56 protein-coding genes, 1 tRNA gene, 2 pseudogenes and 1 riboswitch are annotated in these 56,758 nt (G+C 67.8%); of the genes and pseudogenes, 36 read left to right on the forward strand and 23 right to left on the reverse strand.

The genetic code is table 11. The features are described from left to right. From Y710_RS19160 to Y710_RS13555, 10 genes and pseudogenes are all read left to right on the forward strand, one after another. Window positions 1-152: pseudogene (locus tag Y710_RS19160) on the forward strand (HNH endonuclease); the annotation flags it as partial. A gap of 247 nt (window positions 153-399) precedes the next feature. Beyond that, window positions 400-1,302, forward strand: a complete 903-nt coding sequence (locus tag Y710_RS13515) for a ParA family protein (protein WP_006898309.1) — start codon at window positions 400-402, stop codon at window positions 1,300-1,302. Next, the gene (locus Y710_RS13520) at window positions 1,299-2,174 is read left to right on the forward strand and encodes a segregation and condensation protein A (protein ID WP_045537992.1); all 876 of its coding nucleotides are present in this window, start codon (window positions 1,299-1,301) and stop codon (window positions 2,172-2,174) included. The genes Y710_RS13515 and Y710_RS13520 overlap by 4 nt, the downstream gene beginning before the upstream one ends. A 50-nt stretch (window positions 2,175-2,224) precedes the next feature. Next, a complete protein-coding gene (gene scpB / locus Y710_RS13525; RefSeq protein WP_231875748.1) occupies window positions 2,225-2,899 on the forward strand; it encodes an SMC-Scp complex subunit ScpB in 675 nt (224 codons plus the stop codon). A 53-nt stretch (window positions 2,900-2,952) separates the two neighbouring features. After that, a complete protein-coding gene (locus Y710_RS13530; protein ID WP_062367681.1) occupies window positions 2,953-3,987 on the forward strand; it encodes a pseudouridine synthase in 1,035 nt (344 codons plus the stop codon). A 32-nt stretch (window positions 3,988-4,019) separates the two neighbouring features. Then, entirely contained in the window at window positions 4,020-4,700 is a 681-nt protein-coding gene (cmk, locus tag Y710_RS13535; RefSeq protein ID WP_039868219.1) for a (d)CMP kinase, read from the forward strand. Beyond that, window positions 4,697-6,136, forward strand: coding sequence for a ribosome biogenesis GTPase Der (der, locus tag Y710_RS13540; RefSeq protein WP_006898304.1), 1,440 nt, complete (start codon window positions 4,697-4,699; stop codon window positions 6,134-6,136). The genes cmk and der overlap by 4 nt, the downstream gene beginning before the upstream one ends. 59 nt (window positions 6,137-6,195) lie before the next feature. Then, window positions 6,196-6,459, forward strand: coding sequence for a hypothetical protein (locus tag Y710_RS13545; protein ID WP_045537997.1), 264 nt, complete (start codon window positions 6,196-6,198; stop codon window positions 6,457-6,459). A gap of 71 nt (window positions 6,460-6,530) precedes the next feature. Continuing rightward, window positions 6,531-6,604 (forward strand) — tRNA-Pro (locus tag Y710_RS13550). 102 nt (window positions 6,605-6,706) lie between these two features. Next, a complete protein-coding gene (locus Y710_RS13555) occupies window positions 6,707-8,059 on the forward strand; it encodes an ApeA N-terminal domain 1-containing protein (protein WP_062367682.1) in 1,353 nt (450 codons plus the stop codon). A gap of 43 nt (window positions 8,060-8,102) precedes the next feature. Here Y710_RS13555 and Y710_RS13560 read toward each other — a convergent pair whose 3' ends face one another. Then, window positions 8,103-8,639: a hypothetical protein gene (locus Y710_RS13560; protein WP_006895126.1), complete on the reverse strand. Its 537-nt coding sequence runs from the start codon at window positions 8,637-8,639 to the stop codon at window positions 8,103-8,105. A 91-nt stretch (window positions 8,640-8,730) separates the two neighbouring features. Next, entirely contained in the window at window positions 8,731-9,291 is a 561-nt protein-coding gene (locus tag Y710_RS18550; RefSeq protein WP_231875744.1) for a phage major capsid protein, read from the reverse strand. On the opposite strand from Y710_RS18550, the gene Y710_RS13570 reads away from it, so the two are divergent. The 3 genes from Y710_RS13570 (at window position 9,284) to Y710_RS13580 (ending at window position 11,624) form a co-directional block, all read left to right on the forward strand. Then, window positions 9,284-10,168, forward strand: a complete 885-nt coding sequence (locus Y710_RS13570) for an AMP-binding protein (protein ID WP_082781320.1) — start codon at window positions 9,284-9,286, stop codon at window positions 10,166-10,168. The genes Y710_RS18550 and Y710_RS13570 overlap by 8 nt on opposite strands. 92 nt (window positions 10,169-10,260) lie before the next feature. Next, complete coding sequence (locus Y710_RS13575) at window positions 10,261-11,103, forward strand: 3-hydroxyacyl-CoA dehydrogenase family protein (RefSeq protein ID WP_062367720.1); 843 nt, start codon at window positions 10,261-10,263, stop codon at window positions 11,101-11,103. Window positions 11,104-11,177: 74 nt separating this feature from the next. Further along, complete coding sequence (locus tag Y710_RS13580; protein ID WP_045538898.1) at window positions 11,178-11,624, forward strand: nitroreductase/quinone reductase family protein; 447 nt, start codon at window positions 11,178-11,180, stop codon at window positions 11,622-11,624. Window positions 11,625-11,640: 16 nt separating this feature from the next. Here Y710_RS13580 and Y710_RS13585 read toward each other — a convergent pair whose 3' ends face one another. The 3 genes from Y710_RS13585 to Y710_RS13595 all read right to left on the reverse strand — a co-directional run bounded on the left by Y710_RS13585 (window position 11,641) and on the right by Y710_RS13595 (window position 13,966). Next, the gene (locus tag Y710_RS13585) at window positions 11,641-11,940 is read right to left on the reverse strand and encodes a hypothetical protein (protein WP_045538890.1); all 300 of its coding nucleotides are present in this window, start codon (window positions 11,938-11,940) and stop codon (window positions 11,641-11,643) included. Next, the gene (locus Y710_RS13590) at window positions 11,937-12,539 is read right to left on the reverse strand and encodes a recombinase family protein (protein ID WP_062367683.1); all 603 of its coding nucleotides are present in this window, start codon (window positions 12,537-12,539) and stop codon (window positions 11,937-11,939) included. The genes Y710_RS13585 and Y710_RS13590 overlap by 4 nt, the downstream gene beginning before the upstream one ends. A gap of 392 nt (window positions 12,540-12,931) precedes the next feature. Continuing rightward, window positions 12,932-13,966 carry an NAD-dependent epimerase/dehydratase family protein gene (locus Y710_RS13595; protein WP_062367684.1) on the reverse strand — a complete coding sequence of 345 codons (1,035 nt, stop codon included), beginning with the start codon at window positions 13,964-13,966 and terminating at the stop codon, window positions 12,932-12,934. 208 nt (window positions 13,967-14,174) lie between these two features. On the opposite strand from Y710_RS13595, the gene Y710_RS13600 reads away from it, so the two are divergent. Further along, window positions 14,175-16,085 (forward strand): potassium transporter Kup, encoded by a 1,911-nt coding sequence (locus Y710_RS13600; RefSeq protein WP_231875745.1) that lies wholly within the window; start codon window positions 14,175-14,177, stop codon window positions 16,083-16,085. Between the two features lie 19 nt (window positions 16,086-16,104). Here the strand turns inward: Y710_RS13600 and Y710_RS13605 are convergent, their stop codons facing one another. Beyond that, window positions 16,105-16,698: a hypothetical protein gene (locus tag Y710_RS13605; protein ID WP_231875746.1), complete on the reverse strand. Its 594-nt coding sequence runs from the start codon at window positions 16,696-16,698 to the stop codon at window positions 16,105-16,107. Window positions 16,699-16,877: 179 nt separating this feature from the next. Between Y710_RS13605 and Y710_RS13610 the strand changes: the two genes are divergently transcribed. Next, window positions 16,878-17,315 (forward strand): hypothetical protein, encoded by a 438-nt coding sequence (locus Y710_RS13610; protein WP_062367685.1) that lies wholly within the window; start codon window positions 16,878-16,880, stop codon window positions 17,313-17,315. Between the two features lie 5 nt (window positions 17,316-17,320). On the opposite strand, the gene Y710_RS13615 is transcribed toward Y710_RS13610, so the two are convergent. Continuing rightward, entirely contained in the window at window positions 17,321-18,178 is an 858-nt protein-coding gene (locus Y710_RS13615) for an EamA family transporter (RefSeq protein WP_062367686.1), read from the reverse strand. A gap of 43 nt (window positions 18,179-18,221) precedes the next feature. Between Y710_RS13615 and fdhD the strand changes: the two genes are divergently transcribed. Further along, window positions 18,222-19,058 (forward strand): formate dehydrogenase accessory sulfurtransferase FdhD, encoded by an 837-nt coding sequence (gene fdhD, locus Y710_RS13620; RefSeq protein WP_062367687.1) that lies wholly within the window; start codon window positions 18,222-18,224, stop codon window positions 19,056-19,058. A 12-nt stretch (window positions 19,059-19,070) separates the two neighbouring features. On the opposite strand, the gene Y710_RS13625 is transcribed toward fdhD, so the two are convergent. From Y710_RS13625 to Y710_RS13640, 3 genes are read right to left on the reverse strand one after another with little or no spacing between them, the layout of a single operon-like run. Further along, window positions 19,071-19,823 carry an amino acid ABC transporter ATP-binding protein gene (locus Y710_RS13625; protein WP_062367688.1) on the reverse strand — a complete coding sequence of 251 codons (753 nt, stop codon included), beginning with the start codon at window positions 19,821-19,823 and terminating at the stop codon, window positions 19,071-19,073. Then, window positions 19,820-21,109, reverse strand: coding sequence for an ABC transporter substrate-binding protein/permease (locus tag Y710_RS18555; protein ID WP_082781321.1), 1,290 nt, complete (start codon window positions 21,107-21,109; stop codon window positions 19,820-19,822). The genes Y710_RS13625 and Y710_RS18555 overlap by 4 nt, the downstream gene beginning before the upstream one ends. A 25-nt stretch (window positions 21,110-21,134) precedes the next feature. Beyond that, window positions 21,135-21,560 carry an NUDIX hydrolase gene (locus Y710_RS13640; RefSeq protein ID WP_062367723.1) on the reverse strand — a complete coding sequence of 142 codons (426 nt, stop codon included), beginning with the start codon at window positions 21,558-21,560 and terminating at the stop codon, window positions 21,135-21,137. Between the two features lie 135 nt (window positions 21,561-21,695). Here Y710_RS13640 and Y710_RS13645 point away from each other — a divergent pair, with 135 nt between their 5' ends. Continuing rightward, window positions 21,696-23,270, forward strand: coding sequence for an ATP-dependent DNA ligase (locus Y710_RS13645; protein WP_062367689.1), 1,575 nt, complete (start codon window positions 21,696-21,698; stop codon window positions 23,268-23,270). A 3-nt stretch (window positions 23,271-23,273) separates the two neighbouring features. Here the strand turns inward: Y710_RS13645 and Y710_RS18560 are convergent, their stop codons facing one another. Both Y710_RS18560 and Y710_RS13655 read right to left on the reverse strand, forming a co-directional pair. After that, window positions 23,274-23,585 carry a hypothetical protein gene (locus Y710_RS18560; protein WP_039866854.1) on the reverse strand — a complete coding sequence of 104 codons (312 nt, stop codon included), beginning with the start codon at window positions 23,583-23,585 and terminating at the stop codon, window positions 23,274-23,276. Then, entirely contained in the window at window positions 23,582-24,355 is a 774-nt protein-coding gene (locus Y710_RS13655) for a uracil-DNA glycosylase (RefSeq protein ID WP_062367690.1), read from the reverse strand. The genes Y710_RS18560 and Y710_RS13655 overlap by 4 nt, the downstream gene beginning before the upstream one ends. Window positions 24,356-24,399: 44 nt before the next feature. On the opposite strand from Y710_RS13655, the gene Y710_RS13660 reads away from it, so the two are divergent. Continuing rightward, a complete protein-coding gene (locus Y710_RS13660) occupies window positions 24,400-25,530 on the forward strand; it encodes an alkaline phosphatase family protein (protein WP_062367691.1) in 1,131 nt (376 codons plus the stop codon). A gap of 2 nt (window positions 25,531-25,532) precedes the next feature. Here the strand turns inward: Y710_RS13660 and Y710_RS13665 are convergent, their stop codons facing one another. After that, the gene (locus tag Y710_RS13665; protein ID WP_062367692.1) at window positions 25,533-26,066 is read right to left on the reverse strand and encodes a hypothetical protein; all 534 of its coding nucleotides are present in this window, start codon (window positions 26,064-26,066) and stop codon (window positions 25,533-25,535) included. A 127-nt stretch (window positions 26,067-26,193) separates the two neighbouring features. On the opposite strand from Y710_RS13665, the gene Y710_RS13670 reads away from it, so the two are divergent. The 3 genes from Y710_RS13670 (at window position 26,194) to Y710_RS13680 (ending at window position 28,537) form a co-directional block, all read left to right on the forward strand. Continuing rightward, window positions 26,194-26,700, forward strand: a complete 507-nt coding sequence (locus tag Y710_RS13670; RefSeq protein WP_082781327.1) for a M15 family metallopeptidase — start codon at window positions 26,194-26,196, stop codon at window positions 26,698-26,700. Between the two features lie 203 nt (window positions 26,701-26,903). Beyond that, window positions 26,904-27,515, forward strand: coding sequence for a hypothetical protein (locus Y710_RS13675; RefSeq protein WP_045539458.1), 612 nt, complete (start codon window positions 26,904-26,906; stop codon window positions 27,513-27,515). 26 nt (window positions 27,516-27,541) lie between these two features. Then, entirely contained in the window at window positions 27,542-28,537 is a 996-nt protein-coding gene (locus Y710_RS13680) for a glutathione S-transferase family protein (protein ID WP_006895103.1), read from the forward strand. Window positions 28,538-28,577: 40 nt separating this feature from the next. Here Y710_RS13680 and Y710_RS13685 read toward each other — a convergent pair whose 3' ends face one another. Beyond that, window positions 28,578-30,080 carry an MFS transporter gene (locus tag Y710_RS13685; protein WP_062367693.1) on the reverse strand — a complete coding sequence of 501 codons (1,503 nt, stop codon included), beginning with the start codon at window positions 30,078-30,080 and terminating at the stop codon, window positions 28,578-28,580. Window positions 30,081-30,135: 55 nt separating this feature from the next. Here Y710_RS13685 and Y710_RS13690 point away from each other — a divergent pair, with 55 nt between their 5' ends. Further along, a complete protein-coding gene (locus Y710_RS13690) occupies window positions 30,136-30,651 on the forward strand; it encodes a MarR family winged helix-turn-helix transcriptional regulator (protein ID WP_082781323.1) in 516 nt (171 codons plus the stop codon). A gap of 11 nt (window positions 30,652-30,662) precedes the next feature. Here the strand turns inward: Y710_RS13690 and Y710_RS13695 are convergent, their stop codons facing one another. After that, the gene (locus tag Y710_RS13695) at window positions 30,663-32,324 is read right to left on the reverse strand and encodes a 2-isopropylmalate synthase (RefSeq protein WP_045539445.1); all 1,662 of its coding nucleotides are present in this window, start codon (window positions 32,322-32,324) and stop codon (window positions 30,663-30,665) included. 168 nt (window positions 32,325-32,492) lie between these two features. Between Y710_RS13695 and Y710_RS13700 the strand changes: the two genes are divergently transcribed. Both Y710_RS13700 and Y710_RS13705 read left to right on the forward strand, forming a co-directional pair. Next, window positions 32,493-33,164, forward strand: a complete 672-nt coding sequence (locus Y710_RS13700; RefSeq protein ID WP_062367694.1) for a FadR/GntR family transcriptional regulator — start codon at window positions 32,493-32,495, stop codon at window positions 33,162-33,164. Next, on the forward strand, window positions 33,161-33,958 hold the full coding sequence (locus Y710_RS13705) for an ABC transporter ATP-binding protein (protein WP_062367695.1): 798 nt from the start codon (window positions 33,161-33,163) through the stop codon (window positions 33,956-33,958). Before Y710_RS13700 ends, Y710_RS13705 begins: the two co-directional genes overlap by 4 nt. 9 nt (window positions 33,959-33,967) lie before the next feature. Here Y710_RS13705 and Y710_RS13710 read toward each other — a convergent pair whose 3' ends face one another. After that, window positions 33,968-34,987: a zinc-dependent alcohol dehydrogenase family protein gene (locus Y710_RS13710; protein ID WP_062367726.1), complete on the reverse strand. Its 1,020-nt coding sequence runs from the start codon at window positions 34,985-34,987 to the stop codon at window positions 33,968-33,970. 92 nt (window positions 34,988-35,079) lie between these two features. On the opposite strand from Y710_RS13710, the gene Y710_RS13715 reads away from it, so the two are divergent. After that, window positions 35,080-36,393 (forward strand): MFS transporter, encoded by a 1,314-nt coding sequence (locus Y710_RS13715; RefSeq protein WP_062367696.1) that lies wholly within the window; start codon window positions 35,080-35,082, stop codon window positions 36,391-36,393. Between the two features lie 7 nt (window positions 36,394-36,400). Here Y710_RS13715 and Y710_RS13720 read toward each other — a convergent pair whose 3' ends face one another. Continuing rightward, a complete protein-coding gene (locus Y710_RS13720) occupies window positions 36,401-36,736 on the reverse strand; it encodes a hypothetical protein (RefSeq protein WP_006895089.1) in 336 nt (111 codons plus the stop codon). 64 nt (window positions 36,737-36,800) lie between these two features. Here Y710_RS13720 and Y710_RS13725 point away from each other — a divergent pair, with 64 nt between their 5' ends. Both Y710_RS13725 and Y710_RS13730 read left to right on the forward strand, forming a co-directional pair. Continuing rightward, a complete protein-coding gene (locus Y710_RS13725; RefSeq protein ID WP_197462940.1) occupies window positions 36,801-39,197 on the forward strand; it encodes a Tex family protein in 2,397 nt (798 codons plus the stop codon). A gap of 6 nt (window positions 39,198-39,203) precedes the next feature. Continuing rightward, window positions 39,204-39,488 (forward strand): annotated as a pseudogene (locus Y710_RS13730) (VOC family protein); the annotation flags it as partial. A 43-nt stretch (window positions 39,489-39,531) separates the two neighbouring features. On the opposite strand, the gene Y710_RS13735 reads toward Y710_RS13730, so the two are convergent. From Y710_RS13735 to Y710_RS13750, 4 genes are read right to left on the reverse strand one after another with little or no spacing between them, the layout of a single operon-like run. Continuing rightward, window positions 39,532-39,828 carry a DUF503 domain-containing protein gene (locus Y710_RS13735; protein ID WP_045537865.1) on the reverse strand — a complete coding sequence of 99 codons (297 nt, stop codon included), beginning with the start codon at window positions 39,826-39,828 and terminating at the stop codon, window positions 39,532-39,534. 29 nt (window positions 39,829-39,857) lie between these two features. Next, a complete protein-coding gene (locus Y710_RS13740; RefSeq protein WP_062367698.1) occupies window positions 39,858-41,045 on the reverse strand; it encodes a polysaccharide pyruvyl transferase family protein in 1,188 nt (395 codons plus the stop codon). A 7-nt stretch (window positions 41,046-41,052) separates the two neighbouring features. Beyond that, the gene (gene ppk2 / locus Y710_RS13745; protein WP_006895084.1) at window positions 41,053-41,883 is read right to left on the reverse strand and encodes a polyphosphate kinase 2; all 831 of its coding nucleotides are present in this window, start codon (window positions 41,881-41,883) and stop codon (window positions 41,053-41,055) included. A gap of 45 nt (window positions 41,884-41,928) precedes the next feature. Further along, window positions 41,929-42,735 carry an META domain-containing protein gene (locus Y710_RS13750; RefSeq protein WP_039866891.1) on the reverse strand — a complete coding sequence of 269 codons (807 nt, stop codon included), beginning with the start codon at window positions 42,733-42,735 and terminating at the stop codon, window positions 41,929-41,931. A gap of 106 nt (window positions 42,736-42,841) precedes the next feature. Here Y710_RS13750 and secA2 point away from each other — a divergent pair, with 106 nt between their 5' ends. The 9 genes from secA2 to Y710_RS13795 all read left to right on the forward strand — a co-directional run bounded on the left by secA2 (window position 42,842) and on the right by Y710_RS13795 (window position 53,159). Next, on the forward strand, window positions 42,842-45,136 hold the full coding sequence (gene secA2 / locus Y710_RS13755) for an accessory Sec system translocase SecA2 (protein WP_062367699.1): 2,295 nt from the start codon (window positions 42,842-42,844) through the stop codon (window positions 45,134-45,136). Further along, window positions 45,133-45,759, forward strand: coding sequence for a CDP-alcohol phosphatidyltransferase family protein (locus tag Y710_RS13760; protein WP_039866852.1), 627 nt, complete (start codon window positions 45,133-45,135; stop codon window positions 45,757-45,759). The genes secA2 and Y710_RS13760 overlap by 4 nt, the downstream gene beginning before the upstream one ends. A gap of 141 nt (window positions 45,760-45,900) precedes the next feature. After that, the gene (gene gcvH / locus Y710_RS13765; protein ID WP_006895080.1) at window positions 45,901-46,305 is read left to right on the forward strand and encodes a glycine cleavage system protein GcvH; all 405 of its coding nucleotides are present in this window, start codon (window positions 45,901-45,903) and stop codon (window positions 46,303-46,305) included. A 327-nt stretch (window positions 46,306-46,632) separates the two neighbouring features. Next, window positions 46,633-47,094 carry a glycogen accumulation regulator GarA gene (garA, locus tag Y710_RS13770; protein WP_006895079.1) on the forward strand — a complete coding sequence of 154 codons (462 nt, stop codon included), beginning with the start codon at window positions 46,633-46,635 and terminating at the stop codon, window positions 47,092-47,094. A gap of 41 nt (window positions 47,095-47,135) precedes the next feature. Next, complete coding sequence (locus Y710_RS13775; protein ID WP_039866887.1) at window positions 47,136-47,813, forward strand: transcriptional regulator FtsR; 678 nt, start codon at window positions 47,136-47,138, stop codon at window positions 47,811-47,813. A 46-nt stretch (window positions 47,814-47,859) separates the two neighbouring features. Then, window positions 47,860-48,375: a bifunctional nuclease family protein gene (locus Y710_RS13780; protein ID WP_006895077.1), complete on the forward strand. Its 516-nt coding sequence runs from the start codon at window positions 47,860-47,862 to the stop codon at window positions 48,373-48,375. Between the two features lie 274 nt (window positions 48,376-48,649). Continuing rightward, window positions 48,650-49,282 carry a MerR family transcriptional regulator gene (locus Y710_RS13785; protein WP_156479450.1) on the forward strand — a complete coding sequence of 211 codons (633 nt, stop codon included), beginning with the start codon at window positions 48,650-48,652 and terminating at the stop codon, window positions 49,280-49,282. Between the two features lie 79 nt (window positions 49,283-49,361). Next, window positions 49,362-49,462, forward strand: a riboswitch (glycine riboswitch). A 159-nt stretch (window positions 49,463-49,621) separates the two neighbouring features. After that, window positions 49,622-52,495, forward strand: coding sequence for an aminomethyl-transferring glycine dehydrogenase (gene gcvP, locus Y710_RS13790; RefSeq protein ID WP_006895075.1), 2,874 nt, complete (start codon window positions 49,622-49,624; stop codon window positions 52,493-52,495). A gap of 28 nt (window positions 52,496-52,523) precedes the next feature. Next, the gene (locus Y710_RS13795) at window positions 52,524-53,159 is read left to right on the forward strand and encodes a dihydrofolate reductase family protein (protein WP_062367700.1); all 636 of its coding nucleotides are present in this window, start codon (window positions 52,524-52,526) and stop codon (window positions 53,157-53,159) included. A 23-nt stretch (window positions 53,160-53,182) separates the two neighbouring features. On the opposite strand, the gene Y710_RS13800 is transcribed toward Y710_RS13795, so the two are convergent. Both Y710_RS13800 and Y710_RS13805 read right to left on the reverse strand, forming a co-directional pair. Next, complete coding sequence (locus tag Y710_RS13800; protein ID WP_082781324.1) at window positions 53,183-54,361, reverse strand: substrate-binding domain-containing protein; 1,179 nt, start codon at window positions 54,359-54,361, stop codon at window positions 53,183-53,185. Window positions 54,362-54,481: 120 nt separating this feature from the next. Then, a complete protein-coding gene (locus tag Y710_RS13805) occupies window positions 54,482-56,647 on the reverse strand; it encodes a malate synthase G (RefSeq protein WP_062367701.1) in 2,166 nt (721 codons plus the stop codon). Window positions 56,648-56,758 lie beyond the last annotated feature (111 nt).

Here is a 56,758-nt window from a genome sequence, read left to right on the forward strand (position 1 = left end):
TCCTGATCGACGGACCCCACGCCGGGCGCATCGCCTGGCGACCGAGCGACAACCGCACCGCCCGACGGTGGCGGATCAACCAGATCCACCACGCCGAACTCCTCCCGGACCACCAACCCCAGCCGCCGCCGTTGCCGCAACCGAGGCTGTGAATCGCGCTGTCGCGACGGCTATCCCGTTCGGCCGCCGACGGGCGGTCGGCTTCAGTCTCAAGGCGAGGTTGAGGACTCGGCCGATACTCCGACGCCGCCGATTGCGGCTGCGACGTCGGGCGATCATGGACGGACCGGCCAGGTGCAGCAGGTCTGCGGAGCGCCTGCCGTGGACGTCCGTCTCGACACATTAGGATCGAGACGACCAGTTTCGCAGCGTGCACAACCGGGGAGGAGCATCGAACAGGTGAGTGCATCCAACCCCCGCGGCAAAGCACAGCAGGGTCAACTCGACGTGCCGGCGGACAAGCTCGGGCCGACGGGACGTCCCTACCGCGACATTCCAGACCCCGCGCCCCGCGAGAAGCACGGCCCGGCGGTCATCGTCGCGATGTGCAACCAGAAGGGCGGCGTCGGCAAAACCACCTCGACGATCAATCTCGGTGCCGCACTTGCCGAATGCGGTCGACGCGTACTGCTCGTCGACCTCGACCCGCAGGGGGCGCTGTCCGCCGGTCTCGGGGTGGCGCACCATGAACTCGAAGAGACGGTCCACAACCTCCTGGTCCCGCCGTACGCGGCGACCGACGACGTCCTCATGCGCACCCGCGTCGACGGACTCGATCTGCTCCCGTCGAACATCGATCTGTCGGCGGCCGAGATCCAGCTCGTCACCGAGGTCGGGCGCGAACAGGCGCTCGCCCGTGCGCTGCACCCGGTGGCCGACCGCTACGACTACATCCTCATCGACTGTCAGCCGTCGCTCGGCCTGCTCACCGTGAATGCGCTGGCGTGCGCCGACAACGTCGTGATTCCCATGGAGTGCGAGTACTTCAGCCTTCGCGGGCTCGCACTTCTCACCGACACCATCGAGAAGGTTCACGATCGACTCAACCCCAAGCTGGAACTCGGGGGCATTTTGGTCACCATGTTCGACCAGCGCACTCTGCACTCGCGGGAAGTGATGGCCCGCGTGGTCGAGGTGTTCGGCGACGCCGTGTACGACACCGTCATCAACCGAACCGTGCGGTTCCCGGAGACGTCGGTCGCCGGTGAGCCGATCACGTCATGGGCGCCGAAGTCGTCGGGGGCGAAAGCGTATCGCGACCTCGCACGTGAGGTGATCGCCCGCAACGAGACTCAGGCGTGACCGGGACCGAGGAGACTCTGACCCCCGTCGGCGACGGGCCCGCGACCTCCGGCCCGGAGACGGCAGACGCCGAGGCGGGCGGGCGGAGCGACGGCTTCCAGGTCCGCCTCGCCAACTTCTCCGGGCCGTTCGACCTACTGCTCAACCTGATCAGCCAGCACCGCCTCGACGTCACAGAGGTGGCGCTCCACGTGGTGACCGACGATTTCATCGCATACACCAAGGCGCTGGGCGCCGAGGCCGACCTCGAACAGACCACTGAGTTCCTGGTGATCGCCGCAACCCTGCTCGATCTCAAAGCCGCGCGGTTGCTGCCCTCCGGCGAGGTGGAGGACCCCGAAGACCTGGCGCTGCTCGAAGCCCGCGACCTCCTGTTCGCGAGGCTTCTGCAGTACCGTGCCTACAAGCAGGTCGCCGTCCTGTTCGGCGAACTGGAGGCGGCAGCGCTGCAACGGTATCCGCGCGCTGTTTCGCTGGAGGCGAGGTTCGAAGATCTCCTGCCCGAGGTGGATCTGGGAGTGAATCCGCAGCGATTCGCGGAGATCGCTGCGGCGGCCGTCGTACCGAAGCCGAAGCCGACCGTCGGGCTCGACCACCTGCACGGATCCACGGTGTCGGTGCCCGAACAGGCCAAACGGCTCACCGAACTGCTCACCGCGGCGGATGGTCAGTGGTTGACGTTCGGGGCATTGGTGGCAGAGTGCGCGAACGGGCTCGAGGTGGTGGCCCGGTTCCTGGGATTGCTCGAGCTGTATCGGGAGCGCGCGGTGCAGTTCGAGCAGCCGGAGCCGCTCGGTGAGCTCAAAGTCTGTTGGACCGGCGACCGCGAAGCACAGGAGATCGACATCGAGAAGTCGGAGGACTACGGATGACGACAGAACCGGGGATGACGAGCGATCATGGGCGGACGGACGAACCCGACATGGACGCCGGCATCGACGAGGGCGATCACCTGGAAGACGACGAGTTGCGGGCCGCTCTGGAAGCGGTGCTCCTCGTCGTCGACACGCCGGCCACGGTGGACGAACTCGCGTCCGCTGTCGGTCAGGACCGCACACGCGTCCGGCAGATGCTTCGGCGGATGAGCGCCGACCTCACCGCGGCAGGCAGTGGGATCGACCTTCGCTTCGCCGGCGACGGATGGCGCTTCTACACCCGTTCCGACTACGCGCCCTACGTCGAGAAGCTGCTGCTCGACGGCACGCGGAGCAAGCTGACGCGAGCGGCGCTCGAAACGCTCGCCGTGGTCGCCTACCGGCAACCCGTCACCCGTGCTCGCGTGAGCGCGATCCGCGGAGTCAACGTCGACGGAGTGGTGCGGACACTGCTCGCACGCGGGCTCATCAGCGAGGCCGGGACCGACGAGACGACGAACGGCACGCTGTATGTCACCACCGAGCTCTTTCTCGAGCGGCTCGGTCTCGCGTCCTTGAGTGATCTGCCCGACATCGCACCCCTGCTTCCGGGCGTCGACGTGATCGACGACCTCGGCGAGGAACTCCTCGACGATCCGCGATTCGCCAAACTGGGCGGTGGCCAGGCACAATCGAATGTTGATGTCTCGGCGCAGGCATTGGCGGAGGCCGATGAGGGCTGAGCCGCCTCGGGCCGTGACACCACCTGAAAATCAATACAGTCGAAGGACACTTCATGGCATCCGCTAGCCGAGACGGCACACCGGGAAAGCGACGAGGGAGCGGGACCAACCGCTCGTCGTCGGACAAACAGAATGCACGCGGCAAGAACGCGGCAGGCAAGAAGGGCGCTCCCTCGGGCAAGCGCGGCGCGCCGGCCAAACGGGGTGGTCCGGGACAGCAGCCGTCGAGCCGCAAGCCGCATCGCAAAGGCAGCTCCCGCGTCGACGTCGAGTCGGGCAAGATCCGCCTCAACAACTCCAAACCCGCCCGCCACCAGGTGGCTGAGGTGGAGGGCGACGGCGTCACCTACGTCTCCGACGGGATGCGACTGCAGAAGGTCCTCGCGGCGGCGGGCGTCGCCTCCCGTCGAGGCGCCGAGGAACTGATCGCCGCCGGACGTGTCGAGGTCGACGGCGAAGTGGTCGTCGAGCAGGGACTGCGGATCGACCCGAACACCGCGATCATCAAGGTCGACGGCGCCCGCGTCGTCATCGACGAGTCCAAGCAGTACCTGGCGCTGAACAAGCCCAAGGGCTGGCACTCCACGATGAGCGACGAGCACGGCCGACCCTGCATCGGTGACATCGTCGCCGAGCGTGTGATGGCCGGTCAGCGCCTCTTCCACGTCGGGCGGCTCGACGCCGACACCGAAGGACTGCTCCTGCTCACCAACGACGGCGAGCTCGCGCATCGCCTGATGCACCCGTCGTACGAGGTGCCGAAGACGTACCTGGCGACGGTGCGCGGCGAGGTCAACCGCGGGCTCGGTCGAGAGCTGCGTCGGGGAGTGGAGCTCGAGGACGGCCCGGTGAGCGTCGACTCGTTCGCACTCCTGGAGGTGAATCAGGGCAAGTCGTTGATCCGGTTGACCCTGCACGAAGGCCGCAAGCGAGTCGTGCGTCGCCTGCTCGCCGAGGTCGGTTTCCCCGTGACACGACTGGTCCGTACCGACATCGGTCCGGTGGCGCTCGGCAAGCAGCGTCCCGGCAGCCTGCGCGTCCTCGACAACAAGGAGATCGGCGCGCTGTACAAGGCGGTGGGAATGTGACCGGCGTCAGCGAACCGAGTGCTGCTGAGTCGATGAGGGTCGTCGCGATCGACGGCCCCGCGGGAACCGGCAAATCGACGGTCTCGGGCAAGCTGGCGTCCCGCATCGGGGCCCACATGCTCGACACCGGCGCGATGTACCGTGCCGCGACGCTCGCCGTCCTGCGGGCGGGAGTTCGGCCCGACGGTGACGAGGTCGGCGACATCGTCGACGCCGCCGACATCCGGCTGACGGTCGGCGGCGACGACGCGGGGGACACCCAGGTGTTCCTCGACGGTGAAGACGTCTCCCGAGAGATCCGCACCGACGAGGTCACCGCGGCGGTGTCCGCGGTGTCGGCGAACCCGCGGGTGCGCGAGAAGCTCGTCGAACTGCAGCGCGCGCACGCCGACGACGCGTACCTGGTCGTCGAAGGACGTGACATCGGCACCGTGGTGTTCCCGGACGCCGCACTCAAAGTGTTCCTGACCGCGACGCCCGAGGCCCGGGCCGAGCGGCGTCACCGGCAGAATCTCGCTGCCGGCCGCGAGAGCATTCTCTCCGAGGTCCTCGACAGCGTGAACCGTCGCGACCATCTGGATTCGACCCGAGCGGTGTCGCCGCTGCGCGCGGCCGACGACGCGGTGCTGGTCGACACCAGCGACATGACCCTTGAGCAAGTGATCGACCGGCTCGCCGAGCTGGTCGCCGAGCGGATCGGAGTCCGCCCATGAGTGACGATTTCTCCACCGAGTTCGCCGACCCCAACCTGGCCGGCGACGGCACATGGTCGGACGAGGGCGATTGGGACCTGTCCGATTTCGTGACCGACGACGCCGCGGGAGAGAGCGCCGCACTGCCGGTGGTCGCGATCGTGGGACGGCCCAACGTCGGCAAGTCGACCTTGGTGAACCGCATTCTCGGTCGTCGTGAGGCGGTCGTCGAAGACGTCCCGGGTGTCACGCGCGACCGTGTGTCGTACAAGGCCGACTGGATCGGCCGCCAGTTCATGGTCACCGACACCGGTGGCTGGGAGCCGGATGCCAAGGGGATGGGCCTGGCGATCGCCGCCCAGGCCGAGTACGCGATGCGCACGGCTGATGCGATCGTCCTCGTCGTGGACGCCACCGTCGGCGCCACTGCCACCGATGAGGCCGTCGCCCGTGTGCTGAGGCGGTCGAAGACCCCGGTGCTGCTGGCGGCGAACAAGGTCGACTCTGAGCGGATGGAAGCCGAGGCTGCATCGCTGTGGTCGCTCGGGCTGGGGGAGCCGCACACCATTTCGGCTGCTCACGGCCGCGGTACCGGAGATCTCCTGGACAAGATCCTCGAGGTTCTGCCGGAGTCGCCGCGCGAACGATTCGCCGTCGGCGGTCCGCGGCGTGTCGCGCTCGTCGGAAAGCCGAACGTCGGTAAGAGCTCGCTGCTGAACAAGTTGGCCGGTGAGGAACGCGCTGTGGTCGACAACGTCGCGGGCACCACCGTCGACCCCGTCGACGAGTTGATCGAACTGGGCGGCAAGCCCTGGCAGTTCGTCGACACCGCCGGATTGCGCCGCAAGGTGCGGAACGCCACCGGGCACGAGTACTACGCGTCGCTGCGGACCCGTGCGGCACTGGACTCGGCCGAGGTGGCTCTGCTGCTGATCGATGCCAGTCAGACGATCACCGAGCAGGACCTGCGCGTGCTGTCGATGATCGTCGACAGCGGTCGTGCGCTCGTCGTCGTGTTCAACAAGTGGGACCTCGTCGACGAGGACCGCCGCTACGAACTCGACAACGAGATCGACCGTGAGTTGGCGCGCGTTCCATGGGCACGGCGGGTGAACATCTCGGCGATGACCGGGCGGAGCGTCCAGAAGCTGGTTCCCGCGCTCGAGGGCGCGCTGGAGTCGTGGGACAAGCGCATCTCCACCGGTCAGCTCAACTCGTGGCTCAAGGAGATCATCGCCGCCACGCCGCCGCCGGTGCGCGGAGGGCGACAGCCGCGTGTCATGTTCGCCACGCAGGCCGCGACCAGACCTCCGACCTTCGTGTTGTTCACCACCGGCTTCCTGGAGGCGGGGTACCGCCGCTTCCTGGAGCGGAAACTGCGCGAGCGGTTCGGCTTCGACGGTTCGCCCGTGCGGATCAACGTCCGTGTGCGCGACAAGCGCGACCGAAAGAAGTAACTACGTGCCCACAGCGCCTGAGTACGAGTAGTGCTCGGGCGCTGTGGCACAATTCCGGCATGTTGATCATCGGAATCGTCCTCTGGGGCATGCTCATCGGTGCTGCCGCCCAACTGATCCTCGGAACCGGCCGCAAGGGGCTCAACTGGGGCATGGCTCTGGCCTCGGGCCTCATCGGCTCATTCGTGGGCGGACTCTTGATCAGCCTGATCGCCGGTGACGGTATCGAGTTCCGTCCCAGCGGCATCATCGGCTCCATCATCGGGGCTCTGATCGTCTCCGCGATCTGGATCGCGGTCGACCGTCAGCGCGCCGAAAAGTAGCCGTACGCAGGCGATTAGCAGTCTGGCCGTCGGGTGAGCTAAGGTGAATTCGCTTCGCCAGGCGGAGCAGACGGGCTGTGGCGCAGTTTGGTAGCGCACTTGACTGGGGGTCAAGTGGTCGCAGGTTCAAATCCTGTCAGCCCGACGTCGTGACCAGCACTTATGTGCTGGTCACAGTCGTGTGTGCCCTCTACGTGCCCACTCTTGCGCGTCAATCCGCAATCTTCGTCCGTGCTTTGATTACGCGGTGGACAAGAAGGTAGATGAGACTCTCGGTGGAACTATGGGTCATTTTTGGGTAGACCTGGCGACCTACAACCGAGCCGACACCTCCTGGCAAGGGCATGCCGAGCAACAGGACGACTACCTCGCCATTCGGACTATCAAACGACCCGACGAGGGACTCCCACAGCCGGGGAGTACTCCCATGCCAGACGCCGTTTATGGCGCTACTGAGGTCGGCGGGACGGTTGCCTACGACATTCGAAGTGTCCCCGAGAACAGCGTAATGGGGGGTAACAAGATCTCTGTACGCTCCTACCTCGCGCGCGGATTCGTTGTCGGTGTTGACCCGAGCGAGCTAGCCAGTGCGAAGGTTGTCTCGATCACCGCGAACTTCTATGGACTTGTCATGTGGAGCGGAGCGAAGGGCGCTCACATCGACTACGACCGGCAGCCAGACGGCCGGGTCAACACAATGACCTACACGGTTCGCCGGGTGACTCCGATCACTGCGGAGATCAGCGACCGGCGGACCCTGGAGATTGGTGTCAGTTGGGAAGCTAGCGAGCGCCAGTTCGATCAGTTCGCGGCGTCGACACCACTGACATTCACCATCACCAGATCTAGGCCCGGTACATGGTATGAACTCATTCGCCCGGTGATTGCCTTCCAGGATCTAATCAACTTGGCCTACGACGCTTTCGTCCCGTGCGTCGGCGGTTCGCTAGTCCCTCACTACCGGAAGGACGTTGAGCCGAGCAAGGGTGCGCTGTGGAGCAATTCGCTCATGGACGTTCCCGAGGGGGTAAAGCGTGCCTCGGAGAAGTCCGAGCGGCCGGCCTTCTCACTCGGGGCAATTGGTGGTGCGCCAGGCGTGCGGCGATGGCTGTTGTTGGCTGAGACGCATCCCCGCGCGGTGGGGCCGTTGACCAGCGCTCGCCGATTCGGCATGACGACGGTCGAGGTCGAGCTAATGAACATCGCCGTCGCTATCGAGTACTGGGTCGGAGCGTGCAAGAAGGAGTCGACTACGAGGCCGAAGTGGACCAAGGTCAAGAACAAGGGGTACGCCGAATTGCTGGCTATGCACGTTGGTTCAGCGTTCCGGAAGTTCGTCGGTGGTGATGAGTGCAAGTGGGCGCGTCTGTTCTGGGACCGATACACAGCTCTGAAACACGACCCATTGGTTTCGTATGACTCGTACGAGGTTTCGACCCTGATGAGGAGCGGACGGATACTCCTGATGTGTGCTCTACTCAACCGGGTAGCAGGTTCTAAAGCGCCCACGAGGTGGATCTGTCAGTCCACCCAGTTCTATCACTTGGGCGAGCGCACGCGGGACCTCATGGCGAGTAATCCGAAGCTCTTTCGGCGGTAGCGCGTTACCTCACAGGCGTGGTGATCCCGGCCGCGCATGACGGTCAGGCCACGCCGGGACAGAACTCGTGTTTCTGGCGCCGCGCGCCGGTGACGGCGTGGAGTCCGACGGGTCCGCCTCCGCTGAGTCCGGCCGATGCCGGAGTGAGGGCGGCCATGTCGGCGCCGATGCCGGTGTGCTGGCCGGCGGAGTGCCGTGGAGCTCGTGGTGGGTTCGGCCGGCGTCGGGTCGGTGCCGACGCCCCGCCCTGGCGCCGGCGGGCGGCCATGTTGGCCTCCGTGGCCTGGGCGCGGTTGGTCGGGAGTGCTCCGCCGGCTCGCTGCGCAGACGTCGCGCGCTCTCCGCTGGTGCCGTGTTGGCGGTGGAGACGGGCTAGTGAGACTTGGGGCCGGGCGGCTCGGTCGTCGGGGATCTGGCCCCCGTTGCGGAAGTTCGGAATCTGGCCGCCATCGCGGAACGGGGAGATGCCAGCGGAACTGAGATCGACGTCCCCAACGAACGGTAGGTTCTTCGCCAGCCAGGTGACTCGTGATCCGCTCCACTCCATGCCGAAGTGCGGGATATGGTCCATGATGCCCACGGCGTGAATCTCCTTGTGTTGAAACGGAACCGAGGCCCAGGCGCCGCGCGGCGGAGTGCGGAACCTGGGCCTCGGAGTCAGAGGGTCATTGTCAGGCGGCGGTGCCGACCTTGACGATGGCCTCGGGGCGGTAGACGCTCACGCCGAACCGGCCCTCGACACGGACGCGGGTCTGGTTGCGCTCGAACAGTTCGCCCGAGGTGTCCCACTCGATATCGACGGCCGCGCCCACGACGTCCACGCTCACTGCCGACGGGTCCAGGACCACGGCTGTCTTTGCCGGGAGCGCGGTGGTCAGGACCGCGCGGAGTCCCCACAGCTCACGTTCCATGAGGTCAATCGGGACGACTCGGAATGCGATGGCGTCGTCCGAGGTGGCCAGGAGTTCCACGGCCTCCCAATCGGCCGGGGAGATGAACAGGACGCTCGGCTCGTAGCCGAGGGTTTCCTGGGCCGTGATGGCCTTACGGATGGACGTCAGGGCGTTGGTGGCGAACGCCTGGATCTGCACGCCGCTGGTGTTGAGGAGTCCGGTCAGGTGGGCGCCGGTGCCGTCTCCGCCGATCACCTCGACCTCCAGGGCCTTGTCCAGGCCGTAGACGAGAACTGTACAAGACCGGCGGCGAGCTCGTGGCGCCGGCCGAGTGTTCACCGTCGTTCTCGGCGGTACCGCCGTGCACGTCGACCGATGGGACCCGGACTGGGGCGTGCAGGTGATCCGGGAGGAAGGGGTGACCACCTTCTTCGGCGCACCCACGTTCCTGCAGGACATGATGCGCACCGATCTCGCAGGCGATGCGGACAACCCGCTCTCGTGCCTGGTGATCGCGGGATCGTCGGTACCGCGGAATCTGCCGGTCCAAGCCGCGGAGGCTCTCGGCGCCTACGAGGCTCCCGCCTGGGGGATGACCGAGTGCAGCATCCTCGTCTCGTGTACGCCGAAGGAGTCGGACGCCATTCTGCGCACCGACGGGTCGGTCTTCGAGGGCTCGGAGATGCGCGTGGTCGATGTCGACGGCAACGAGTGCCCGACCGGAGTGGTCGGCGACCTCCTGATGCGGAGCCCAGGTGTGGTCTACGGTTACTTCGACAGACCCGATGCCACATCGCGAGACTATCGCCCGGGACTGTGGTTCTCGACCGGCGACCGAGCCGGCATCGACGAACACGGCTGGATCTCCCTGTCGGGACGGAGCAAGGACATCGTCATCCGGGGCGGCGAGAACGTCCCGGTGACCGACATCGAGTCGTTGATCTTCGACCACCCCGACGTGTTGAACACGGCCGTCGTCGGCATTCCCGACGAACGGCTCGGCGAACGTGTCTGCGCGGTGCTCGTGATGAAGGACGGCCGGCCCGCGCTCACGCTCGCAGGGCTGTCGGAATACCTTCTCGCGCAAGGGCTCTCCAAGCATTACCTCCCCGAACGTATTGTCACGCGCGGTGAATTGCCGATCACGCCCAGCGGCAAGATTCAGAAGTTCCGACTGCGGGAATCGCTGACTGACGGAGTCGGTGGCGCGGGCTGAATCGACGCGCCATGTCATGTATCGACGACTACATCGAGGTGCTGCGGAATTCCCGCAGGCCGGACCAGACCATGCAAGAGACGGAGACGAAGATGAGCTTGCCCACCAGGGTCGGGGTGTACGGAGGCGGACGGATGGGAGCCGGGATCGCGCACGCCTTCCTGCGTTCCGGCACCGCGGTCACGGTGATCGAAGCGGACGACTCCGCCGCCGACCGCGCTCGCGATCGGATCGCTTCGAGTCTGACCAAAGCGGCGGAGAGGGGTGTGCTCGCCAATTCTGTCGACGACGCACTTCGCCGAGCCGACGTCACGACCGGCGCTGAGAACCTCGCCGAATGCGGACTGGTCATCGAGGCGGTGCCGGAGATCGTCGAGGTCAAAGCGGAGGTCCTGGCGCGCATAGAGAAGACCGCTCCGCTCGCCGTCGTGGCGACCAACACCAGTTCGCTGTCGATCGACGGTCTGGCCGATTCACTCACCTCACCGGAGAAGTTCATCGGTCTGCACTTCTTCAACCCGGTGCCGGCCAGCGACCTCGTCGAGATCGTCGTCGGCACGAAGACGTCCGAGACACTGGTCGCCGATGCTCAGCAGTGGGTGCGCGACATCGGGAAGACCGGTATCACCGTCACGGACTCGCCGGGGTTCGCTTCGTCGCGGCTTGGAGTGGCGATCGCACTCGAGGCGATGCGGATGGTGGAGGAAGGTGTCGCCTCCGCGGCGGACATCGACACGGCGATGACCCTCGGCTACAAGCATCCCACCGGACCCTTGCGCACCACGGACATCGTCGGACTCGACGTCCGTCTCGCCATCGCCGAGCATCTCGCCAAGGAGATCGGACCGAGGTTCGAGCCGCCCGCGATACTCCGTGACAAGGTGGCAGCCGGGCATCTCGGCCGCAAGACGGGGCAGGGATTCTACGAATGGTGACCTGTTCGGTCGGTTGAGCGGTCATCCATGACTGCCGAGGGCGCTGCCCGCGCCGTTCCGGCACAATGGGCCGCATGAAGCTCTCTGACACGACCGCGTCCGCCGGTGCCTGGGTTCTGGAGAACGGTCATCGCGCGCTCCTGGCGATCACCGGCGGACGCTTCCCGAAACGGATGCTGGGGATGCAGACTCTTGAGCTTCACACGATCGGAAGGAAGTCGGGGCAGCGCCGGTCGACGATGCTCACGGCACCGATCTATTCGGCCGATCAGATCGTGGTCGTCGCCTCGAAGGGCGGACACTCCGACCACCCCGACTGGTACAAGAACCTCGCAGCGAACCCCGACGTGGAGGTGACTGTCGACGGTACGACGACGTCATGGACCGCGCGACGGGCGAGCGCCGAGGAGAAGTCGCGGCTGTGGCCGTCGATCGTGAAGATCAACCCCGGCTACGAGGGCTACCAGCGCAAGACCGATCGGGACATCCCCGTGGTCATTCTCACGCCGCGCGGCAGGTAAGACCGACGCGAGGGTGTCAGGTGGTGCCGTGGCGAAGGAATCCGTAGAGGCCGGCGCGGTAACCGCGCTGATAGCTCAGGTCGTCGTCGGGGTCGGTGCCGTTCTCGAGAACTGACGCCGCGTGGTGCCGCGCCCACGTCTGCGGAAGGCTCGACAGGTAGGCGAGCGACTCGTCGAACCCCTGCTGGAAGAGGTCCGGATCGAGGCATGCGTCGAGTTCCGGATCGACGAGCGGATACGACGTCGGCAGACGCGTCACGGTGGCGTGACCGCTGAGCGGCGCGGTCGTCTGAGGGTCGGCGGAGTGAGCGGTCATCGGCGGGTTCGTCTTTCAGCGAGGGTTCGGTACAGGGTGGCTCGGCTGACTCCGAGTTCGGCGGCTATCGCGGGTACGGGATGGCCGGCGGCACGCATGCGCTCGGCGGCGGCGGCTTGGGTCTCGTCCAGCGCGCGGGGCCGGCCGACGCCGGAAGCGGCGTGGGAGCGCCGATGCGGAGACCGACGGTGTTCCGATGTCGGCTCCTCGTCGTCGAGCTCGGCGAGGGACGCCAGGACACCGACGATCATCGCTCCGGCGGGGTCTGCGGTATCGACTCCCTCGCGTAGCGACTGCAGTCCGATCCGCCGCCGAGTGAGTTCGCGCGCACTCGAGAGCACTTCGCGTGCGGTGCGGCCCAGTCGGTCGACGCCGACGACGACGGTGGTGTCTCCGGGCCTCGCGTAGTCGAGCAGCGCTGCCCAGCCGGGGCGCTCGGAGGAAAGGGTACCGGCGCCGGACCTGTCGCTGTAGATCCGCGACGGTTCTACGCCGGCATCGGTGAGCGTATCGATCTGTGCCTCGAGTCGCTGAGACCCTCCGGGCGCTCGTGCATAGCCGAGTCGGTACCCGGCGCAGACGGCCTCATCGTCTCTCATGTCTCACAATTTATCGCAAAAGTAGCGGGTCCTGGTTTTGCGACACTCCCGAATTCGAGTGGTTCGCTCAGGCTGGTCGAGCGAGCGCAGTGGGGGCGGGGTCGTTCCTGCGGTGGTGGTGGTTCATTTCGACTCGCGGCGCTCGCTCAATAAGCCTGAAGATGAGGCCTGACTGGGTCGCGCTCGCTCAGTGAGCGCGAAGATTGGGCCTCGCGGGGTCGCTCGCAGTAAGCCTGAAGATCAGCCCGGCCGGGATCGCTCGCTCACCAGACCTCGTCGCAATAATAATTTTGCGACTGTCGCATAATGGTGAGATGCGAAAACGCTGCTCGCCTCGCCCGGGTGGGGGCGAGACGAGCAGCGCGGGAGTTCTTGGAGGGGCTGGGGCGGGGTCAGCCGACCGGGGTGGGGAGGACCGACTCGAACGCGCGGCCCGACCGGGGGCGCGCGGAACCCATCTGCTTCGAGTCGCACAGGAAGGAGACGAGGTCGGCGAGAGTGTCCGCGGACGGCCGCGGCTCGTAGCCGAGCTGTGTCCGTGCCTTGCTGATGTCGACGACGGGTTGGGCGACCAGCGCCGCGATGGACGCACGCGAGACGAGGTCGGAGCCGAACAGATGGCTGATCGGTTCGGCGATGGGGACCACCATGTTCAGCAGACGCAGCGGTACGGCGAACAGCGGGCGGAATCGCCCGCAGAGCTCTGCGACGGCGCGCATGGCCTCGAAGAGGCAGACCTGTTCACTGCCGAGCAGGTAGTTCTCGCCGGTGGCGCCGTGCGCGGCGGCGAGGGTGAGGCCCTTGGCCACGTCACGGACGTCGACGAGATCGAAGTTGCCCTCGACGAACAGGGGGACTCTGCCCTGCGCCGCGTCGCGCAACATGCCGTTGATGCGTGAGAGTCCGTGGTCGACGGGACCGTACACACCGGTCGGATTGCAGATCACGGCGTCGAGCCCGTCCGCGATCACCTTGCGCAGTTCCTGCTCGCCCGCCCATTTCGATCGGTCGTACACCGGGAGCGCGGGATTCTCCGAGCGCGCGGAGTTCTCATCGACGATCCCGTTGTCGGTGTACTGGTCGAAGGAGTGAATCGAGCTGCAGTGGACGAAGCGTCGCACACCGGCGGCGAGCGCGGCTCGAGCGGTGGATGCGACGCCCTGTGTGTTCACTCGCCAGGCGAGTTCGTTCTGCTGTTTGAGGGTGATCATCGCGACGAGGTGATACACGGTGTCGACGCCGTCGAACGCGGCGACGAGTGCGTCGTGGTCGAAGATGTCGGCGGCAGTCCAGGTCACCTGCGGGTGATCGAGGCCGTGCGCCGGCGACACCCGGTCGATGGCGACGACGTCGTGCCCGTCGGCGACGAGCTGGTTGACCACGTTGGTTCCGACGAATCCAGCAGCTCCGGTGACGGCGACCTTCATGTGCATCCTCATTCTCGACGTGACAGACCACAGTGCCCGGTGATCTGGCGTGCCCCGTCCCAGCAGACTAGAACACGTTCTAATTCGCACGAGGCTATCTGGCCCGCTCACCGCCGCGCAAGGGTGTCGCGGATTTGTCGTCCGCGCCGGGGGTCGCACGTGCCGTTACCGGCCCCGTCTGCGCGCGGTCCGGGGTACTGTCCGAGGAATGTCTGAACAGGCAGTGCGCGCGGTGCGACCGCTGCGAGCGGCGATGGTCGTCGGTGCACTCGGCGTGGTGTTCGGAGACCTGGGGACGAGTCCGATCTACACCGTTCAGACGGTCTTCGACCCGAGGGACCCGCACCCGATCGCGCCGACGTCCGACAACGTCTACGGCGTGGTCTCGCTGATCTTCTGGTCGGTGATGATCATCGTGACTCTCACGTATGTGCTGCTCGCCATGCGCGCGGACAACGACGGCGAAGGCGGGATTCTCGCTTTGATGACCCTCCTGAAACGGTGGGTGGAACAGATCGATCCGCGGACGTTCATCGTGCTCTCCGCACTCGGCATCCTCGGAGCCGCACTCTTCCTCGGGGACAGCATCATCACCCCCGCGATCTCGGTGCTGTCGGCCGTCGAGGGCCTCAAAGTGGTCGATCCGGAGCTGCATTCCTGGGTGGTCCCGCTGACCGCATTGATCGTCTTCGTGCTGTTCCTCGCCCAGCGGTTCGGCAGCGGCGGCGTGGGTCGCTACTTCGGGCCGGTGATGGCGGCGTGGTTCGTCGTCATCTCGGTGCTCGGAATACACGGAATCACAGCCGAACCCGGCATCCTGCGCGCACTGTCGCCGACCTACGCGGTCGGTTTCGTCGCCGGTCATTTCCACGTCGCGTTCTTCGCGCTCGCCGCGATCGTGCTCGCCGTGACCGGGGCCGAGGCGCTCTACGCCGACATGGGCCATTTCGGCCGGAGACCCATCTCCACCGCATGGATCCTGATCGTCGCGCCGGCCCTGACACTCTGCTATCTCGGTCAGGGCGCCCTGGTGCTTCACGACGTCCGCAATCTGAGCGCGCCGTTCTTCCTGCTGAGCCCGCAGTGGGGGCAGATCCCGCTCGTGATCCTGACGACGATGGCGACGGTGATCGCGGCGCAAGCGGTGATCTCCGGTGCGTTCTCCGTCGCCTCGCAGGCGGCTCGTCTCGGCTACATGCCTCGTCTACGCCTGGTGCACACCTCCGACCGCGAGTACGGGCAGGTGTACGTTCCGTGGCTCAATTGGTTCCTGATGGTCTCGGTGATCACCCTGGTGTTCGCATTCCGCAGTTCCGACGCCCTCGCCTACGCGTACGGCATGGCGGTCACCGGGACCATCGCGATCACCACGATCCTGTTCTTCGTCGTCGCACGGCACCGTTGGCGGATCCCGTGGTGGCTGCTGGCGCCCGCCGCGGCCGCACTGTTGACCGTCGACTTGCTGTTCTTCGCGGCGAACATCACCAAGTTCGTCCACGGGGCGTGGCTGCCGTTGGTCATCGCTCTCGCTGCTTTCGCGATCATGACGACGTGGCGGCGCGGTCGCCTGCTGGTAGCGGCTCGTCGATCGCTGCTCGAGGGCCCCGTCGACGAGTTCCTCCAATCGCTGCGGTCGGGGGAGCGCGAGGTCGACGTGGTGGACGGCACGGCGGTCTTCCTCAATCGCGACCCGGCCAGCGCACCGCTCGCGTTCCGGGCGAACGTCGATCACAACCGTGTCCGGCACCGGCAGGTCCTCTTCGTGTCGGTGGAGGTCGCTACCGCGCCCCGCGTCGATCCTGCGGCGCGGGTCCGCAGAATCGACCTCGGTGCCGACGACGAGGGGATCAGCGCCGTCGTCGTCCGCTTCGGGTACGCCGAGCCGCCGGACATCCCGGCGACTCTCGGTGCGCTCCGTGACCTTCCGGTGGGTGTGGACCCCGCGGCGGTGACGTACTTCCTGTCGACTGTGGAGTTGCGTCTGAGTGACGAACCGGGCCTGCCGGGCTGGCGCAAGCGAGTGTTTCTGGCGAGTTCGCACGTGTCGTCGGACGCGAGTGACTACTTCCGGCTTCCGCGCGAGCAACTCGTCGTGATGGGGGCACGGATCCCGGTGTGACGCAGGCGGCCTCGGCCGGTCAGCTCAGCGCGATGACCCCGCCCGTCGGCGTCGAGGTGGGGCCGCTGCCGCCGCCGATGTCGCGGGCGATCCACACACCCGGCGTGAGCTGACGGTACTCATGGAGGCTGACCGGCTCACCGAGGAAATCAGCCGAGAAGTCCGCGGCGTAGACCGGCCGACCGTCGACGCGCGAGACGGCGGGAACCACCTCGGCTCCGGCGTCGGTGCCCCAGACGTAGTTCTTGTACACCCAGGGGCGGCCGCCCCGTTCGGTGAAGGTCAATGCGTCCCCGAGGACGCTCTGGGTGCGAGTGAAGGCCTTCGCCGCATCATGGGGCAGTGTCCGGCCCCGAAGCTGGAACACCGGGAGCAGGGAGAGCTTCTTCTTCCCGAGAGGACGAACGCCCAGCGGCGCATCGGCGAACAACCCGAGGATCTCCTCGGCGGTGCAGTGTTCCATCAGGGAGGTGACCGTTCGCGTGGCGTTCCCCGGATCGACGACGCACGTGCGCACCGGCGCGGCCGACGCGGTGGCGGGCGAACCGAGGAGTGATCCGACGGCTGCGATGATCGCGACGATTCTGATTCTTGTCGTACGTTCAAATGACACGAGGACATTGAACAGTGCGCAAAGCGGTCGAGCAATCCGAATGTCCCGACATTTCCTCGCCGGCTGATTACTTTGGTCCCTAGATTTCTGCCGCTCTCATGCACTTACCTTGTCCTGGGGTGAAGTCTCCAGTGCGGTCGAGGGATCGGCATCACTGCAGGGAGTGAAGGTGGGTTCTTGTGGCGGTGCGGACGCGGACAGCGAAGTCGGCGCAGGTGGATCGGCGCATCGCGAGGCGCGACGACGTGCTCGTCCTGGCATTCGCCGCCGTCGCGCTGGCGGGGGTGCTCATTCACGACCGCGTCGACATGCCGGCCACGCCTCTGCTCAGCGTCACCAACATGTTTCCGACCGCGGTCTACCTCGGTCTCGGACTGCTGGGCTTCGTTCCACGAGCTCGTGCCGCGTCGAGCTGGCTGCTCTTGATCTGGGCGTGGATCCTGGTGGTCGCATCACTGATCGGCCTCATACCGCAGAGCAACGTAGTCTCAGGGCCGCAGAATCCCAACGTGCACTACGTCTTCCACATCATCTACGCAGCGTGTCAGCTGCCGCTGATCGTCGCGCTGGTGCTGCGGCTCAATCGTGACGCCTCGGCCGTCACCACATCCCGCTGAGACACTCACCGCGCGGCTGTGAGAACAACGCCCGCGCTCGCCGTGACGACGAGTGCGATGGCGAGGAGCTGACGTGAGTCCAGCGACTGATCCAGAACCACGAAGCCGGCGAGAGCGGCCACCGCGGGGCCCAGACTCGACAGCACGCCGAACACGCGCGTCGACATCCGTTTGAGTGCGGTGAACTCCAGGGCGTAGGGGATCACTGAGGTCAGCACGGCCACGCCGCCGAACGCCGCGAGCAGGCCCGGGTCGTCGGCGACCGCGGGCGCCGCTTGGAACAGTCCGATCGGGACGATCACTCCAGCCGCGACCAGCATGGCCGCCGACAGGCCGTCGACGCCGTGCACCCGGGTTCCCAGTCGGGCCGAGGCCACGATGTAGACGGCCCAGCAGAGGGCGGCCATCGCCGCGAATCCTGCTCCCCGCACATCGAAGGCAGCGCCGCCGTGCACGCCGAGCATCGCTATCCCGAGCGCGGCGAGCGCGACCCACAGGGCGTCGATCAGGCGCCGGCTGCCCGCGGCGGCGACGGCCAACGGTCCCATCAGCTCGACGGTGACCGCGACGCCGAGCGGAACGCGATCGATCGCCAGATAGATGAACAGGTTCATTCCGCCCAGGCCCAGACCCAGCAGCAGCACGCCGAGCCACGTGCGCCGCGGCCAGCTCAGCACCCGTGGCCGGACGAGAAGGGCCAGGATCAGCGCGCCGCACCCGAGTCGCAGGGCGGGGGCGCCGAACGGTCCCACCCGGTCGAACAGCGAACCGACGATCGCGTTGCCGAACTGGACGCTGAACACCGCAGCGACCACCAGCGCGCTCGGCGGCACACGAGGCAGGGGATCGGGACGGGTCTGCACGGTGGGGACTCTATCGGCCGGCCCAGCGGATACCCTGGCGCAGGTGGGAAGGATTACCGCCCGATGGCCGGTGACGAAGGTGCGGATCGGACACGAGCCGCGGCGTCGTCCCGACCGACTCGCGGTGGAGGAACCACTCGAGATCCGGATCGGCGGACGGCCGCTGGCGGTGACGATGCGGACACCGGGCACCGACGTCGAACTCGCGGCGGGATTCCTCGTCTCCGAAGGGGTCATCACCCGTGCCGAGCAGTTCCGGGCCGCGATCCACTGCGGCGGGCCGGGCACCGGCGGCACGGAGAACACGTACAACGTGCTCGACATCGCACTCTCCGCGGACACCCCGCCGCCCGGACCGGCCACCGCGCGCGACTTCCTGACCACCAGCGCATGCGGAATCTGCGGCAAGACGAGCATCGACGCGGTGGAGACCTCGTCGGCGTTCGACCTGCGCGGAGACGAGACGACGGTGCGACCGTCGCTGCTCGTCGAACTGCCGGAACGTCTGCGCGCCGGACAGCGAGCCTTCGACAGCACCGGCGGACTGCACGCGGCGGCGCTGTTCGACGCCGAGTCGGGTGAGTTGCTGACCCTGCGAGAGGACGTCGGCAGGCACAACGCCGTCGACAAGGTGATCGGGTGGGCGCTGACACGAGACCGGCTGCCGCTGCGCGGAACCATTCTGCAGGTGTCGGGCCGGGCGAGCTTCGAACTGGTGCAGAAGGCGGTGATGGCCGGCATCCCGATGCTCACGGCGGTGTCGGCCCCGTCCTCGCTGGCCGCCGAACTCGCCGAGCGGTCGGGACTCACGCTCATCGGCTTTCTCCGCGGCGATTCGATGAACGTGTACACCGGCGCCGCTCGGGTGGCGCCGGCCTGACCGCTGCCGGATCTAGATCGGGTCGGTGAGACGACGCAGAAAGGCAGCTGTCCGCTCGTGCTCGGGAGCGGCGATGACCTGCTCCGGTGGACCGCGCTCCACGATCACGCCGCCGTCGACGAACAACACTTGGTCGGACACCTGGCGGGCGAACGAGATCTCATGCGTGACCACGACCATGGTCCAGTTCTGTGCCGCGAGGTCGCGGATCACCCGCAGGACCTCGCCGACCAGTTCCGGGTCGAGTGCCGACGTCGGCTCGTCGAGCAGCAGCACCTTCGGATTCATCGCGACGGCGCGCACGATCCCCACCCGCTGCTGCTGACCGCCGGACAGTTGAGCCGGGTAGTCGTCGGCCCGGTCGCCCAGGCCGACGCTGTCGAGCAACCGCCGCGCATCCGCGGTCGCGTCCGCCACCGGCCGTCGCTGCACCACCACCGGTCCCTCGATGACGTTCTCCAAGACCGTCTTGTGGGGGAACAGGTTGTGGTTCTGAAAGACGAATCCGCTCTGGCTCCGATAGCGGGCGATGTCGGACTTGGCGTAGTCGCCGGCGAAATCGATCGTCACGTCGGCCACCCGGATCACACCGGTGTCCGGTACGTCGAGCGCATTGAGCGACCGCAGAAGGGTGGTCTTGCCCGATCCGGAGGGGCCGATCACCGCGGTGACCGACCCGGAGTCGACGCTGAACTCGATGCCGCGCAGCACTTCGTTGTCACCGAAGGCCTTCGTCAGACCATCGACCTGGATGAGTGCGGTCATGTCGGGATGAACCTTCCGAGACGGGTCTCGAGGACGCCCTGCAGCATCGACAGCACGAGGCACACGATCCAGTAGTAGACCGCGGCGGTCATGTACAGGGCGAAGAACTCGAAGGTGGGCGCGGCGGCTATCTGCGCGACGCGCAGGAGCTCCGTCACCAGGATCGTTGAGGCGAGTGAGGTGTCCTTCACCAGTGAGATGAGCGTGTTCGACAGACCGGGAACCGCGATCCGCGCCGCTTGCGGGAGCACGATGCGGCGCATCGTGGTCGCGTAGTTCATGCCGATGGTCGCGGCGGCCTCGCGCTGGCCCTTGGGAACCGACATGATCGCGCTGCGGATGATCTCGGCGGCGTACCCGCCGACGTTGAGCGAGAAAGCGATCGCGGCGGCAGGCAGCGGCGGCACTTTGAATCCGAGCTCGGGCAGCGCGTAGAAGATGATGAACAGCTGGACCAACAGCGGGGTGCCCCGGATGATCGAGACGTAGATCCGCGCGAGTCGCGAGAGAATCGGGTTCTCCGCGAGCCGGGACTTCTCTGAGATCGCCGTGAGCGTGCCGTCGGCCCGCAGACGGTCGAGCGCGTGGTCGATCTTCGGTATCAGCGGACTGCCCTTGGCGGCGGCGAAGGCCTGGTCGCTCGTCTGCCCGGTCTTGGCCGAGATCTTGACCGACGAGTCGCCGGTCTCGGCGAAATACGCGTACACGGCGATGCTGTCGTTGACCGTCGCGTCGACCCGGCCCTGCCGAAGCAGTGTGATCGCCTGGGTGAAACCCTCGACGGTCTGCACCTGTGCACCCGCGTCGCGAGCGACTTGAGTCCAGTTGCTCGTCGCCGTCTGGGCGACGGTGCGGCCCCTCAGATCGTTCAACGACCGGATCGACGAGTCGTCCGCCCGTGTCACGACCAGCCCTTCGCCGACGGCGTACGGGCTGGACAACGCGTACTCGGCTCGCCGCTCCGGAGTGATCGTGACCTGATTGGCGACCACGTCGAATCGATCCGCGCCGAGTGCTGCGAACAGCGAGTCCCAGGGAGCCTCCACGAACTCGGCCCGCATGCCCATCTGATGCGCGACGGCCTCGGCCACGTCGACGTCGTAGCCGGAGAGTCGACCGGTCGCGGGGTCGTGGAAGCTGAACGGCGCATAGGTGCCCTCGGTTCCCACTCGGAGCATGCCTTCGCCGCTACGCCCACCGTCGGGACCGCCGCATCCGCCCACCACTGCCACTGCCGCGATCAGCACTGCCAGTAGCAGCGCCGGGGCTCGCGGTCGGAGGCTCATAGGGGGAGTAAACCCCGCCGGCCGATCAGCTGGGACCCTTTGGCGCCACCTGGTCCGAGGGTGGGATTCCGGCGGCACGCAGATGCGCGCGGAGCCGGCCGACGAGCGGTGCACGTTCGAGTTCGTCAGCGGTCATCCATCGTGCGTCCTCGGCGTCGTCGCCCGCGCGCAGCTCGCCGCCGATCACCGTCGCGGCGAAGTCGTGGATCTCGAAGGTCTCCGCGTCGCTGTAATCGATGATCGCGCACCAGAGTTCCCTACCGATCACCGCCTCGAGGCCGGTCTCCTCCCGGACCTCACGTGCGGCCGCCTCGGCGAGGGTCTCGCCGGCCTCGACATGTCCGCCCGGTACCGACCAACGTCCCTTCTCCGGTGCGTGACCGCGTTTGACCATCAGTATTCGTCCGCCGTCGTCGACGATGACCGCGCCCGCGGCCAGCACTGGATCCATCCTCACACCGTAGATCTCCGCGTGGTCGTGCGGATATCTCCGCGTCACAGCGGGTTGCTCGTCGCAACACCGGTCCGTTGTTCTGACGGTGCGCGACACCTCCGCGGGCGGGCGCGCCCCACTATCCTCGGTGGAGTGACCGCAAGTCGACAGCAACGCACAGGACTCGACGCCGTCGTGCAGACGGCCGCGGACGTGACCGCCACGAGGTCTCGCAACGCCAAGACACAGCGGATCGCCGATCTTCTCCGAGCGCTGTCGGCCGATGAGATTCCAGCGGCCGTCGGACTGTTGCTGGGCCGCCCGCGTCAAGGCCGGCTCGGAGTCGGGCGGCGTGCCGCTCATGCCGCTCGCACCGAACCGGCGGCGACCCCGTCGCTCACCGTGAGCGATGTGGACGCGGCGTTCACGACGCTGGCGAACACGCGCGGTCCCGGTGCGGTGCGCACCCGGGCGGAGGCGCTGCACGCCCTGATGTCGCGTGCGACCGCCGACGAACAGGACTATCTGATCCGGGTGCTCACCGCCGAGATGCGGACGGGTGCGCTCGAGAGCGTGGTCACCGATGCGGCCGCGATCGCGGCCGGTCTGCCGACCGCAGTGGTGCGCCGGGCGGCGATGCTCTCCGGGGACCTCGGTACCACTGTCCGTCAGGCGTGTGCGGGATCCGACCTCACCGCAGTCGGCCTCACGCCGGGAGTCCCGGTCTCGCCGATGCTCGCCTCCACGGCCGAGTCCGCGTCGGCCGCGGTCGCCGAAACGGGGGAGGCCTCCGTAGAGGCGAAACTCGACGGCGCCCGGATCCAGGTGCATCGCGTCGGCGGCGCGGTCACCGTCTACACGCGCAGTCTGGCCGACGTCACCTCCCGGGTCCCCGAACTCGCCGAACTGGTGTCCGAGTTCCCCGGCGGCGACCTGGTCCTGGACGGCGAGACACTCGCTCTCGATCCCTCGGGTGCGGCGCGGCCGTTTCAGGAGACGATGAGTCGCTTCGGCTCCGGCGGCGGCACCGCATTGTCGGCGTGGTTCTTCGATGTGCTCTACGCCCGCGGCGAGAGCCTGATCGACTCACCGCTGCGGCGTCGGCGGCGGGTGCTGGCCGAGATCGTCGGGGAGCGGATGATCCGCGGGATCGAGGTGACCGGTCCCTCCGCCTGCCACCTCGCCGAAGACTTCTTCGCCGCGGCGGTCGGCACCGGCGACGAGGGGGTCGTGGTCAAGTCGCTCGACTCGACGTACGCGGCCGGGCGCCGTGGCAGTCACTGGATCAAAGTGAAGCCCGTGCACACCTTCGATCTGGTCGTGCTCGCCGTCGAACAGGGATCGGGACGGCGGCGGGGGATGCTGTCGAACCTGCATCTGGGCGCGCGGGATCCGGCGGGGCGATTCGGTCCGCCCGGTGGATTCGTCATGGTGGGTAAGACCTTCAAGGGACTCACGGACGAGCTGCTGCGATGGCAGACCGCGCATTTTCCGACGATCGCCGTCGACACTGCGGGCCATGTCACCGCGCTGCGGCCGGAGACGGTGGTGGAGATCGCGATCGACGGCGTGCAGCGGTCATCGCGCTATCCGGGCGGGGTCGCCTTGCGGTTCGCGCGGGTGAAACGCTATCGCGTCGGGGCCGACGCCAAGCCCGCCGCCGAGGCGGACACGATCGACGCGCTGCGCGATCTGCTCGATTCGAGGGCGTCCGACGCGATGCGGTGACCGTCAGTGCGGCGTCACGACTCGGACCGGGAACAGCACGGTGCGCTCGACGACACGATCGCGCTCGGCGCTCCGGCTCGTCCGGCGCGGATCTGCGAGGTAGGCCTCCAGGGCCGCCTGATCGGGCAGACCGATCAGCTGCGTCTCGTCGGGAACGTCGGCGGTGCCGGAACCGAGCGCGCGAGCGAGAAGCACCCCGCCGTGATCGGGTAGCAGGGCGAGGACCTCGTCTTCATAGGCCGACAGATCGGCGGCGAGGCCGGGCCGGGCCCAGAGTTGACAGCACAGTTCGACGGGTTCGGGATCGGTGGTCATGTCCTCGACGTTATCGGTGCCGTCGAGCCCGGCGGCGTGGCTGCGGCCTTCGCGTCCAGCAAGACGGTTTCGAGCATCTCCGGCGTCAGCCGCCCGGTGAAGGTGTTCTGCTGGCTGACGTGGAAGCATCCGAGAACGGTGAGACGCCGGCCGTTCGGATGGTCGATCACCACGCGGACGCCGTGCCCGAACCGCGGCCGTGGACGCGGCACGATCCAACCGCCCTCGGAGAGGGACGACAGCAGCGCCTGCCAGCCGAATCCGCCGAGTGCGATCGCCACCCGGACGGTCGGTGCCAGCAGTTCCAGTTCCCGCGACAGGAATGGCGCACACCGGCGACGTTCATCGGGCGTCGGCTTGTTGGCCGGCGGAGCGCAGTGCACGGGCGACGTGATCCGGGTGTCGATGAGCCGCAGGCCGTCGTCGGCGGATACCGCACGCGGCGCTGACGCGAGTCCGACGGCGTGCAGTGCGGCGAACAGGAAATCGCCGCTGCGGTCGCCGGTGAACATCCGGCCGGTGCGATTGGCGCCGTGCGCGGCCGGAGCCAGCCCGACGACGAGGATCCGTGCGTCGTCCGGTCCGAAACCGGGAACGGCGCGACCCCAGTACGTCTGGTCGCGAAAGGCCGCGCGTTTGACGGTGGCGACCTCTTCGCGCCAGGCGACGAGCCGCGGACAGGCCCGGCACTGTGCGACCAGATCGTCCAACGCGGTCAACGTGCGGGCACTGGCCGCCCGATCGGGCGCGGATTCGGGGCGCGGCGCCATGGACTCCACCGTAGTCGGGAACCGCGCCCGGCATAGTGGGAGCCATGCGTCATACCCTCGCCGACATCCTGCCCGCGGTGTCCGCCGCATTCGACGGCGCCGAGACCGAGGGGCTCGAGGTGGCCCCGGCTCGTGACATCGCCGTCCTCCTGATCGACGGACTGGGAGCCGAACTCCTGCGGCGGCACGGCGACGTGGCACCGACTCTGACGGCGCACCTGCGGACCACGTTGGCAGCCGGGTTCCCCGCGACGACGGCCTCGAGCATCTCGAGTCTGGCGATCGGAGCACCCTGTGCCACACACGGGATCATCGGATACAGTTTCGCGCTGCCCTCCGCCGCCGGACCGGAGAACTTCAACGCGCTGCGCTGGCGGACCGGCAGCGCCGAAGGGCCGGATGCGAGAACCACCCATGTGCCGGAAGACGTTCAGCCCGTGGAGAGTTCGGTGCAGCGGCTGGCTCGGAGCGGTGTCGAGGTCCACTACGTGGTGCCGGGCTATCAGATGCGTTCGGGGTTGACGCGGGCGGCGTTCCGAACGGCCGGACGACTCCACCCGGCGTCAGATCTCGACTCCGTGCGCGACGGACTCCTCGATTTCGCCCGGCACACCGATCGCGGGCGCCGATTCGCCTACGCCTACTTCCCGGACCTCGACATGCACGGGCACGTCGCCGGGCCGGAGTCGGCGCAGTGGCGCGCCGTGCTCGGCGCGGTCGACGCAATGGTCGCACAGCTGATCGACGACCTGCCCCCGACGTGCACCCTGCTGATCACCGGCGATCACGGCATGATTCGTGCGGGGGCGGCCATCGACCTCGAGGCGGATCCCGAACTGCGCCGCGATGTCCGCCTGGTCTCCGGCGAAGCCCGAGTGCGGCACGTCTACTCCGACCATCCGGACGCCGTGCGTGACGTGGCCGATCGATGGACCGGGGCACTCGGCGAGCACGCCCGCATCGTCACTCGCGAGCAGGCGCTCGACGAACACTGGTTCGGTCCCACGCCTCCGGTGCCGACGATCGAGTCCCGGATCGGTGACGTTCTGGCGGTGGCGCGAGGAACGAGCGTCCTCGTCTGTCCCACCGCTGAGCCCATGGAGTCGACGATGGCCGGTCATCACGGTGCCTGGACCGACGATGAACAACTGGTGCCGCTGATCTCGAATCGGTGAGATCAGTCGGAGTAGCGGTGCGACCAGCCGATCGCGCGGAGCTCGCCGACCGGTCCGGTGACGGTGGTGATCGACTGATACTTCGGGGTGGGCGGTCGTCCGCGCGACTTGCGGGTCATCGGGACCACCAAGCCCTGAGGCGTTCCGTTTCGACTCCAGTCCTCGCTCACCAGGAATGATTCGGGAAGCCGGTCGCCGAGGAAGGCGTAGCGGGCGCTGCCGCGCTTGCCTTCGGTGGGACGATGCAACCGCTGCATGATCATCGTCCGGCTGTGCGCCCCCGGCTCGCGGATGAACCTCACGCGCTCGTACACCGGGACACCCATCGAGAACAGCGCGCCGTACGGAGCACTGGCGACGTCGTGCGGTGTGAGGGCCGAGGCGGCGGCGGGCGCCGCCGACGCCTCGGCCGGATGGACGGCTGCCGCCGCGCCGACCGCCAGGACGGCGGTGACCGCGGCGACACGGCGGCGTCCGCTGACGGGGCGGCGAGTGAAGGAACGACGATCACGGGCCTGGCGCGGCGAACCTGTCATCGGTCAACCGTCGCAGCTGCCGGGTTCGAGGGCAAGTACCCCGATACGCACGCTGATCGGCGTGTCGGCCGGTCCGTCGGAGGTCGACGTCTCGCATGCCGACCGGGTCCGTAGTAGGTTCGACCCCGTGATCCGAGTGCGAGTGACCGCTGCTGCGGCGGCCCTGGCGATCGCCGCATCCGCGGCGGTCGCGCCGGCCGCCCATGCCGATCCGGCGACGGCCCGGGCGAACTTCCTCGGCGTGTCGTTGGCCCCCGGCACCGCCGGACTCACGCCGCAGTTGGCGATCGCCTACACGCTCGCGCACCGTGAGGCGCGTGCCTCCGGGGTGGCGCTGTCGGTGACGTCCGGAAAGCGCTCGCGCGCGGAGCAGGCGGCACTGTGGCGGCAGGGCATCGCCGACTACGGCAGTGCCGCCGCCGCGCGCCGCTGGGTACTGCCGCCCGATGAGTCGACCCACGTCACGGGCGAGGCCGTCGATGTGGGACCGCGGTCGGGCGCGCGTTGGCTGCAGGCCAACGGCATCCGCTGGGGCCTGTGCCGGGTGTACGACAACGAGTGGTGGCACTTCGAACTGGCGGCGCTGCCCGGAACGGCGTGCCCGCCCAGGCTCCCCGACGCAGCGAGCCGCTGACCTGGTCTCGTCGGCCGCCGTGCCATGTGCGTGCACACGTGGACGGTTGCGGCTACGAACCTCTGGCCCAATAGGGAAGGATGAATGCCGTGTCGGAGAACCCAGACCACGAGAACGCCGTCCCTGAACCGTCCGAGGCGGGCGAACTGGACGACCGCGTCGTCGATGCCGACGCGGCCGATGTCGTCGAAGCCGTCGAATCGATGGAGGCCGCGCTCGGCGCCGGCGGGACCGACGATGGGTCCGCGGCGGACGTCGAGCCCGCATACCTGTCGTACGAGGAGTTCGGTCGACGGTTCTTCGAGCTCGCCGTCACCGAGGAACGGATCGGCAGCGCGTTCACCTCGATCGCGGGCGAGGAGTTCGAGGTCGGCCCGATCGGGTCGGGACCGGCAGGAGTGGTGAAAGTGCGGGCGATGGTGCGCGTCGCCGAACCGGAGATCGTCCGTGATCTCGGGCAGCTGATCACCTTCACGGTCAAGCTGCCGCTGCACATCGCGTTGACGGTGGATCTCAAGGTCGACCGCATCCGGTACGACGTCGACGGTCTGGTGACACTGCCGCTGACGGTCCGGTGCGCGGCGCCGCTGCAGGTGCGGATAGAGGTGGACCCACCGCGACCGCGCGACGTGTTCGTCGACGTCAGCTCGCGGAACGTCCGGGGCGAGATCATTCGCAATCTGGCTCAGGTGGACGACGAGATCCGCAGGGTCATCGCGAAGTTCGTGGAGACCGAGATCGACAAGCCGGCCATCCGCAAGGCCCGGTTCATCGACGTCGACGCCGAACTCGGCCGCGCGTTCGAAAGCATGTGACGCCTGTTCGGTGCCATGCTGGATAGATGACTGAGAACCGCCCGGGAGATCACGAGAAGTACGTCAAGGCAGATCAGCCGTACGAACGAGACACCAGGTACATCGAGACCCGGATCACGCGCGACGGCGCCGACGGCTACCCGGTGGAGGCCGGGCGCTACCGGCTCGTCGTCTCATACGCCTGTCCGTGGGCGAACCGGTCGATCATCGTGCGCCGGCTGCTCGGTCTCGAAGACGCGATTTCAATGGGTGTGTGCGGTCCGACGCACGACTGGCGGTCGTGGACCTTCGACCTCGATCCGGGCGGGGTGGATCCGGTGCTGGGCATACCGCGGCTGCAGGACGCGTACTTCCGGCGGATCCCCGGCTATGAGAAGGGCATCACCGTCCCGGCAGTCGTCGATGTCCCGAGCGGAGCGGTGGTCACCAACGACTTCCCGCAGATCACTCTCGACTTCGAGACCGAGTGGGTCGACTTCCACCGGGACGGGGCGCCCCGGCTGTACCCCGAGGACCTTCGCCGCGAGATCGACGAGGTGAACGCGGTGGTCTACCGTGACGTGAACAACGGCGTGTACCGGTGCGGCTTCGCCGGCTCACAGGAAGCCTACGACGACGCCTACGACCAACTCTTCTCCCGGCTCGACTGGCTCACCGAACGGCTGCGCACCCAGCGATACCTGGTCGGAGACACCATCACCGAGGCGGATGTGCGACTGTTCACGACGCTCGCGCGGTTCGACCCGGTGTATCACGGCCACTTCAAGTGCAATCGCGAGAAGCTCTCCGAGATGCCGGTGCTCTGGGCATACGCGCGCGATCTCTATCAGACTCCCGGCTTCGGTGACTGCACGAACTTCGACCACATCAAACGGCACTACTACCAGGTGCATCGCGACATCAACCCCTCCGGGATCGTGCCGAAGGGTCCGGATCTGTCGAACTGGGCCGAACCGCACGGCAGGGAGGCGCTCGGTGGCCGACCCTTCGGAGACGGAACACCGCCCGCCCCGCTCGGTTGAACGGGACGGGCGGTGTCGTCGAGGGGTGAACGCCAATCCCTCAGGCCACCGCCAGCTCCGCTGAGCGCGCCCGGGCGCGCGGAATCGCCAGCGTGATGAGCACACCGACGAAGGCCGCGGCCGCCCCGATGAGGAAGCACCAGCGGAAGGCGGAGTGCGTCGGAACCTGGTGACCGCCACCGAGATCGATGGTCGACGCAGCCAGAACCACCGCCATCACCGCCGACGACAGGGTGGTGCCGACCGACCTCATCAGGCCGTTGAGTCCCACCGCCGCCCCGGCCTCGGTGATCGGCACCGCGCCCATGATGAGCGTGGGCATCGCCGCGTAGCCGATGCCCACGCCGGCCGAGCCGATCACCGAAGCCACGGCGAGCTGCCAGGGAGCGTTCATCAGGAAGTACGCGGTGAGGTAGCCGACACAGAGGACCGCGCCGCCGATCGCGAGCGTGAGCTTCGGGCCGAGACGGTTGATGAGCATGCCGGAGATCGGGGCGAAGAGCATCATCATGATGCCGCCCGGAGCCATCCACAGACCGGTCTGCAAGATGGTCTGCCCGAAGCCGCCGACCGAATCCGGCACCTCGAGCATCGTCGGAACCACGATCGCCTGCGCCATCATGCCGAATCCGATGGCGATCGCCGCCAGATTCGTCAGCAGCACCGTCGGCTTGGCGGTCGTGCGCAGATCGACCAACGGATCACTGTGCCGCAACTCGAACATCGCCCACGCCAGGAGCACGACCACGCCGGCGGCGAGGAAGCCGAGGGTGGCGCCGGACGCCCAGCCCCAGTCCTTACCCTTCGAGATGGCGATGAGGACGCTGCACAGACCGGCCGCCATTCCGACTGCGCCGACTACGTCCAGTCGTCCACCGGCACTGTCGGCGACGTTCGGCACGATGACTACGACCAGGACGGTGATCAGCAATGCCAGTCCCGCCGAAGCCCAGAACAGCGCCCGCCAGTCCCAGGTCTGCGCGACCCAGGCCGACACCGGAAGTCCGATGGCGCCGCCGACGCCGAGCGTGGCGCTCATCGCGGCCACCGCCATCGAGGTCAGACGCGGCGGCGTCACCTCCCGCATCAGGCTGATGCCGACCGGGATGAAGCCCATCGACATGCCTTGGACGGCGCGTCCGATCAGCATCGGAACGAGTGTGCCGCCGATGGCGCAGATCAGCGAGCCGACGACGAGTAGCAGCGCGCTGGCGAGAATCACGCGCTGCTTGCCGTACATGTCGCCGAGGCGCCCCGCGATCGGCATAGCCACGGCGCCGCCGAGCAGCGTGGCGGTGATCACCCACGACGCGTTCGAGATGGACGTGTGCAGCAGTTGCGGTAGTTCGGGCTGAACCGGGATGATCAGCGTCTGCATCAGGGATGCGACCAGACCGCCCAGACAGAGGGTGATGACGATACCGAGTGCACCGCAGTCGCCTGCGGTTTCGTCCGACGCTGCGGCGGCAGGGGCGTCGGCCGGCGCGGGCGCGGGGTTCACATCGTCGGCGGTCGGATCCGCCGTACCGGAGGGGGAGGACATTCAGAGGCCTTCGTTTCAGTGCGGAGCATGCGAGAACAACCTATGTAAGGTACATATGCGTCGTGCACACCCCAAACTCGGGGCTGTGTGCGGTCCAGTCGAGAACGAGGTGAGAACGGTAGACGGAGGCGAGCCCACCTGGCCGTCCCAGGTGCATCGGGACCTGGTCGAAGAACTCCTGCGGTTGCGTCGCAGACGTGACGAGGTCGACCCGAAGGCGATTCTGGACGCATCCGCGTTTCATATCCTCTGGCTGCTGTCGGACGGCCGCGCGCGGACTCTGCGTGAACTGAGCCACGATCTCGCGCTGGAGCAGTCGACGGTGAACCGGCAGGTCAACGCGGCGATCAAGCGCGGATACGTCGAGCGCTTCCCCGTCGACGGGCAGGTCAGTCGGATGCACCGGCCCACCGCGGCGGGGATGGAGGCGCTCGAACACGACGGTAGACGACGTGCCGATCGGCTCAATCGCGTCTTCGCCGATCTCGCTCCCGGCGATCCCGCGATTCTGCTCGCTCAGCTGCGGGCGTTCAACGACGCGTTCGAGCGCCAGGGTGTCGACGCGGACTGACGCAGGGCCGCTCAGTGCCTGCGGGCGGCGGCCGACGCCGCCCGATCGGCCTCGTCCTCCGACGCCCCGATGCCTGCCGACCAGCCGCAGTCGTCCCCGCGCCGCCACTCCAGAACGGTCAGGAAGCGTCCGCGTTCCGGCGCCGTGATCGCGCTCCGGTGACGGCTCAGAGGTTCGATGGCGTCCGCGCGCGCTGAGGTGCTGTCCGCGGCGCCGTCTGCGGGCATGTACTCCGCGCAGAACAGCGTCCAGAGCGTCTCCGCGTCGACTTCGCGGCCCTCGGTGTCCGTGTGCCGTTGCACGACGCGTGCGAAGTCGATCTGAAGGCGGCGTGGCAACTCGACGCCGAACTCGGCTGCCAGCAGATACGCGATACCGCCCTTGCCGGATTGCGAGTTGACCCGGATCACCTCATCGTACGTGCGGCCCAGGTCGGCCGGGTCGACCGGCAGATAGGGCACGTCCCACGGCATCTCCGATTCGGCGTGACCGGCATGGGCGGACCGGCGTCGGTGGTCGGCGAATCCCTTGGCGATGGCGTCTTGATGAGTGCCGCTGAATGCCGTGTGCACCAGGTCGCCGACGTACGGGTGGCGTGCATGGATCTCGATCTGGTTGGCCTCCTCGACGACTCGGCGGATCTCGTCGATGTCCGAGAAGTCGATCATCGGGTCGACGCCCTGTGCGTGGAGATTGAGGGCCAAGGTGGCGATGTCGACGTTGCCGGTCCGTTCGCCGTTGCCGAACAGGCATCCCTCGACGCGTTCGGCGCCGGCCAGCACCGCCAGTTCCGCGCACGCGATTCCGGTGCCGCGGTCGTTGTGCGGGTGCACCGACAGGATCACCGATTCCCGACGCTCGAGGTTCAGGTGCATGTACTCGATCTGGTCGGCGTAGACGTTCGGCGTCGCGATCTCCACGGTCGCAGGCAGATTCAGGATCACCGGACGATCAGGAGCGGCGTCCCACAGCCGCGTCATCGCGTTGCAGACGTCGAGCGCGAAATCCGGCTCGGTGAGGTTGAAGACCTCGGGGGAGAACTCGAAACGGACGTTCGGCAGGTCGCCGGCGAATTCCAACACGTCCCGGCCGCCGCCCAGAACGGTCTCGAGCAGCTCCGACCGCGACTGTCTCAACACGATGTCGCGCCAGACGGGTGCCGTGGCGGTGTACATGTGCACCACCACGGGATTGTCGATCCCGCGGATGGACTCCACGGTCCGCTCGATCAGATCCCGTCGCGCCGGAGTGAAGACGACCACCGTCACGTCGTCGGGGGCCAGATCGGTCTCCGCGATCTGCCGGACGAAATCGAAGTCGGTGGCCGACGCCGAGGGATAGCCGACTTCGATCTCCTTGTAGCCCATGGCGACGAGCAATTCGAACAGCCGGCGCTTGCGTGCCGGGTTCATGGGTTCCGGCAGTGCCTGGTTGCCGTCGCGCAGGTCTACCGGAACCCACAGCGGCGCGGACGTGAGGCGAGCCTCGGGCCACCGGCGCGTCGTCAGCGGAACCTCGACGCGACGGTACACGTCGCGGTACCGGTGCGAGGGCATCTGGGATCGCCGCTGGCGGTTCCATGAGGGTGACTGGTCGGGTATCGGCCCGGCAGGGGTGCTGATGGAGCCGAAGGCGTCGGGCCGGGACGCGGGGGATTCGGATTCGGTGAACATGGGATCTCGCTTTCGCAGAAGTCGGGTGCAGACCGGCGTCGGGGCCCACGGGGAGTCGCCGGTCTGCGGATCAGGACTCTCCGTGGCTGATGAGTCGGAGGGAAGCGAGGTTCTGCATGGCGCTAGAATCTAACACAACTCATCAGACAAGTAGAGGAGTGAGTGGTCATGCCCGCACAGGTGCGGCGAACGCCGCTGGCCGATCAGGCCGCCGAGGTACTACTCGAGCGCATTCGCGCCGGGGAGTGGACACTGGGCCAGAAGCTTCCCGGCGAGAGCACGCTGGCGGTCCAGCTGGGGGTCGGCCGATCCACCGTGCGGGAGGCGGTGCGCCAGCTGGCAGGGCGCGGCGTCCTCTCGTCACGCCAGGGCGCCGGCGTCTTCGTCGCCGCAGTCGACGTGCCGGAGAACTGGGACGACGTCCTTCGCAGGGCGGACGTCGTCGCAGTGCTGGAGGCGCGCACCGCGATCGAGACCGAAGCCGCCGCGCTGGCGGCACGGCGCCGCACTCCGGCGCAGCTGCGCGCCATGCGTGCGGCGCTCGAGAAGCGCGAACAGAGCCGGAGCGGAATCGAGGACCACGTCGCGGCCGACATCGACTTCCATCGGGCGGTGGTCTCCGCCGCCGGGAACCCGGTGTTGACCGAACTGTTCGACGCGATGACCCCGCGGGTGCGCGTCGCGATGGTCGACTTGCTGCGGATCCGTCGAGAGTTCGACACCGACATCGACCACCGCGCCCACGCCGACATCGTCGACGCCGTGGCGGCGAGGCGACCTGCCGACGCCGCAACCGCGGCACGCACCCATCTGGACGGACTCAAGGAGGCACTCGCGTGACACGCGCACAACAGGTTCTGCGGCTCGACGCCGTCACCTTCCGCCGCAACGGCCGGCAGATCCTGCACGGCATCGACTTCACCGTGCATGCGGGAGAGCACTGGGCGCTGCTCGGCCCGAACGGAGCGGGCAAGACCACCATCGTCGGGTTCTGCGCTGCTCAGACGCACCCGACGACGGGCACCGTCGACGTCTTGGGTAAGCGCCTCGGTCGCGTCGACACCGCCGAACTGCGCCGCCACATCGGCCACGTGAACCCGCGTCATCGGCTGCAGACCGGACTCACCGTGACCGAGGTCGTCCTCACCGGCGTCACCGGAACCATCGATCTGCCGATGCGATGGGTGCCCTCCGCGCAGGACCGGGCCAGGGCCGCCGCCCTCATCGACGACGTTGGAATGAGCGCGCGTGCCGACTCCGATTGGCTCACCCTGTCGCAGGGCGAACGGGGACGGGCGCTGATCGCGCGCGCACTGATCAGCGATCCCGAACTCCTGCTGCTCGACGAGCCGACCACCGGCCTCGACGTCGCCGCCAGGGAACAACTCCTCGAAACCGTCGACGCACTCGCGGTGTCCGCGCCCGAGGTGGCCTCTGTGCTGGTCACCCACCACCTGGAGGAGCTGCCCGAGACCACCAGCCACGCACTCGTGATCCGCGACGGCGCGGTGGTGGCCTCCGGAACGGCGGCTCAGACGGTCACGTCGGAGGTCATCAGCCGGGCCTTCGACCATCGGATCGCCGTCGACCACGCCCAGGGTCGGTGGAGCGCCCGGGCCGTGAGGGAACGCTGAACGAGCAGCTCACACGGTGAGCATCACCTTGATCGCTTCGCGCCGGTCCATCGCGCGGTAGCCCTGGGCCGCGTCCTCGAGGGGCAGTGAGAGATCGAAGACGCGGCCGGGGTCGATCTCTCGGGCCGCGATGCGGCGCATCAGATCGGGCAGATACCGGCGGACCGGTGCGGGCCCGCCGTGCAGATGCACCGCCGAGTAGAAGAGCCTGTCGCCGGGCAGTTCCACGCCGTGCGAGACGCCGACGAAGCCGACGTGGCCGCCCGGGCGGGTCGATCGGATCGCCTGCATCATCGACTCCTGGGTTCCGACGGCCTCGATCACCGAGTGCGCGCCGAGTCCACCGGTCAGTTCCTTGACCGCCGCGACGCCGTCCTTGCCGCGCTCGGCGACGATGTCGGTGGCACCGAACTGCCTGGCGAGTTCCTGGCGGTCGGCGTGTCTGCTCATCGCGATGATGCGCTCAGCTCCCATCTGCCGCGCCGATAGAACGCCGAGCAGGCCCACCGCACCGTCGCCGACGACGGCGACGGTCTTGCCCGGCCGGACCTGAGCGGCGTCCGCCGCGAACCAGCCCGTGCCCAGGACGTCGGACGCCGCGAGGTACGAGGGGATCAGGTCGTCGTCGGGCGGCGCCGGCGTCGCGACCAGCGTTCCGTCCGCCCACGGGATGCGGGCGTACTGCGCCTGGGTTCCGATCCCGCCCATCGGGTGGACGTTGACGCATCGGGACTGGTAGCCGGCCTCGCAGATCTCACAGGTGTTGTCCGAGGCCATGAACGAACCCACCACGAAGTCACCGACCTTCACGGTGCGTACCTCGGGTCCGACCTCTTCGACGTAGCCGACGTACTCGTGGCCCATCGGAGCCTCCTCGACGTCGTTGGCACCGCGATAGGGCCACAGATCGGAGCCGCAGATGCACGTGGCGGCGAGGCGGATGATCGCATCGGTGGGCTGTTCGATTCGGGGATCGGGTCGATCGACGACGCTGACGTCTCCGGGCGAATGCATGATGACTGCGCGCATGCCGTCCACGGTAATGCGAACCGATCGCCCGCGCAGACGCGCGGGGACAGGGCGTACGTTGGACTGCGGAAGTCTGGAATCCAGGAGGGTTCGTGCAGCTGAGGCAGTCGTCGACATTCGCCTCCCTCGCCGTACCGAACTTCCGGACCTATGTGACCGGCGCACTGGTCTCCAACGTCGGCACGTGGGTGCAGCGGGTGGCCCAGGACTGGCTGGTGCTGCAGCTCTCCGGCGGATCGGCGATGGCGGTCGGCATCACGACGGCGCTCCAATTCGTTCCGGCGCTCGTCCTCTCACCCTTCGGCGGTGTCCTCGCCGACCGCTTCGATAAGCGCAGACTCCTGATGTTCACGCAGAGCTGGATGGCGCTGAGCGCGCTGGTGCTCGGCGCCCTCGCGGTCTCCGGCGTGGCCCAGACCTGGCACGTGTACGTGTTCGCCGTCGTCTTCGGGATGGGTACGGCCCTGGACGCACCCGCCCGCCAGGCCTTCGTCTCGGAGATGGTCGGAACCGAACGGCTCACCAACGCGATCGGGCTCAACAGTTCGGCCTTCAACGCCGCCCGGCTCATCGGCCCGGGAGTCGCAGGGCTCATCATCGCGGCCTTCGGCAGCGGGTGGGCGATCCTCAGCAACGGCGTCAGCTATCTCGCCTTCCTGATCGCCTTGATGCTGCTGAACAGGGACGAACTGGTTCCGGCCGAACCGCTGCGCCGGGCGAAGGGCCAGGTGCGCGAGGGCGTTCGGTATGTGGCCGCGCGCGCCGATCTGCTGATCGCCCTCGGCGTGGGTTTCGCCGTCGGCACCTTCGGTCTGAACTTCCAGATGACGAACGCGCTGATGGTGCGCAACGAGTTCCACCTGGACGCCGAGATGTACGGTCTGCTCGGCACCGTATCGGGCGCGGGGTCGCTGCTCGGCGCGCTGCTGGCCGCGCGGCGGAAGTCGTCTCCCGGACTGCGGTTCGTCGTCAGCGCCGCGCTGGTCTTCGCGGTCGCCAACGTGCTGTCGGGTGCGGTGCCGACCCCGCTGCTCTACGGCCTGGTGCTGCCTCTCGTGGGACTCTCCGCGCTGTTGTCGCTCACCGCGACCAACATGTACGTGCAGATGCATGTCGACCCGCAGGTCCGCGGGCGGGTGATGGCGCTCTACATGACGGTGCTGATGGGCGGCACACCCATCGGCGCGCCGCTCCTCGGTCTGCTCGCCGAATGGTTCGGACCGCGGGCGCCGCTCATCGGCGGCGGCGTGATCCAGGTGGCGGTGATCGCCGGAGTGCTGGCGCTGGTAGCCGTGCGTGTGCAGCGCGGACGGTCGAACGGGATCTCCGGGCTGGCGCGCGACAGCCGGCTCGGAATGTTCGCCGAGGTCCCGGTCGCCGCCCCGGACCCGGAACGTGAGTGCTGAGCGGCGCTCAGTCGTCCGGAGCCTCGAGCGTGTGCGATTGCGCGCGCAGCCGCTCGAACTCGGCGAGTTTGTCGGCGCCCTCGCGGGTGGTCCGATAGCGCGACAGCACCTGCATCGCCGTCTGCGTATTGGCCATCACCCACATCATGGTGTCGAAGTCGGCTTCCAGGTCCTCGCCCGCGTCGTTGCGCCGCCGCAGATTCTCCAGTTGCGGACGCATGGTCTCCATCCATGCGATGTCGCCGGGTTCGGCTCCGCGCGGCGACGCCTCGGCTGCGTCAACTGCGGTGAAGGCCGCCTCCCACGTGAACGCGAGCTTGTCGAACGGGGTCGGTTCGGTCATGCCAGCCAGGTTATGACACGGGCGGCCAGCGGCCCGGGCACCACCCTTCGGTAGCCTGCATGCGGTGACCAACAGTGCGCCTCTCGAGTCAGTGAACGCCCGCATCGCCAAGGAGCTCTCCGTCGGCGAAGGCCAGGTCAGCGCGGCGGTGAAGCTGCTGGACGAAGGATCGACCGTCCCGTTCATCGCCCGGTACCGCAAGGAGGTCACCGGCAGTCTCGACGATGCTCAGCTGCGTCTGCTGGACGAACGACTGCGCTATCTGCGCGAGCTCGACGAGCGCCGGGCCGCCGTCATCGCGTCCATCGACGAGCAGGGGAAGCTGACCGACGAACTGCGTGCATCGCTGCTGGCCGCCGACACGAAGGCGCGCGTCGAGGACATCTACCTGCCGTATAAGCCCAAGCGTCGAACCAAGGCGCAGATCGCGCGTGAGGCCGGTCTCGAGCCGCTGGCCGAGGCGTTGCTCGCCGATCCGTCGCTGGTTCCCGCCGACGCCGCTGCCGCCTACATCGGCGAGCAGGTCGCCGATGCCGCCGCCGCTCTCGACGGCGCACGCCACATCCTGATCGAGCGCGCTTCGGAGGACGCCGAGCTCGTCGGTGCGGTCCGCGAGAAGTTCTGGGCCGACGGCTCGCTCCGGACTCAGGTCCGGCCCGGTGCCGAGACCGATGCCGCCGCGCAGAAGTTCCGCGACTACTTCGACTTCGCCGAACCGCTCGACGCGATGCCGTCCCACCGCGTGCTCGCCGTATTGCGCGGCGAGAAGGAGGAGGTCCTGAGCCTGACCTTCGACGGTGGCGACGACGAGCCGTACCAGGCGATGGTCGCAGCGACCCTGGGCGTCGACCAGTCGCATCCGGGTGCGGCCACCGACTGGCTCACCGCTACGGTTCGCTGGGCGTGGCGGACCAAGCTCATGATCACCGCGACGATCGACGCGCGGATGAAGCTCCGGAGCCGGGCCGAGGACGACGCGGTCGCCGTCTTCGCGACCAACCTCAAGGATCTGCTCCTGGCGGCTCCCGCCGGGACGCGCACCACTCTCGGCCTCGATCCCGGGTACCGGACCGGCGTGAAGGTGGCGGTGGTCGACGCGACCGGCAAGGTGGTGGACCACTGCGCGATCTTCCCGCACAAGCCGCAGCAGCAATGGGATCAGGCCAAAGCCACGCTGGCCGCGCTGATCGCGCGCCACGGGGTGGAACTGATCGCGATCGGCAACGGAACGGCCTCGCGCGAGACCGATCAGCTCGCGGGCGAGCTGCTCTCGGACATCAAGAAGTCCGGCGCCCGGCCGCCGGTCAAGGCCGTCGTGTCGGAGGCGGGCGCATCGGTGTACTCTGCGTCCGAGTACGCCTCCCAGGAGCTCCCGCAGCTCGACGTCTCGATCCGCGGCGCGGTCTCCATCGCGCGTCGCCTCCAGGATCCGCTGGCCGAGCTGGTCAAGATCGATCCCAAGTCGATCGGCGTGGGTCAGTACCAACACGACGTCTCGGCGACCAACCTCGCGCGCAGCCTCGACGCGGTCGTGGAGGATGCGGTGAACGCCGTCGGCGTCGATCTCAACACCGCGTCGGTTCCGTTGCTCTCGCGCGTCTCGGGGATCACCCCCACACTCGCCGCCGGAATCGTGGCTCACCGAGACCGGACGGGTGCGTTCCGAAGCCGGACCGGTCTGCTCGACGTCCCCCGTCTGGGTCCGAAGGCGTTCGAGCAGTGCGCCGGCTTCCTGCGCATCCGCGGCGGCGACGATCCGCTGGACGCCTCCGGCGTGCATCCGGAGGCGTACCCGGTGGTGCGCAAGATCCTCGACCGCAGCGGTCGCGAACTCACCGAGCTCATCGGTGACAGCACGACGCTGCGCACCCTCAAGCCCGCGGAGTTCGCCGACGACACGTTCGGTGTCCCCACCGTCACCGACATCCTCGCCGAACTGGAGAAGCCCGGCCGCGACCCGCGGCCGGCGTTCACCACCGCGACCTTCGCGAGCGGAGTCGAGAAGGTGTCCGATCTGCGGCCCGGCATGGTGCTCGAAGGCGTCGTCACGAATGTCGCGGCATTCGGTGCCTTCGTGGACGTGGGCGTGCACCAGGACGGACTCGTCCACGTCTCGGCGATGGCCGACCGGTACGTCTCCGACCCGCACGAGGTGGTTCGCTCGGGCCAGATCGTGAAGGTGAAAGTGCTCGAGGTGGACGTCGACCGGCAGCGGATCGGTTTGTCGCTGCGACTGAACGACGAGGCCGACGCCGGTCCGCGCGGCGGTGGTCGCAGACGCGGGGGCGGCGACAACCGGGGCAACGACAATCGGGGCAGCGACAACAACCGGGGCGGAAAGGGCCGCGGAGGCGGCCCGCGCGGCGCTGCCGGTCAGGGCCGGGGCGGTTCCCGGCGGGACGACCGGCCGGCCGGCGGATCGATGGCGCAGGCGCTGCGCGATGCGGGATTCGGCCGCTGACCAGCGGCGGAGGCGCTCGGCGGCGAGATCGCGGAGGAGAACGAGGGCTGGTTCGTGACGGTTGCGCTGGGGGCGGGCCGACCGATGATCGCCTTCCAGAAGGTCGCCGACCCCACCCCCGGCAAGAACCGGATCCACCTCGATCTGCGTGCCGACGACAGGACCGCGGAGGTGGAGCGTCTCATCGCCGCCGGTGCGACCCTGGTGGCGGAGCGCAGCATGGGCGACGGGTTCGCCTGGACCACGCTGGCCGATCCGGACGGCAATCAATTCTGCGTCGCATCGGACTGAACGCGACCGGGTCACCGGCCCACAGCGTCACCGGGCGGACGGTTCACAGGTCGTCGGTCGAGACCATCCGGCGACGGACCGACAGGAGTTCCACCTCGGGCCGGGCGGCGCCGAACCGTTCGACGGCGTCGAGCACCTCGGTGACGTGCGCGGCGTCGCCGCTGACCGCCGCGACCCCGATGAGGGTCCGCCGGTGGACGTCTCGATGATCCACCTCGGCCACCGAGACGTCGTACCGCCGGCGGATCTCGGCGATCAACGGCCGGATGACGGAGCGTTTGCCCTTCAACGAGTGAACGTCGCCGAGCAGGAAATCGAATTCGAGAGAACCTATCCACATAGGGTTGCCGACTCTACGGCATCTTCCGATCAGCGCAAGCCGGTTCCCGGCGGGTACAGCCGGTGCGCCAGCGCGGCCTTGCGAGACCGATTCGTGGCCACGGCGGCGGGGGAGAAGCCGCCGGCGCAGGGCCGCGGGGGAACGTCGCAGTCCGGACCGACGACGGTCCACGCCGAACCGGCCTCCGACAGCGAGGCGTGCTTGGTGCCGTAGTAGTCGGGCTTGGCGATCACCGCGACGCCCGAATCTCCGGCCGAAGCCGCGATCAGGTGCGGGTGGAAACGAGTCGACACCCACGTTCGTCCCCGGCCCGTGGGCAGCCCCGACGCCCAGACCTGCTGGAACGACAGCCGCTCGGCGCCATCGAGCCGGGCGCCCAGGCGGTTCGCGACCACCGCGTCGATGCCGGGATTGCACTCGGCGATCACCACCTCGGGGCCGGCGACAGCCCATTCGTCGAGCGTCGCCTCGATGAATCGCGCTACAGCGGTCACGCCGCGGTCACCGCGCCACGAGAAGTCGTCGGTCAGATCGCCCTGTGCGCACACCACCACGCCCGCCTCTTCCGGCGGGCCGGGTTCGGGGCGGGCCACCGCGGCCGACAGCCACGCGTCGTCGCCGGTGAACGATGCACCGCGGACCGGCCCGAGGTACTCCGCGCTGGGCGCGTCGCGAACGTCGAAGACGTCGAAGCCGTCGATGGCAGCGCGGAAATCCTCGGCGTCGGGACCTGCGAAACCCGGTGTCAGACCGGCACCGCTGGCCACCGCCCGTCCGCCGGTGGACCGCGTCACCACGGCGACGGCGGAGACCAGCGCGAGGTGATGCGGCCACAGGCCGTTGAGGAAGCCGCCGCCGACGATGTGGACGGTCCCCGCCCGCAGCAGCAGTCGGGCCCCGGGATCGGAGCCGGCGGACCGATGCAGGTCGTCGACCGGATCGGAGCGGTGGCCGTCGCCTGGTGCGAAGACCCGGCGCCACAGCGTGTCGACGAACACGGCGGCGGGATTGGCGTGCTGGAGCAGCAGCGCCGCCTGCCCGGGCCGAGGCGAATCGACCACGACCACCGCGGCCGGTCGCCGCGCCGCCAGATGCCGGAGCCAGGCCTCGGCGATGAGTTCGTCGCCGAGATTGGGAAAGCCGGCGACGCTCACCAGGTACACCACCTCGCGCGCTCCGACCGGCAGCCGGGACGCGAGGAGGTTCAGGACGGACACGGCGGAATCAGGACTCCCGGTCGCCGATGAGAGCGGCCACGTGATCGGGCACGAACTTCGACAACGACCGCGGCGGCCGATGATAGTTGCCCGACTCGATCGGCTTCTTGGGCAGCTTCACCTCCGCCCGCTGGACGGGTTCGTAGTCGATGGTGGAGAGCAGGTGGGAGATCATATTGAGCCGGGCGTTGCGCTTCTGGTCGGACTCGACCACATACCACGGACTGCTCGAGGTGTCGGTGTGCACCATCATCTCGTCCTTGGCCCGGGAGTACTCCTCCCAGCGGTACACCGACTCGAGATCCATCGGACTCAGCTTCCACTGGCGCACCGGATCGTCGCGGCGGGCGCGGAATCGGCGGAGCTGTTCCTCATTCGACACCGAGAACCAGTACTTGCGGAGGATGATCCCGTCGTCGATGAGCATCTGCTCGAAGATCGGTGTCTGCCGGAGGAACCGGGTGTGCTCTTCGGGCGTGCAGAAGCCCATCACCTTCTCGACACCGGCCCGGTTGTACCAGGAGCGGTCGAAGAGGACGATCTCACCGGGTGCGGGCAGATGTGCGACGTATCGCTGGTAGTACCACTGTCCCCGTTCCCGATCGGTGGGTGCGGGCAGCGCCGCCACCCGGCAGATCCGCGGGCTCAGGTACTCGCTGATGCGTTTGATCGCTCCGCCCTTGCCTGCGGCGTCCCGGCCCTCGAAGACCACCACCACGCGGGCTCCGGTGGCCCGCACCCACTCCTGCAGGGTCACGAGTTCGGTCTGCAGGCGGAACAGCTCGGCCTCGTAGATGTCCTTCGGCAGCTTGGGCGGCCGCCCGCTCTTCTTCGGCATAGACGCAGTGTAGGGGCCGCGGCCGCGGACCGCCGACAGGACGCGCTACGCGATGCCCGACGCCGTCAGCCGCAGCCCGACGGCACGGTTCGCCGCGTTGGTCAGCCGCATCTCGTCGCCGTCGACCTCCACGATCACCTCGTCCCGGAGCGCTGCGAGCACCGTGCGCTCGACGTCCGCGGTCTCCGGATCGCACGCCCGGCGGGTGGTCGCGATCGGCGACAGGTGGATCCGGTCTCCGTCGACGCGCGCCCGCCCGGTCATCCTGTTGCAGCCCGTGCTGCCCGCGAACGCGCCGTCGCCCGCGATCTCGAAGTACGGCTTGCTGTTCTCGAGTGCGGCAGAGGTCGAGACCGCGGCGTCGGTGACGAGCGCGCTGACCCGCCATCGGGTGCCGACGACGGGACGCTCGCGCCGTTCGGCGAGCATCACCTTCCGATCGCCGCGTTGCAGAGTGAGCGTCGTACCGTCCAGATGCCACGACAGGGGTGAGCCGAACAGGTCCGTGACCCATCGGTCGGCGCCGTCGCGTGGCGGCGGACACGCCATCATCGTGCCGACCAGATTCCCGGTCGTGAGCACGCCGCCGGTGAACGCGACGGCGCCGCCGTGCCCGTTGCATCCGGCGTTCGCACTGATGGTGCCCTTGCCGAAGGCGAGCAGCAGCGGTCCTCCGCCCGGAATCTGCGGGCCCTGGACCTCCGTGGACAGATACGTCTTCCCGACCAGCTTTGCGGGGTCGGCGTCGGGCGTGGACGAACGGTCCCCGCAGCCCGCCAGACTCGACGTACCGGCGACGATCGCGCCCATAGCTGCCAGCACCCGCCAACGCGTCCGGCGTCCGATGATCATGTGCGCCACGGTAGCGCAGCGCCGCGTACGGTAGATCACGATCGACCCCGGCGTCGCGACGCGCACCGAGGTCTCTGCAGTCCGGAGTTCGAGGAACAGGAAGCACGTGGGAAGACTCACCAACGCGATGTGGCGCATGCTGGGTGCGCAGACCTCTCGCAACCAGTCGCAGTCGCTGACGATGATCGAGGAGTCCGCTGAACACGACGAGTGGGCCGCGGGGCTCGGGGACGGTGAGTTCGCGGGCGCCGCAGCCGAACTCGACATGTCGGTGGTCGGCGACCGCGCGAAGTTCCTGGCGCTGGTGCGCGAAGCCGGCGACCGCAAGCTCGACATGAAGCCCTTCGACGTGCAGTTGCAGGGTGCGCTGCGCATGCTCGAGGGCGACGTCGTCGAGATGGCGACCGGCGAGGGCAAGACCCTCGCGGGCGCCATCGCGGCGATCGGCTACGCGCTCGACGGTCATCAGGTGCACGTGGTCTCGGTCAACGACTATCTCGCCGATCGTGACGCGAAGTGGATGAAGCCGCTGTACGACGTCTTCGGGATCTCGGTCGCCTCGATCAACGAGCACTCCACCCGCGAGGAGCGGCAGGCGGCGTACGACGCCGACGTCACCTACGCCTCGGTCAACGAGATCGGGTTCGACGTCCTGCGCGACCACCTCGCGCTGCACGCGGACGAACTCGTCGCACCCGAACCCGACGTGGTGATCGTCGACGAGGCCGATTCGGTGCTGGTCGACGAGGCACTGGTTCCGCTCATCCTCGCCGGCTCGACCGACGCGGAGATCCCGAACAAGGCGATCCACGAGGTGGTGTCCCACCTCAAGTCGAAGCACTACGAACTCGACCAGGACGGTAAGAACGTCTCGCTGACCGAGGAGGGCGCCCAGTTCGTCGAGTCCACGCTTGGCGGCATCAACCTCTACGACGAGGAACATGTCTCGAGCACGTTGGTGCACGTGAACGTCGCGCTCTACGCCTACTACCTGCTCGAACGCGACGTCGATTACATCGTGCGCGACGGCGGCGTGCATCTGATCAACGCCTCCCGCGGCCGAGTGGCGCGGCTGCAGCGCTGGCCGGACGGTGTCCAGGCCGCGGTTGAGTACAAGGAGGGCCTCAACCCCACCCAGGCGGGCGAGGTGATCGACACGATCACCGTTCAGGCGCTGATCGGCCGGTACCCGCGCGTCGCGGGCATGACCGGCACGGCGATCGCGGCGGGTGAGCAGTTCCGGCAGTTCTACGATCTGCATGTATCGCAGATTCCGCCGAACGCCCCCAACATCCGCGTCGACGAGCCCGATCGCGTCTACGACACCAAGGCGCACAAGGTGGAGGCGGTCGTCGAGTTCGTCTCCGAGATCCACGCGACCGGACAGCCGATCCTGATCGGCACGCACGACGTGGCGCAGTCGGAGGAGCTCGCGTACTTCCTGGAGCGGGCGGGAGTTCCGTCGGTGGTGCTCAATGCGAAGAACGACGCCGAAGAGGCGGCGATCATCGCCGAGGCGGGCCGTAGATCAGCCGTCACGGTCTCCACGCAGATGGCCGGCCGCGGCACCGACATCCGGCTCGGCGGCTCCAGCGGTGACGAGGCCGCCCGCGAGGAGGTGATCGAGCTCGGCGGACTCTGCGTGGTCGGCACCGGACGCTACGACACCGAGCGGCTCGACAACCAGCTGCGCGGCCGTGCGGGGCGGCAGGGCGATCCCGGCCGATCGGTCTTCTTCTCGAGCCTGGAGGATCCGCTCGTCACCAAGAACCTCACGCACCAGCGTGAGCAGCAGCCGATCTCCTCGGACGGGTCGATGGGAGCCAAGGGAGTCGAGAGCGTCGAGAACGCCCAGAAGATCGCCGAAGGCGCGATGCTGCAACTCCACAGCAACACGTGGGAGTACAACAAGCAGGTCAACGAGCAGCGCAACGCGATCGTCCGGCGGCGGATGGCGGTACTGACCACCGATCAAGCCCTGACCGACCTCAAGGAGTCCGAGCCCGAGCGGTACGAGAGCCTGTCGGCGGACGTCGACGACGAGGTCCTGGCGGAGGCCGCGCGGCAGATCGTGCTGTACCACCTCGACCGCGCGTGGGCCGATCACCTCGCGTACATCGCTGACGTGCAGGCCAGCATCCACCTGCGGGCATTGGGCGCGCAGAGCCCGCTCGAGGAGTTCCACAAGCTGATCTTCGCCGAGTTCGCCAAGCTCGCCGACGAGGCGATGGAGGCGGCGCGCAAGACCTTCGTGGACGCCCGCATCACCGCCGACGGCGTCGACCTCGGCTTGGAAGGACTGCATCGCTCGACGATGACGTGGACCTACCTGGTTCACGAGAATCACTTCGCATCCGCCGGTGCGCAGGCGATTCAGGGCATCGTCGGCATCTTCCGATGACTCGGCCGCGGCCGCAGGACTCGCGCGAGGCACCGCGAGCCGAACGGAGTGACGCCGTGTGGACGGTGCCCAATGCCCTCAGCGTGCTGCGTCTGCTCCTGATCCCGGTCTTCATCTGGCTGCTGCTCGTGGAGGAGTCGGCCGCCTGGGCTTTCGCGGTGCTCTTCGTCTCGGGCCTCACCGACTGGCTCGACGGGAAGCTCGCGCGCTGGCTCGGACAGTCGTCTAAGCTCGGCGCGCTGCTCGATCCGGCGGCCGATCGCCTGTACGTGATCGTGATCCCGATCTGCTTCGGTATCCGCGACTTCGTTCCCTGGTGGCTCATCGGACTGATCGTCGGCCGCGATCTGCTGCTCTTCGCCACGGCGCCGCTGCTCAAATCGAGGGGCGTGACGGCCCTGCCGACCCTCTACGTCGGCAAGGCCGCCACCTTCGCGCTGATGAGCGCCTTCCCGTGGCTTCTCGCCGGTCAGATCGACGGTGTGGTGGGCACGGTGTGCCATCCGATCGGCTGGGCCTTCCTGATCTGGGGCGTCGGCCTGTATCTGTGGTCGCTGGTCCTGTACTGGATTCAGACCGTCGCCGTGGTGCGGACGATGCCGCCCAGGTCGGTCACAGGCTGATCACGCATCGCTCGCTCGGTCGGGCTGATGCGCGATCCGGCGGCTCGTCACGATAAAGTCATGGAGCGCCTCGCGGCCGCAACGGAGCGGCGGGCGAGGGTGAGTCCAAGTCTTCCGACAGTTCCTGAGAGAGGCCGCAACGTGAGCGACACCAAGATCCCCGCAGAGCTGCGTTACACCGACGAGCACGAGTGGATCCGCAAGGTCGGTGACAAGACCGTCCGAGTGGGGATCACCGATTTCGCGCAGGACGCGCTCGGCGACGTGGTCTTCGTTCAGCTTCCGGAGGTGGACTCGGACGTCGAGACGGGCGAGTCGTTCGCCGAGGTCGAATCGACCAAGAGCGTCTCGGACATCTTCGGTCCGCTCGACGGTACCGTCGCCGCTGCCAACGAGGCTCTCGACGGTGCTCCCGAGCTGGTCAATTCGTCCCCGTACGAGGACGGCTGGCTGGTCGAGATCACGGTCGGCGACGACGCCGACCTGGACCAGATTCTCGCCGGTCTGCTCGACGCGGAAGGCTACCGGGCGGTTATCAGCGGCTGACCGCCAGCTGACGACCGGGCTTTCCGGAGGCGACTCGTGCCCGCACCGCGGACCGGGTCGATATGATTTCCAGTACGCCAAACGTCCCCGACCCCGGGCGGCGTTCGGACAAAGACGGTAGGTTCACTTAAGAAGGTTCCTGCCTCGCAGACGCACATCTCAACGACGAGATGGTCCGATGCATGTGTAACAGCGAGTGAGCCCAAAGGTGCGGTACCCCCGGACAATTGGAGTTCGCGCAGGTACCTCGGCTGACCTGCGGCATGCCCCACCAGGGGGCGTCGCGAGTCTTGAGTCACGGCGGGGTGCGTTGACGATGAAGGAGATGTGGTGAGCGGTAACGACAACGGCTTTGAAGCGCCCGTGGAGACGACTTCGGTCTTCCGCGAGGACTTCATCAAGGAAGTAGACGCCCCCGCGGCGTCGAACGAGCCGGCCGATACCGGTGTCGAGCGGCTGTCGCCGGGAACGGCGCTGCTGGTCGTGAAGCGGGGACCGAACGCAGGGTCGCGGTTCCTGCTCGACCAGCCGACCACGTCGGCCGGCCGTCACCCCGACAGCGACATCTTCCTCGATGACGTGACGGTGAGCCGCAGGCACGCCGAGTTCCGGAGCAACGGCGACGACTTCCAGGTGGTCGATGTGGGCAGCCTGAACGGCACCTACGTCAACCGCGAGCCGGTCGACACCGCGACCCTCACGAGCGGGGACGAAGTGCAGATCGGCAAGTTCCGTCTGGTGTTCCTGTCCGGCCCGCGCGCCGGTGAGGCAGGTGCCACGCAGTCGTGACCTCGTCTGCTGCGCGCGCGTCCGCCGCGAGCGACCGCACGATGTCGATCGGTGCTGTGCTCGCGGTGCTGCGAGAAGAGTTCCCCGACGTCACGATCTCGAAGATTCGGTTCCTCGAAACCGAGGGTCTGGTGACTCCCGATCGTGCGCCGTCCGGTTATCGCCGATTCAGCGATCAGGACTGCGAGCGGCTGCGGTTCGTGCTCACCGCTCAGCGTGATCGGTATCTGCCGTTGAAGGTGATCCGCGAGCAGCTCGACGAGATCGACGCGGCCGCCGGCGGCGCGGGCCCGCGACTGCTGTCGTCGGCGCGCAGTGCGGTGGCCCCGGCGACTGATTTCAGCTCGCGCGGCGGCCGGGTGGATCGGGAGACGCTCATCGAACGGACCGGCGTCGACTCGGCGTTCATCTCCGAGCTCGTGCGCAATGGACTCCTCTCTGCGGGCCCCGGCGGCTTCTTCGACGAAGACGCCGTGCGCCTGGTGGAGGCTGCTGCGGCGCTGGCCAACTTCGGGCTCGAGACGCGCCACCTGCGTGCGTTCAAGGTCAGTGCCGACCGCGAGGCCGGGTTGGTCGCACAGATCGCCGGCCCCATCGCGAAGGGCAAGGGCACCGGTGCGCGCGACCGTGCCGAGGAACTGGTCCGTGAGATGGCGGCACTGTCGGTGACGCTGCATACGCAGTTGGTCAAGGCCGCCGTTCGCGGCGCCCTCGACTGACCGGTAGCCGCGTAACCTGTATTTCAAGAGATCAGGAGGCGAGACCATGGGTGAGATGCGTGTCGTGGGTATCCGAGTGGAGCCTCCACAGAACCAACCGGTCCTGCTGCTGCGCGAGGTGAGCGGCGCCAGGTATCTGCCGATCTGGATCGGCCAGAGCGAGGCCGCCTCCATCGCGCTGCAGCAGCGGGGCGTGGAGCCGCCCCGCCCGCTCACTCACGATCTCGTGGTCAATCTCTGTGAGGCCTTCGGCCGTTCCCTTCAGCAGGTTCGGATCGTCGACATGCAGGAGGGCACCTTCTACGCAGAGATGGTCTTCGACGGCGAGGTGGTCGTCGAGGCCCGTCCGTCGGATGCGATCGCGGTCGCCATGCGTTGCGGTGCGCCGATCATCGCCGCCGACGACGTCCTCGACGACGCCGGGATGCTGATGCCCGACGAGGACGGCGAGCCCTCCGCGGAGGCCGCGGATGGTGCGAGCGAGGACGAGGTGGAGGCGTTTCGCGAGTTCCTCGACCAGGTCTCGCCCGAGGACTTCCTCGGTCCCGAGTCGGGGTCCTGACCCTACGGGCTCGTCGCCGAACCCGATGCGACGTCGGATTCCGGGGCGGCGCGCCGCCCGACACGGTAACGAATCCGTCTCTTCGTCATCACCGTTTGTCTACACCTGAAGTTTAGGTTGAGGTTTACCGCGAGTCGCGTTGATTGCGTGCCGCGGAGTCCATAGTTTTATCCCAGCATCGTCACCGTGAGCGTTGACGAACACTTTGTCAGCGGTCGGGAGTACGCTCGATACGAGAGTTCCGCCGGCCCGAGTCTTGTGTAAGGGAGCTACCGTGGGCGATCATCCGTCAGATCTGCAGTCCGGCGACCACCCGTCCGCCGATGCGGAATCGGTGAGTGCGATGCCGGTACAAGGCGGCCTGGATGACATCGCTCCGGGATTGTTCCCCAACGACACGGTGCCCGACGAGTTGGTCGGTTACCGCGTGCCGAGCGCCTGCCAGATCGCGGGGATCACCTACCGACAGCTCGACTACTGGGCTCGCACCTCGCTCGTGGTGCCGTCGATCCGGGGCGCGGCCGGCTCGGGAAGCCAGCGTCTCTACTCCTTCAAAGACATCCTCGTTCTCAAGATCGTGAAGCGGCTGCTCGACACCGGCATCTCGCTGCAGAACATCCGAGTGGCGGTCGACCACCTTCGTAAGCGCGGCGTCGAGGACCTCGCCCGGATCACCCTGTTCTCGGACGGCACCACGGTCTACGAGTGCACCTCCGCCGAAGAGGTCGTCGACCTCCTCCAGGGCGGACAGGGCGTGTTCGGCATCGCCGTGTCGGGCGCCATGCGCGAACTCACCGGAACCATCGCGGACTTCCCGGGGGAGCGTGCCGACGACGGTGTCAGCGAATCGTCGCCCGAAGACGAGTTGGCGGCCCGTCGCAAGAACCGCACCCGGCGCACCGGATAGGCCACGTCGGCAGTCCCGCGTGACGGTCCACACGCCGGACCGTGATTCGCGCCCGACTCTTGGTACCCTGTCGGTGCGTCGCTACGCTGCGGGAGAGCGTCGTCCGGGACATCCGGGCAACCGCCGAAGGAGCAACACCTCTCCGTCAAACTCTCAGGCACCCGGGACCGTGGCTGCTGACGACGTCTCTGGAAAGTGGCGGGTGCGCGCACCCGCCCGCCCACGGTGAAAGGCATCGGTCCGCCGCTGCCGAATCTCTCAGGCGCTGCGTTCGTGCGGCATGACAGAGGGGGAGGGACCAGTCCGGCGCGGCCGGACCGAGAAGATCAAGGTGCCCTCTTGTCGACCCCCGCTTCTGAGTTCTCCCAGCGTCACCTCGGCCCCGACGCCGACGAACTGGCTGTCATCCTCGACGTCCTCGGCGTCGGATCCCTGGACGAGATCGCCGCGAAGGTGGTTCCCGCGTCGATCGCCGACGGCGCGGACACGAACGGATTCGCTCCGGGACTGGACGCCCTGCCCGCTCCGCTGACGGAGGCGCAGGCGACCGCGGCGATGCGCGAACTCGCGAATCGCAATGTGGTCGCCCGATCGATGATCGGTCTCGGTTACTACGACACACACACGCCCGGAGTCATCAAGCGCAACATCCTGGAGAACCCGGCGTGGTACACCGCCTACACCCCGTACCAGCCGGAGATCAGCCAGGGTCGGCTCGAAGCGCTGCTCAACTTCCAGACCATGGTGTGCGATCTGACCGGCATGGAGGTGGCGAACGCCTCAATGCTGGATGAGGCGACCGCGGCCGCCGAGGCGATGACGCTGCTGCGCCGCGCCGGTAAGTCGAAGTCGAACCGCGTGGTCGTCGACTCCGACCTCTTCCCGCAGACGCGTGCGGTGATCGAGACCCGTGCGACGCCGCTAGGCATCGAGGTGGTCGAAGCCGAGCTCGATGGGTCGGCGCCGGACGCGGGGCTTCCCGAGGGCGAGTTCTTCGGAGTCATCGTGCAGACGCCCGGTGCGAGCGGCCGGATCACCGATCTCGGCCCGGTCATCGAGGCGGCGCATGCGCGAGGTGCGCTGATCGCCGCAGGCGTCGACCTGCTGGCCGCCACTCTCATCACCCCTCCGGGAGAGCTCGGCGCGGATGCGTGCTTCGGCACCACACAGCGCTTCGGTGTCCCGATGGGCTTCGGTGGACCGCACGCCGGCTACCTGGCGGTGCACACCAAACGCACTCGTCAGCTTCCGGGGCGCCTCGTCGGCGTCTCCAAGGACGCGGACGGCAACCTCGCGTACCGCCTGGCACTTCAGACCCGCGAGCAGCACATCCGACGCGAGAAGGCGACCAGCAACATCTGCACGGCGCAGGTGCTGCTCGCCATCATCGCCGCGATGTACGCCTCCTACCACGGCCCGTCCGGGCTCAAGGCGATCGCCGAGCGGGTGCACGGGCACGCCGCAGACCTCGCCGATCGCCTCGCGGGCGGTGGATTCGGTGTGGAGCACGCCTCGTTCTTCGACACCCTCACCGTGCGGGCCGACGGCAGGGCCGCGGAGATCGTCGACGCGGCCAAGTCGCGCCACGGCATCAACCTGCGGTTGATCGACGCCGACCGCGTGGGCGTCGCGTGCGATGAGACCACCACCGCCGCCGACATCGATGCCGTCCTGGACGCCTTCGGCGCCGCGGGTGCCGCGGCGACGCAGTTCAGTGCCCCGATCGCGAACCGCAGCAGCGAATATCTGACGCATCCGGCCTTCCACCTGCACCGGACCGAGACCGCGATGCTGCGCTACCTGCGGATGCTCTCCGACAAGGACATCGCTCTCGACCGCAGCATGATCCCCCTGGGCTCGTGCACGATGAAGCTGAACGCGACCACCGAGATGGAGCCGATCACCTGGCCGGAGATCGGCGGCCTGCACCCGTTCGCCCCGCTCTCCGACAGCGAGGGCATCCGCGAGCTGATCGCTCGGCTGGAGAACTGGCTGGTGGCCGTCACCGGTTACGACCGCGTGAGCCTGCAGCCCAATGCCGGCTCGCAGGGCGAGTACGCGGGTCTGCTCGCGATTCGCCGTTACCATCTCTCGCGCGGCGACGACGCACGCGACGTCTGCCTCATCCCCTCCAGTGCTCACGGAACCAATGCGGCGTCGGCCGTCATGGCCGGGCTGCGCGTGGTGGTGGTGGCCAGCCGTGACACCGGGGACGTCGACATCGACGATCTGCGCGCGAAGATCGAGAAGCACCGCGACGAGTTGGCGGGCATCATGATCACCTACCCGTCCACCCACGGCGTGTTCGAGCACGAGGTCACCGACATCTGCGACGCGGTGCACGAGGCCGGCGGCCAGGTGTACGTGGACGGCGCCAATCTCAACGCGCTCGTCGGCCTGGCCCGGCCGGGCCGGTTCGGGGGCGACGTCTCGCATCTGAATCTGCACAAGACGTTCTGCATTCCGCACGGCGGCGGCGGCCCGGGCGTCGGACCGGTCGCGGTGCGCGAGCATCTGGCGCCGTTCCTGCCGAGCAGCCCGCTGGCCTCCGAACTTCCGCAGACCGGCGTCGCGATCTCGGCGGCGCCGTACGGTTCGGCGTCGATCCTGCCGATCACCTACGCGTACATCGCCATGATGGGTGCCCAGGGACTGCGGACCGCCACGCTGACCGCGATCGCCTCCGCCAACTACATCGCGCGTCGCCTGCGCGACCACTACCCGGTGCTCTACACCGGAGAGGGCGGCTGGGTGGCTCACGAGTGCATCCTGGACCTGCGTGAACTGACCAAGGACAGTGGAGTCTCGGTCGACGACGTCGCCAAGCGACTCGCCGACTACGGCTTCCACGCGCCCACGATGAGCTTCCCCGTCGCCGGAACCCTGATGGTGGAGCCCACCGAGAGCGAGAATCTCGCCGAACTCGACGCCTTCATCGACGCGATGATCGCCATCCGCGGCGAGATCGACAAGGTCGCCGACGGCACCTGGTCGGTCGAGGACAATCCGCTCGCCGGCGCGCCGCACACCGCCGAATGCCTGGTGGGCGAGTGGAATCACGGATACGACCGGCTCACCGCCGTGTACCCGAACGGTCTCCCGTCGTCCGGAGCGCGCGCCAAGGTGTGGCCGGCCGTCCGCCGGATCGACGGAGCCTTCGGCGACCGAAACCTCGTCTGCAGCTGCCCTCCGATCGAGGCCTTCAGCGAGTAGGCTCGCGGGCACCGACAGGAGGCTCGCGATGTCCAAAGTCCGTGTCCACAACCTCAACGTCTCGCTCGACGGTTTCAGTGCGGGCGGAACCGTCACGTACGATGCGCCGATCGGCGAGGCGGCCCGGTTGTTCGACCACTTCGACGGCCGGGTGATCTGGGGTGTGGACGCGATCGCCGAGCCGGTTCGCGCCGATCACGTGTTCACCAGTGCGTGGAGTCAGGGGATCGGCGTCGAGATAATGGGACGCCGCAAGTTCGGTCCGCAGACCGGACCGTGGGCCGACGACGGCTGGCGCGGGTGGTGGGGCGACGAGCCTCCGTTCCGCACACCCGTGGTGGTGTTGACGCATCACGAGCGCCCGCCGATCGAGTTCGCGAACGGCACCGTCTTCCACTTCGTGGACGCCCCGGCGCCGCAGGCGCTCGAGTACGCGCGCGGACTCGCCGGCGGCGATGTCCGCCTCGGTGGCGGACCCACGTCCGTCCGCGAGTTCCTGCACGCCGACCTGGTCGATTTCATGCATCTGGTCGTCGTCCCGGTGGTGATCGGTTCGGGCGTCTCGATCTGGGACGGCTGTGCCGAACTCCAGGACCGCTTCGACGTCGAGTCGGTGACCACCGGCAGCGGCCTCACACACCAGTTCTGGAATCGGAAGCGGTAGGCCCTTCGCGCCGGTGCCCGCTGTTACGGCGCCGCCGCCGGGTAGACCACCTTGCTGATCGCGACCGCGGCCGCGGGCTCGGGGAGCGGCATCGGGTCGGCGATCGGGCCGAAGGTCACGGTCGGCGTCGGTGCAGGCAGCGGCCCGGCACCTCGGAAACCCGCCTTGGTCAGGATCTGCATCTGGGCCGGTTTGCGCGCGAAGGTGAAGAACTGAGAGACGGCATCGCTGACGTGCGCCGGAACCGACTGGCCCGACAGTTTCACCACCGGATAGTCGGCCGACGGAGTCGGGCCCTTCGGCGCGACCACCGCGACCCGGGCGGTCTTGTCGTCCTTGGTGAGCATGTAGAGGTGCTGCTCGGTCACCGACACGGCGCGGACCGGCGCATCGGAGGGATCGCCGGTCTCGGCGATCGAGTCGACGGCGGCGTCGATGGAGCCGTCCCCGACCTTCGGCGGAGCCGACATGAGCTGATCGAGCGCGGCGACCACCTCGGGTGACTGCGCCTGTCGGAGAGTGAGCGGCTTCTGGGTCGGTACGGTCGCGGCCGCGACTGCTTGGGCTCCCAGTGCGGTCGCGGCCGACTGCGGGCCGGTGGGCATCGCGATGCGCATCGAGCCCCACGACGATCTGCCGTACGCGGAGAGGGAATTGGCGCGGGTCTGCGCGGGCAGGTCGGACCACCCGATGCGGCCGTCGGCGGCCTTCGCGATCTCCGGCTCCATCGCCAGCCGGACCGGCGACGACACGAGCGATTCCGGGTTGCCCTGGAGCACGTCGGGCTTCGCGGTCTGCAGGGCCGCGGACCAGATGGACGACTCGGGCACCCAGGCGGCGGGGAAATCACCGTAGGTCTGCGCGTCCCACTTCTGGGCGGTCAGACCCTCGAGAGTCGCGCGGGCGTCGGCGGGTCGCACGTCCACGGTGATGCAGTGGTCGCGGACCACCGGCTCGGTGTTGTTGTAGTCCTGCGCGATTCTCTGCAGACCCGGTGCGATCGCGGGATCGGCCAGAACGGAGATCTTCGCCGGTCCCTCGAGGCACTCACCGGCCGCCACCGGCTGTTCGTCGTCGATTCGATCGCCGAGTTGACGCCACGCCGTGACGATGCCCGCGATCAGAATGATCGCGAGGACGAATGCCAGCAGCGGTCGGCTGATGTAAGTCCTACTGCGTCCACCCGAATTGTGCTTCGCCACTGATCGTCCTTCCTCCGGCGATTCGTGTCATGCCAGGCCGATGCGCGTCCAGCGGGCCGATGCACCGAGCCCGGACCGAGAATCCGGTCCGGGCTCGGTGGTCTGCACCTTCCGTGTATATCAGGCGTTGGCTGCCTTGTACTCGCGGCGCGCGGCGTGCAGCAGCGGTTCGGTGTACCCGCTCGGCTGCGTCGCGCCCTTGAGGATCAGGTCCTTGGCGGCCTGGAAGGCGATGTTGCCGTCGAAGTTCGGCGCCATCGGACGGTAGGCGGGATCGCCGGCGTTCTGCCGGTCGACCACCGGTGCCATCCGCTCGAGCGCGGCGACGACCTCGTCCTCGGTGACGATGCCGTGACGGAGCCAGTTGGCGAGCAGCTGGCTGGAGATGCGCAGCGTTGCGCGGTCCTCCATCAGCGCGACGTCGTGGATGTCCGGCACCTTCGAGCAGCCGACGCCCTGATCGATCCACCGGACCACGTAGCCGAGGATCGACTGCGCGTTGTTGTCGAGTTCCTCGCGCTTCTCCTCCTCGCTCCAGTCGGTGCTCTTCGCCAGCGGGATGGTCAGGATGTCGTCCACAGACGCCGGTTCGCGCTTGGCGATGTCGTCCTGACGCTCGAAGACGTCGACCTCGTGGTAGTGCAGCGCGTGCAGGGTGGCGGCGGTCGGCGACGGCACCCACGCGGTGTTGGCACCGGCGTTGGGGTGACCGATCTTCTGCTCCAGCATGTCGGCCATCAGATCCGGCATCGCCCACATGCCCTTGCCGATCTGCGCCTTGTGCTGCAGACCCGCGTGCAGACCGGTGTCGACGTTCGAGTCCTCGTACGCGTTGAACCAGGTCTGGCCCTTGATCTCGGCCTTGCGGACGAACGGGCCGGCCTCCATCGAGGTGTGGATCTCGTCGCCGGTGCGGTCGAGGAAACCGGTGTTGATGAACACCACGCGCTCGGAGGCCGCCTTGATCGACGCCTTGAGGTTCACCGACGTGCGGCGTTCCTCGTCCATGATGCCGACCTTGAGGGTGTTGCGCGGCAGGCCGAGGACGTCCTCGACGCGGCCGAACAGTTCACTGGTGAAGGCGACCTCGTCGGGACCGTGCATCTTCGGCTTCACGATGTAGATCGAGCCGGTGCGGGAGTTCTGCAGACCTTCGGCGCTCATACCGTGGATGCCGATCGCCGAGGTGATCAGCGCATCCATGATGCCCTCGGGGACCTCGTTGCCGTCGGCGTCGAGGATGGCGGGGTTGGTCATCAGATGGCCCACGTTGCGGACGAAGAGCAGCGAACGACCGTGCAGTTCCACCTCGCCGGTGCCGTCGGGCGCGGTGTAGACCCGGTTCGGGTTCAGCGTGCGGGTGAAGGTCTTACCGCCCTTGTTGACTTCTTCGGCCAGGTCGCCCTTGTTGAGGCCGAGCCAGTTGTGGTAGCCGAGCACCTTGTCGTCGGCGTCGACCGCGGCGACCGAGTCCTCGAAGTCCATGATCGTCGTGACGGCGGATTCGACGGCGACGTCCTTGATGCCGGCGGCGTCGGTGGCGCCGATCGGCGACTCCGGATCGATCTGGATCTCGACGTGCAGACCGTGGTGGCGCAGGAGGATGCCCGACGGCGCTGCGGCGTCGCCGGTGTAGCCGGCGAACGCGTTCGGGTCGGCGAAGGTGGTGGTGGCGTCGCCGATCGCGGCGACGACCTTGCCGTCGACGACGGTGTACGAGGTCACGTCGGCGTGGCTGCCCTGCTCCAGCGGCACGGCCTTGTCGAGGAAGGCCTTGGCGAACGCGATGACCTTGTCACCGCGGACCTTGTTGTAGGACGAACCCTTCTCGGCACCGCCGGTCTCCGGGATCGCGTCGGTGCCGTAGAGAGCGTCGTACAGCGAGCCCCAGCGCGCGTTGGACGCGTTGAGGGCGAAACGGGCGTTGAGAATCGGCACCACCAGCTGCGGTCCGGGGATGTTCGCGATCTCCTCGTCGACGTTCTCCGTGGTGATCTGGAAGTCCTCGGGCACCGGGACGAGGTAGCCGATCTCGGTCAGGAAGGCCTTGTACTCGTCGAAGTCGAAGTCCTGGTGGTCGCGGTGCCAGGCGTCGATCTTGGCCTGCAGGTCGTCGCGGACGGCGAGCAGCTCGCGGTTGCGGGGAGCGAGGTCGTTGATCACGGCCGCAGCGCCCGCCCAGAACTTCTCGGCGTCTACACCCGTGCCGGGAAGCGCTTCGTTGTTGACGAAGTCGTAGAGGACTTCGGCGACCTGCAATCCGTTGACGGTGACGCGTTCGGTCATGGCAACCTTTCCTTTGCGAGTGCGTACTGCGGGAACGTCGGCTGCGTGCCGGATGACTCCGGAAGCGGCCCGCCCACAATCATTCATGTTACAAGGGGTTACCAGCGAGTA

The sequence above is a fragment of the Gordonia sp. QH-12 genome (assembly GCF_001578675.1).
GTDB lineage: Bacteria > Actinomycetota > Actinomycetes > Mycobacteriales > Mycobacteriaceae > Gordonia > Gordonia sihwensis.

Bases quoted from the DNA above. Each gene is read 5' to 3' on its own strand.
- Y710_RS13805 (WP_062367701.1), bottom strand. From the start codon at position 56,647: ATGACCGAACGCGTCACCGTCAACGGATTGCAGGTCGCCGAAGTCCTC.
- Y710_RS13695 (WP_045539445.1), bottom strand. From the start codon at position 32,324: ATGTTCACCGAATCCGAATCCCCCGCGTCCCGGCCCGACGCCTTCGGC.
- Y710_RS13665 (WP_062367692.1), bottom strand. From the start codon at position 26,066: ATGACAGGTTCGCCGCGCCAGGCCCGTGATCGTCGTTCCTTCACTCGC.
- scpB (WP_231875748.1), top strand. From the start codon at position 2,225: ATGGACGCCGGCATCGACGAGGGCGATCACCTGGAAGACGACGAGTTG.
- ppk2 (WP_006895084.1), bottom strand. From the start codon at position 41,883: ATGCCGAAGAAGAGCGGGCGGCCGCCCAAGCTGCCGAAGGACATCTAC.
- Y710_RS13660 (WP_062367691.1), top strand. From the start codon at position 24,400: ATGCGTCATACCCTCGCCGACATCCTGCCCGCGGTGTCCGCCGCATTC.
- Y710_RS13760 (WP_039866852.1), top strand. From the start codon at position 45,133: ATGACTCGGCCGCGGCCGCAGGACTCGCGCGAGGCACCGCGAGCCGAA.
- Y710_RS13640 (WP_062367723.1), bottom strand. From the start codon at position 21,560: ATGGATCCAGTGCTGGCCGCGGGCGCGGTCATCGTCGACGACGGCGGA.
- Y710_RS13625 (WP_062367688.1), bottom strand. From the start codon at position 19,823: ATGACCGCACTCATCCAGGTCGATGGTCTGACGAAGGCCTTCGGTGAC.
- Y710_RS13780 (WP_006895077.1), top strand. From the start codon at position 47,860: ATGGGTGAGATGCGTGTCGTGGGTATCCGAGTGGAGCCTCCACAGAAC.
- der (WP_006898304.1), top strand. From the start codon at position 4,697: ATGAGTGACGATTTCTCCACCGAGTTCGCCGACCCCAACCTGGCCGGC.
- Y710_RS13680 (WP_006895103.1), top strand. From the start codon at position 27,542: ATGACTGAGAACCGCCCGGGAGATCACGAGAAGTACGTCAAGGCAGAT.
- Y710_RS13775 (WP_039866887.1), top strand. From the start codon at position 47,136: ATGTCGATCGGTGCTGTGCTCGCGGTGCTGCGAGAAGAGTTCCCCGAC.
- Y710_RS13720 (WP_006895089.1), bottom strand. From the start codon at position 36,736: ATGACCGAACCGACCCCGTTCGACAAGCTCGCGTTCACGTGGGAGGCG.
- cmk (WP_039868219.1), top strand. From the start codon at position 4,020: ATGAGGGTCGTCGCGATCGACGGCCCCGCGGGAACCGGCAAATCGACG.
- Y710_RS13690 (WP_082781323.1), top strand. From the start codon at position 30,136: ATGCGTCGTGCACACCCCAAACTCGGGGCTGTGTGCGGTCCAGTCGAG.
- Y710_RS13580 (WP_045538898.1), top strand. From the start codon at position 11,178: ATGAAGCTCTCTGACACGACCGCGTCCGCCGGTGCCTGGGTTCTGGAG.
- Y710_RS13585 (WP_045538890.1), bottom strand. From the start codon at position 11,940: ATGACCGCTCACTCCGCCGACCCTCAGACGACCGCGCCGCTCAGCGGT.
- Y710_RS13795 (WP_062367700.1), top strand. From the start codon at position 52,524: ATGTCCAAAGTCCGTGTCCACAACCTCAACGTCTCGCTCGACGGTTTC.
- Y710_RS13750 (WP_039866891.1), bottom strand. From the start codon at position 42,735: ATGATCATCGGACGCCGGACGCGTTGGCGGGTGCTGGCAGCTATGGGC.
- Y710_RS18555 (WP_082781321.1), bottom strand. From the start codon at position 21,109: ATGAGCCTCCGACCGCGAGCCCCGGCGCTGCTACTGGCAGTGCTGATC.
- Y710_RS13590 (WP_062367683.1), bottom strand. From the start codon at position 12,539: ATGAGAGACGATGAGGCCGTCTGCGCCGGGTACCGACTCGGCTATGCA.
- Y710_RS13675 (WP_045539458.1), top strand. From the start codon at position 26,904: ATGGAGGCCGCGCTCGGCGCCGGCGGGACCGACGATGGGTCCGCGGCG.
- Y710_RS13575 (WP_062367720.1), top strand. From the start codon at position 10,261: ATGAGCTTGCCCACCAGGGTCGGGGTGTACGGAGGCGGACGGATGGGA.
- Y710_RS13595 (WP_062367684.1), bottom strand. From the start codon at position 13,966: ATGAAGGTCGCCGTCACCGGAGCTGCTGGATTCGTCGGAACCAACGTG.
- Y710_RS13735 (WP_045537865.1), bottom strand. From the start codon at position 39,828: ATGTGGATAGGTTCTCTCGAATTCGATTTCCTGCTCGGCGACGTTCAC.
- Y710_RS13700 (WP_062367694.1), top strand. From the start codon at position 32,493: ATGCCCGCACAGGTGCGGCGAACGCCGCTGGCCGATCAGGCCGCCGAG.
- Y710_RS13530 (WP_062367681.1), top strand. From the start codon at position 2,953: ATGGCATCCGCTAGCCGAGACGGCACACCGGGAAAGCGACGAGGGAGC.
- Y710_RS13685 (WP_062367693.1), bottom strand. From the start codon at position 30,080: ATGTCCTCCCCCTCCGGTACGGCGGATCCGACCGCCGACGATGTGAAC.
- Y710_RS13600 (WP_231875745.1), top strand. From the start codon at position 14,175: ATGTCTGAACAGGCAGTGCGCGCGGTGCGACCGCTGCGAGCGGCGATG.
- Y710_RS13545 (WP_045537997.1), top strand. From the start codon at position 6,196: ATGTTGATCATCGGAATCGTCCTCTGGGGCATGCTCATCGGTGCTGCC.
- Y710_RS13655 (WP_062367690.1), bottom strand. From the start codon at position 24,355: ATGGCGCCGCGCCCCGAATCCGCGCCCGATCGGGCGGCCAGTGCCCGC.
- Y710_RS18560 (WP_039866854.1), bottom strand. From the start codon at position 23,585: ATGACCACCGATCCCGAACCCGTCGAACTGTGCTGTCAACTCTGGGCC.
- Y710_RS13710 (WP_062367726.1), bottom strand. From the start codon at position 34,987: ATGCGCGCAGTCATCATGCATTCGCCCGGAGACGTCAGCGTCGTCGAT.